Raw genomic sequence first — 55,245 nt, 5'->3', positions numbered from 1 at the left:
CGGGCAAGGACTTCAAGGGCGTGCTCGCCGAGCCGCCGGTGATTCGCCGCCTCGTCGCGGAGTGAACCGCGCGGTAGTGTCGAGGGCGTGAGCACGCGGACCGAGTCGACCCTGGCGCTGGTGAGCGCCGTCGTCGTGTCCGCGTGGGCGATGTTGTTCCTGGCCTCGACCGAACCGAATTCCCTGCTGGTGCTGGGTGTTACCGCGCTGGTCGCGGTCACCGCGGCCATGCTCGCCGCGCGCGGGCCGCTGGTCCGCACCGGCGAACGCGCGGGGCCGCCGGCATCGGCGGAACGACGGCGGCGGGGAGCCTTTCTCCGCCAGAGCAATCCGGATACCGCGGGGCGGCCTCGGCCGCGAGCACCGGGGGTCGTGACGGCCTGACCACGCCGATGGCGTGGCCGGGCAGCCGCTGCCCTCGTTCGCTCAGCCCGCGCCGATGCGCGGGTTCCTCACCGTGAGGTGCCCTTGCTCGACTTCGTCTATTACCCCGTGTCCGCCGTGCTCTGGTTGTGGCACACCGTGTTCGCCGCCCTGCTCGGCGCGGACAGCGGCCCGGCCTGGGTGCTGGCCATCGTGTTCCTGGTCCTGACCCTGCGGGCCCTGCTGCTGCGATCCTTCTTCGCACAGGCCAGGTTTCAGCGCGGACTCGTGAAACTGCAGCCCGAGTTCGCCGAGATCAAGCGCAAATATCCCGACGACGCCGCCAAACAGGCCGCCGAACTGCAACGCGTTCGCCAGGAGCACGGGGTCAGCATGCTGGGCGGCTGCCTGCCCATGGTGGGGCAGGCGCTGGTGTTCATCGGCCTGTTCCACGTGCTGCGGTCGTTCCAGCGGGCCGACACCGGCAACTACGTCTTCTCGGCCGCCCAGGTGGACTCGTTCCTCGGGGCGAAATTCCTGGGCGCGCCGCTCGCGGCGACCCTGTCGGGGGCCGGTGACGCGCTGTTCACCGTCGCCGTCGTCGCGGTGCCGCTCATGCTCGTCGCCGCCGTCGCCACCCACTTCACCGCGCGCTTCGCGGTGGCCCGCCAGCTCGAGAGCGGTGTCGAACCGACGCCGCAGACCCGGATCATGAACACCCTGACGCTGTGGGTCTTCCCGGCCGGCGCCCTGCTCGCCGGGGCGATCTTCCCGGTGGCGATCCTGCTGTACTTCCTCACCCAGAACGCCTGCACCTTCGCACAGCAGCACCTGATCCACCGCCGGATGAATCCGAGCACGGGAGCCATGACCGGCGGGAACGCCGAATCACCGGGCCCGGTGCGGTGACCCTGCCCGGCCCGGTGCGGTGACCCCGCCGGGCCCGGTGCGATGACCTGGCCGGGCGGGGTGCGGTGCCTCGGGTGGGCCGCGTGCGGTGCCTCGGGCAGGCCCGGCGCGGTGACCCCGAGCGGCCCGGCGCTGTGACTCCGGTCGCACCGCCGGGCGGCGTGTCCGGGCCGGGCCGGTGTGGCCGGAAACCGGCTGGCGCGGACCCGATAGTCTGGTACCTGGTCGCGAGCAGTTTCGGCTGCTCGGCAACCGCTCGAGCATGATCAGCAGATGTTCATCAGAGACAAGGACCGCACACCGCTATGACTAGCCGCATCGAGCTCGCCCGCGACGATTTGCGCGGACGTACTCCCACTGCTGCCGAACTGCGCGCGGCGCTGCCGCGCGGGGGCGTCGACGTGGACTCGGTGCTGCATCACGTGCGGCCGGTCGTGGAGGCCATCCGCGATCGGGGCGTGGCGGCCGCGCAGGAGTTCAGCCGGCAGTTCGACGGCATCGCCCCCGCCACCGTGCGGGTGCCCGCCGCCGAACTCGTCAGGGCCCTGGCCGAACTCGATCCGGCCGTGCGCACCGCGCTCGAGGTCGCGATCGACCGCACCCGCACCGTGCACGCCGATCAGCGCCGTACCGACAAGACCACCCAGGTGGTCCCCGGCGGCACCGTCACCGAACGCTGGCTGCCGGTCGAGCGGGTCGGGCTGTACGTGCCCGGCGGCAACGCGGTCTACCCCTCCAGCGTCGTGATGAACGTCGTGCCCGCCCAGACCGCGGGCGTGGACTCGCTGGTGGTGGCCTCCCCGCCGCAGGCGCAGTTCGGCGGCCTGCCGCACCCGACCATCCTCGCCGCGGCCGAACTGCTGGGCGTGCAAGAGGTTTGGGCCGTCGGCGGCGCGCAGGCGGTCGCCCTGCTGTCCTACGGCGGCGTCGACACCGACGGCGCGCAACTGGAACCCGTCGACCTGATCACCGGTCCGGGCAACATCTACGTCACCGCCGCCAAGCGGCTGTGCCGCGGCCTGGTCGGCATCGACGCCGAGGCCGGCCCCACCGAGATCGCGATCCTGGCCGACGCCACCGCCGATCCCGCGCACGTGGCCGCGGACCTCATCTCCCAGGCCGAGCACGACGTGCTGGCGGCCAGCGTGCTGGTCACCGACAGCGTCGAGCTGGCCGACGCCGTGGACGCCGCGCTGACCGCGCAGCTGGCCGTGGTCAAGCACCGCGATCGCGTCGTGGCGGCGCTGACCGGCAAGCAGTCCGGCACCGTCTTGGTCGACGATATCGACCAGGGTCTGCGCGTGGTCAACGCCTACGCCGCCGAACACCTGGAGATCCAGACCGCCGACGCCGCCGCGGTGGCCGCCCGGGTGCGCAGCGCCGGCGCGATCTTCGTGGGCGCGTGGTCCCCGGTCAGCCTCGGCGACTACTGCGCGGGCTCCAACCACGTGCTGCCCACCGCCGGATGCGCCCGGCACTCTTCGGGTTTGAGCGTGCAGACCTTCCTGCGCGGCATCCACGTCGTGGACTACTCCGAGGCGGCGCTGAAAGACGTTGCCGCGCACGTGGTCGCGCTGGCGAACGCCGAGGATCTGCCCGCGCACGGCCAGGCCGTGCAGGTGCGCTTCGGAGACCTGTCGTGAGCGCGGCGACCGTGCCCGGTGCCTCGATCTCGCTCGCCGATCTGCCGCTGCGCGAGAACCTGCGGGGCAAGAGCCCCTACGGCGCACCGCAATTGACGGTGCCGGTGCAGCTCAACACGAACGAGAACCCGCACCCGCCGAGCCGGGCCCTGGTGGACGACGTCGCCGAGTCGGTGCGCGCGGCCGCCGCCGACCTGCACCGCTACCCGGACCGGGACGCGGTGTTCCTCCGCGCCGAACTCGCCGCCTACCTGCGCAAGCAGACCGGCGTCGCGGTGGACGTGTCGAACGTGTGGGCCGCCAACGGTTCCAACGAGATCCTGCAGCAGCTGCTGCAGGCCTTCGGCGGACCCGGCCGCAGCGCACTGGGTTTCGTGCCGTCCTACTCCATGCACCCGATCATCTCCGAGAGCATCGACACCGAATGGGTCGAGGCCAAGCGCAACGGCGACTTCTCCCTCGACATCGACTACGCCGTGGCCGTGATCGCCGAGCGCCGTCCCGACGTGGTGTTCGTGACCAGCCCCAACAATCCGACCGGGCACAGCATTCCGGCCGGTGATCTGGAACGGATCCTCGACGTCGCCCCCGGCATCGTGGTGGTGGACGAGGCGTACGGCGAGTTCTCGAACGCGCCGAGCGCCCTGTCGCTCATCGACCGCTTCCCGGCCAAACTGGTTGTCTCGCGGACGATGTCGAAGGCGTTCGCCTTCGCCGGCGGCCGCCTCGGCTACCTGGTGGGCGCGCCCGCGATCATCGACGCGATGCTGCTGGTGCGACTGCCGTACCACCTGTCGGTGGTCACCCAGGCCGCCGCGCGCGCGGCCCTGCGCCACGCCGACGAAACCCTGGCCAGCGTCGCCGAACTCGCCGCCCAGCGCGATCGGGTCGCGGCCGCGTTGAGCGAGATGGGGTACGACGTGATCCCCTCGGACGCCAACTTCCTGCTCTACGGCCACTTCGCCGACGCCGCCGCCACCTGGCAGCGGTACCTCGACGAGGGCGTGCTCATTCGCGACGTCGGGATCCCCGGGTACCTGCGCGCCACCGTCGGCCTGGCCGCGGAGAACGACGAATTGCTGCGTGTCAGTGCGAAACTGGCGGCCACCGAGCTGGTCCGGCGATGACCGAACCCACACCGACCATGGAAGCGAGCATGAACCGAATCGCGCGGGTGGAACGCACCACCCGGGAATCCAGCATCGTTGTCGAACTGAACCTCGACGGCACCGGCAAGACCGACATCTCCACCGGCGTCCCGTTCTACGACCACATGCTCACCGCGTTCGGTCAGCACGGCAGTTTCGATCTCACCGTCGCGGCCAAGGGCGACATCGAGATCGAGGCGCACCACACCGTCGAGGACACCGCCATCGTGCTGGGCCAGGCGCTGGCCCAGGCCCTGGGCGACAAGAAGGGGATCCGCCGGTTCGGCGACTCCTTCATTCCCATGGACGAGACCCTGGCCCAGGCCATCGTCGATGTCTCGGGGCGGCCGTACTGCGTGCACACCGGGGAGCCGGAACACCTGCTGCACACCGTCATTCCGTCGGCGGGGCCCGGTGCGTCCTACTCCACGGTCCTGAACCGGCACGTCTTCGAGTCCATCGCGCTCAACGCGCGCATCGCCCTGCACGTGCGGGTGCTCTACGGCCGCGATCAGCACCACATCACCGAGGCCGAATTCAAGGCCGTCGCACGGGCTTTGCGCGCTGCGGTGGAATCGGATCCGCGGGTCTCCGGCATCCCCTCCACCAAGGGAACCCTATGAGCAAGAAGATCACCCTGCTGGACTACGGCTCGGGCAACCTGCACTCGGCCGAACGCGCGCTGGTGCGCGCGGGCGCGGACGTCACCGTCACCGCCGATCCCGAACTCGCCCTGAACGCGGACGGTCTCGTGGTGCCCGGCGTCGGCGCGTACGAGGCGTGCATGTCGGGTCTGCTCGGGGTGCGCGGTGACCGGATCATCGGCTCCCGCCTCGCGGGCGGCCGTCCGGTGCTCGGCATCTGCGTGGGCATGCAGATCCTGTTCGAGCGCGGCGTGGAATTCGGCGTCGAGACCGAGGGCTGCGGCGAATGGCCCGGCACCGTGGAGCGGCTGGACGCCCCCGTCCTGCCGCACATGGGCTGGAACACCGTCAAGGCGCCCGCGGACAGCGTGCTGTTCGGGGGCATGGACGCCGACACCCGTTTCTACTTCGTGCACTCCTACGCCGCGCAGACCTGGGGCTGGAACGAGGGCGACAGCTCACTGCCCCCGGCCAAGCTGACCTGGGCCGAGCACGGTGTGCCGTTCCTGGCCGCGGTGGAGAACGGCCCGCTCAGCGCCACCCAGTTCCACCCGGAGAAGTCGGGCGACGCGGGCGCGCAGCTGCTGCGTAACTGGGTGCTGTCACTCTGAACCGAACAACACGAAACCCCCGCCGCCGGTGGGGGTTTCGGTGTTCCCGGCGGGTGTCCGGATCGAGCGCGGCGATCGGGGCCCACCGGTGCTCGGACCGCCGGGGTGAGTGCGCGCGGAAATGCCCTTCCGAGGATTATCTTGCTCGCATGGACATCGCGCACGAGGGCGCCTCCGGGCGGGTGCGGGCATTGCCGACCCGGCTGATCAGCCAGGTCGCCGTCGTCGCCAATCGCGCCACCGACCGGGCCCTGGAGCCCACCGGATCCCGGCGCCACCACTACGCACTGCTCGCCACCCTCGACGAGTTCGGCCCGGACAGCCAGGCCGAACTGGGCCGCCGCACCCGCATCGACCGCAGCGACATCGTCGCGGCCGTCAACGACCTGGCCGGTCGCGGCTTCGTCCACCGGACCCCCGACCCCGCCGACCGCCGCCGCAACATCATCAGCCTCACCCGGGTGGGCGCCGCCCACCTGGCCGACCTCGACACCCGGCTCGAAGCCGCCCAGGCCGAACTCCTGCCCGGCTTCTCCACCGCGGACCGGGCCACCTTCGTCCTGCTCCTCAACCGCGTCCTCGAGCAGCACGCCCGCTGACGGCCACACCCGCCGCGCCGCGCCTGCTGTCCGCCGCGCTCGCTGCCGGTCGCGGGTCGCCCGGTGGCCCGCATCCGCCGTATCCCGGCGGCCGCGTCCGGCCGGCTCGGGAGCGGAACCGACTCGATTCCGGCGAAAGCCCCGGTAGTGGGGATGAGTTCGGTAGCCACTAGGATGCTTGCGTGAGTCTTGTGCTGCTACCTGCCGTCGATGTCGCCAATGGTGAGGCCGTGCGCCTGGTTCAGGGAGAGGCGGGCAGCGAAACCAGTTACGGTTCGCCGCGCGACGCCGCCCTGGCATGGCAGAACGACGGCGCCGAATGGGTCCATCTGGTGGATCTGGACGCGGCGTTCGGTAAGGGATCCAACCGTGATCTGCTGGCCCGAGTGGTCGGCGAACTCGATGTGAAGGTCGAACTCTCCGGCGGCATCCGCGACGACGAATCGCTGAAGGCCGCCCTGGCCACCGGCTGCGCGCGCGTGAACCTGGGCACCGCGGCCATCGAGGATCCCGAGTGGTGCCGGCGCGCCATCGGCGAATACGGCGACAAGATCGCGGTCGGCATGGACGTCAAGCTGATCGACGGCGACTACCGGCTGCGCGGGCGCGGCTGGGTCACCGACGGCGGCGACCTGTGGGAGGTGCTCGAGCGCCTCGAACGCGACGGCTGCTCGCGCTACGTGGTCACCGATGTCAGCAAGGACGGCACCCTGACCGGCCCGAACCTGGACCTGCTGCTGCAGGTGGCCAATGCCACCGACGCGCCCGTCATCGCCTCGGGCGGCGTCTCCACCCTCGACGACCTGCGCGCCATCGCGACCCTGGTCCCCGAGGGCGTGGAGGGCGCGATCGTCGGCAAGGCCCTGTACGCGGGCCGTTTCACCCTGCCCGAAGCTCTCACGGCGGTGCGCTGAGCCGATGGCCGCCGCGCTGCGCCCGAAGGACGCCGACCTCGCCGCTCTGCTCACCATCGCCAGTGGCGCCCTCGACGGGGTGGCGTCGCGTTTCGTGGAAGGGGTCGGCGCGCCCAGCGCGGTCCAGAAGGGCCGCGGCGACTTCGCGACCGAACTCGATCTCGAACTCGAGCGCACCCTGTCGGCACAGCTGACCGAGCGCACCGGATTCCCGGTGCACGGTGAGGAATTCGGCGGCCCCGAACTCACCTCCGGCACCACCTGGGTGCTCGACCCCATCGACGGCACCTTCAATTATTCGGCGGGACACCCGCTTTCGGGCATGCTGCTGGCCCTGGTGCGAGACGGCGAACCGGTCATCGGGCTGACGTGGCTGCCCGGTCTCGGTCAGCGCTACGCGGCCGCGCTCGGCGGCCCGGTCTTCCTGAACGGCCAGCCGCTGCCGCCGCTGGAGCGCGCCAAACTCGCCGACGCCATGATCGGCTTCGGCGCGTTCAACATCGACGGCGCGGGCCGCATCCCCGGCATCTTCCGGTTCAACCTGCTGGGCGCGCTGAGCCGGTTGTCCGGTCGCGTCCGCATGCACGGCTCGACGGGAATCGACTTGGCGTACACCGCCTCCGGGGTGTTGGGTGGAGCGGTGGTCTTCGGCCACCATCCCTGGGACAACGCCGCGGGCGTGGCCCTGGTGCGGGCGGCGGGCGGGGTCGTCACCGACCTGCGCGGGCGCGACTGGACCATCGAATCCGGTTCGGTGCTCGCGGCGGCGCCCGGCGTGCACGAAGAACTATTGGACATGATCGACGACACCGTGCGGGAAACCGTGAGCGGCGCAACCGAACCCCCGGCCGATCCGGCGGCGGCGGCCGCGGTGTCGCAGGAGAGGCAGCAGCAATGACGTTGGCAGTGCGTGTGATTCCGTGCCTGGACGTGGACGCCGGCCGGGTGGTCAAGGGCGTGAACTTCGAGAACCTGCGCGACGCGGGCGATCCCGTCGAACTGGCGGCCACCTATGACGCGCAGGGCGCGGACGAGCTGACCTTCCTGGACGTCACCGCCTCCACCGGCGACCGCGGCACGATGATCGACGTGGTCACCCGCACCGCCGAGCAGATCTTCATCCCGCTCACCGTCGGCGGCGGCGTGCGCACGGTCGAGGACGTGGACCGCCTGCTGCGCGCGGGCGCGGACAAGGTCTCGGTGAACACTGCCGCCATCGCCCGCCCCGAGGTGCTGCGCGAGATGTCCCAGCGCTTCGGCTCGCAGTGCATCGTGCTCTCGGTCGACGCCCGCACGGTCCCCGCCGATCAGCCGCCCACCCCCTCGGGCTGGGAGGTCACCACGCACGGCGGCAAGCGCGGCACCGGCATCGACGCCGTCGAATGGGCAACCCGCGGAGCCGAACTCGGCGTCGGGGAGATCCTGCTCAACTCCATGGACGCCGACGGCACGAAGGCGGGCTTCGACCTCACCATGATCCGCGCCGTGCGTGCCGCGGTCTCGGTTCCGGTCATCGCCTCCGGCGGCGCGGGCAAGGTCGAGGACTTCGCCCCCGCCGTGCAGTCCGGCGCCGACGCGGTGCTGGCCGCCAGCGTCTTCCACTTCGGCGACCTCACCATCGGCCAGGTCAAGGACGCCATGCGCACCGAAGGGATCGTGGTCCGATGAGTCTGGATCCCGCCATCGCCGCCCGCCTCAAGCGCAACGCCGACGGTCTGTTCGCCGCCGTGGCGCAGGAACGCGCCACCGGCGACGTGCTCATGATGGCCTGGATGGACGACGAGGCCCTGGCCCGCACGCTGGAAACCCGCAAGGGCACGTACTATTCGCGCTCGCGCGAGCAGTACTGGGTCAAGGGCGAGACCTCCGGCCACACCCAGTACGTGCACGAGGTGCGCCTGGATTGCGACGGCGACACCGTGTTGCTGATCGTCGATCAGGAGGGCGCGGCCTGCCACACCGGCACGCACACGTGTTTCGATACCGATGTGTTGCTGGCTCGCCCGGACGGGGCATCGGGGGAGTAGGCGGACGCCGCCGGATCAATGGCTCGGGGGACGGCCGGAACGGCCCATTCCGCGGGCCATTCCCTTTTCGAGCTGCTGCACCATGGCCTCGCTGAGTTCGAGCAACTCTTTGGTCTGTTCTTTGTCCAGCCCGTCGAAGACCAGCCCGCGCACGCATTCCAGATAGCCGGGCGCGGCCTCGGTCACTTTCTCGAAGCCCGCGTCGGTCAGGACGGCCTGCGCGCCGCGCCGCCCGGGAATGGTGACGCGTTCCGCCCAGCCGAGCCGTTCGAGTTTGGAAATCACGTGCGAGAGGCGTGATAGCGATGCATTTGCCTTTTGCGCAAGCTCACTCAGTTGCAACCGGTGGCCTGGTTCTTCGGAGAGCAGAGTCATCACGAAGTATTCGAAATGGGTAATCCCGGACTCACGTTGGAGTTGGGTGTCCAGGGCGGCCGGAAGCCTGGTCATCAGCGCGATGACGCTGCGCCACGCTCGCTGTTCCATGGGATTCAACCACTTCGTCACCGTGCCAGCCCTCTCGTAGCAGCCAAGTGACATGTAGCGCTGGTCAGTCCGGCGGACGGTGGAGCATCAACAGCGAGTCACCCGCGTATCAGAGTTTGCCACGATTTCGCTCACCAGTCACGGTGTTGGTGAATGACGTGACATCGATCACGCGTGTCGCGGGGGAAAATCAGTACGCGCCGGATTCCGGCGGATTTGGCGCGGTTTCGACCGCAACGCTCTGCTTTTCCTGGGCCGCGCGGGCCTTCGCGGCGCGATTCTTGCGGAATCGCCTGCGCAGCACGAGAAATGCCACCGCGAGGAACAGCACCGCGGCGCCGATCGCGCCCGTCAGCGCGGCCCCGCGAAATCCCGGCGCGTCGACGTCGAGAATGCGCTCGCCGGCGTGCGCGGCATTCGAGTTGCCCAAAACGATAGTTAGCGTCATCAAATTAGGGATGGCCGCGGCGAGCGCGAGAACGGCGGATGCGCCCGCAATAAACGGACCGCCCCGTTTGCGCCACGTGGTGCCCGCCAGCAATAACAGAAAAAGTGGCACCGCCGTACAAATCGCACCCATGAGCAGACCCGACCAGATGCCCTTGGCGAAACTTCCGCTCACGCTCTCGGCGATGCGCTGGGCCCACCAGCGCGGAATGAACGCGGCCAGAATCAGATACGACACCCACAGCACCAGCGCCGTCACCACCAGCGCGATGATCCGATTGCGCCACGTGCGGAACGAGGATCCCTTGCTCTCGGCGGGCAGCTCCTGGCCGGTGGTAGTCATAGCGCCAGCGTATGCCCGGCGGTGCGGCCTGCCCCGCAGCGCCACTCCGGGGCGCGCGCGGGCCGGGTCCCGGATCGCCGCACGCCGGGGGCGATCCGGGTGGGGTGGCTCAGGCGCGGTCGCGCAGGAACTTCAGCGCCTCGTCCGCGTGCACGTTGGCGCGCAGTTCGCTGGTGATCACCTTGGCGACGGTGCGGTCCGGATCGATGACGAAGGTGGTGCGCTTGACCGGAACAATCGCACCCAGCAGGCCGCGCTTGACGCCGAATTCGGCGGCGACCTTCGCACCCGGATCGGACAGCACCGGGTAGCTCAGCGACTGCCGCTCGGCGAAGCCGGACTGCACCTCCACCGAGTCGGAGCTGATCCCGACGCAGGACGCGCCCAGATTCTTGAATTCGCCTGCCAGATCCCGGAAGTGGCACGCCTCGGCGGTACACACCGGGGTGTTGGCGGCGGGGTAGAAGAACAGCACGACCGGTCCGTTCGCGAGGAGCGCGTCGAGGGTCTGGAGCGTGCCGGACTGATCGGGAAGTTCGAAGTTCGGTGCGAGCTGGCCTGCCTTCATGGGCAGGAGATTACGGGATGCGGCGCGAACGCGAATCGGCCCGCGCACGGACCGGTCTCACCTGATCCGTGCACGGGCCGAACCCCGAATGGGAAAAACTGTCGGCGAACCGCCGAAATCGAGCACACCCGGCGGGCCGGGCCACACCTGTCCGCGACGTCGGTGCACGCACGCGGCTAGACGCCGATGAGCGCGGCGACCTCCGGGTTCTTGATGTCCATGACATCGAGGATGCCGTGCGCCCGCAGGAAGGGCTTGAGCTCGCGAATCCGATCGGTGTGCTCGGCGTACTCGTCCGGGAAGCTGCGCGGATCGAGCGCCTCCAGGGCCTTGACGTACGTCACGAACGACGCGATGGCGCTGTACTTGCCACCGCCGTTGTTCATATTCATCATGCGCGGAACCTGGCCGGGCATCGAGCCCTGACCGGGGGCTGCATGCCGGGGACCCTCCGGAGCGACCGGTTGCGAGGGGTACATCTGTGTTGAACTCCTCTCGATGGGACATCGCGTGGCGCTCTCTCCGCTGTCCGAGGAGCAGATTGCCGCGAGGTTGGTGTTGACCGCATCGAGTATTCGCGGCGGAGCACACCAAGGCTGTGTCTCAATTTGCCTACGCTTCGCTGAGCCCGCCGGCGGCCCGTCGCGCGCGGGTGGTGCGCGAACCCGGTGCGGGGCGCGCCGGCCGATTCGGTGCCTGGAATGATGGGTGCATGTCCGGCGTGTCGAATAGCACCACTTCCCGTGAACAGTTCCGTCTGCTCGCCGCCGATCACCGGGTCGTCCCGGTGATTCGAAAGGTGTTGGCGGACTCGGAGACTCCGCTCTCGGCCTACCGCAAACTGGCGGCCGACCGGGCGGGGACGTTCCTGCTGGAATCGGCGGAGAACGGGCGCTCGTGGTCGCGCTGGTCGTTCATCGGCGCGGGCAGCCCGACCGCCCTGAGCGTGGTGGACGGGGAGGCGGCCTGGCTGGGGCAGTCGCCGGCCGACGCGCCCGCCGGTGGTGATCCGCTGCTCGCGCTGCGAGAAACCCTGCGGCTCTTGCAGACCGAGCGCGTGCCCGGGCTGCCGCCGCTGACCGGCGGCATGGTCGGCTACCTCGGCTACGACGCGGTGCGCCGCATGGAACGCCTGCCCGTGCTGGCCACCGACGACCTGGAACTGCCCGAGATGGTGCTGTTGCTGGCCACCGATCTGGCCGCCTTCGACCATCACGAGGGCGCGATCACCCTCATCGCCAACGCCGTGAACTGGAACGGCACCGACGACCACGTCGACGAGGCGTACGACGACGCGGTGGCCCGCCTGGACCGCATGACCGCCGACCTGGCCGCGCCCGCGGACTCCACCGTCTCGGTGTTCGACAGCCCCGAGCCGAACTTCCGCCGCCAGCGGACCTCCGCGGAGTTCGGCGCGGGCGTGCGCCGCCTGATCAAGGAGATCGAGGCGGGTGAGGCCTTCCAGGTGGTGCTGTCCCAGCGCTTCGAAATGGAGTACGGCGGCACCGCGATCGACCTCTACCGGATGCTGCGCGCCTCGAATCCGAGCCCGTACATGTACCTCATGCACATCCCGGACGGTTCCGGCGGCACCGCCTTCTCCATCGTCGGCTCGAGCCCCGAATCGCTGGTCACCGTGAAAGACGGTGTGGCCACCACCCACCCCATCGCGGGCACCCGGTGGCGCGGGACCACCGAGGAGGACGACCTGCTGCTCGAGAAGGATCTGCTCGCGGACGAGAAAGAGAACGCCGAGCACCTCATGCTCGTCGATCTGGGCCGCAACGATCTGGGCCGGGTCTGCGAGCCGGGCACCGTGCGCGTCACCGAGTACCGGCACATCGAGCGCTACAGCCACGTCATGCACCTGGTCTCCACCGTCTCGGGCCGGCTTGCCCCGGGTAAGGCCGCCCTGGACGCGGTCAACGCCTGCTTCCCGGCGGGCACCCTCTCGGGCGCGCCCAAGGTGCGGGCGATGGAACTGATCGAGGAGCTCGAGCCCACCCGCCGCGGCATCTACGGCGGCGTGGTCGGCTATCTCGATTTCGCCGGTGACGCCGATACCGCCATCTGCATCCGCACCGCGCTGCTCAAGAACGGCACCGCGTACGTGCAGGCGGGCGCGGGCGTGGTCGCGGACTCCGATCCGGACTACGAGGACGTCGAGTCCCGCAACAAGGCGATGGCCGTGCTCAAGGCGATCGCCGCGGCCGAGACCGTGCGCGCCTACCGCCCGGACGGGGCCGGCCGATGACCGACGCCGAGCCCGAACCGGGGAAGGCCCGGAGCAAGCCGATCGGCGCGGTTGTTTTGCTCGCGCTCGCCGCGGGGTTGCTGTGGGCGTCCTCCCGGATGACCTGGGTCTCGCTCGAGGTCACCAGTGAACTCGGTGAACCGCGCACCATCGATCTCGACGGCGGCACCTGGTTCGGCGCGCTGACCCCCTTGGCGCTGGTGCTGGTCGCCACCATCGCGGCCGTCTTCGCCGCGCGCGGCTGGCTGCGCCGGGCCCTGGGCGCGGTGGTGGCGGTGCTCGCGGCGGTGGCCGCGGTCCCGGCGTACGCGCTGCTGCAGGGCGAAGGCCGCACGGCCGAGCGGGCCGGGCAACTGGCCGGCCTGCGGGACTGGGAGCACGCCGGATCGGTGCAGACCGGCACCCTGCCCGCGGTGCTGACCCTGCTCGGCGCGGTGGCCGCGTTCGGCGCCGGCGTGCTGCTCGCGCGCATGCCCGCGGAGTCCGCGCAGCTGTCGGGCAAGTACGATAATCCGGTCTTCCGCAAGTCCGAGGCGGCCGAACGCGTCGCCGAGCACCAGGCCGAAACACGGGCCGCGGAATCCACGTCACAGGACCCCGCCGACGCCACCCTGTCGGGCCGAGTGCTGTGGGACGCCTTGGACGCGGGCACCGATCCCACCGACGACGACGGCAATACCGCTGCCGCGCACCGGGATCCGGGCACCCCCGGCGACGGTCACAAACCGCGCTGAGCAGGAAGCTCGACCACCGTCGGCCTCCGTTCCAGACCCGCCGTCAGCGGCGGAAACATAGCCATTTACTCTTTATCAGCATCGGTGAGACAGCGCCTGGGGGGATTCTCAGGCAGCAAGTCCGTCTCCCCAGAAAGGATTCGAGCCAGATGACGGTACTCGACTCGATTCTCGACGGGGTCCGCGCGGATGTGGCCGCTCGGGAAGCCCTCCTGGACTTCCAGGCAGTGAAGAAGGCCGCAGCCGCGGCGAAGTCCCCGCGCGACGCCAAGGCGGCGCTGCACGAAGACGGCATCGGCGTCATCGCCGAGGTCAAGCGGGCTTCCCCGTCCAAGGGCGAACTGGCCAATATCCCGGACCCGGCCGTACTGGCCCGCGCGTACGAGGACGGCGGTGCGCGCATCATCAGCGTGCTGACCGAACAGCGCCGCTTCAACGGCTCGCTGGCCGATCTGGACGCCGTCCGCGCGGCCGTGGACATTCCGGTCCTGCGCAAGGATTTCATCGTGGGCCCGTACCAGATTCACGAGGCCCGCGCGCACGGCGCCGACGTGATTCTGCTGATCGTGGCGGCGCTGTCGCAGGACGTGCTGTCCGCGCTCATCGACCGCACCGAATCGCTCGGCATGACCGCGCTGGTCGAGGTGCACACCGAGGAGGAGGCGGATCGGGCCCTCGAGGCCGGCGCCACCGTGATCGGTGTGAACGCCCGCAATCTCAAGACCCTGGAAGTGGACCGGGATGTGTTCGCGCGCATCGCCCCCGGCCTGCCCAGCGACGTGATCCGTATTGCCGAGTCCGGCATTCGCGGCACCGCGGATCTGCTGGCCTACGCCGGGGCGGGCGCGGACGCCGTGCTCGTCGGCGAGGGCCTGGTCACCAGCGGCGACCCGCGCGCCGCCGTGGCCGAACTGGTCACCGCCGGTACCCATCCTTCCTGCCCGAAACCGGTTCGCCGGGGACGGTGAAAGAGCCGATGACGCAAATCGACGATCTGGGTAAGAACACGCTCGACCAGCCGAAGGCCAGTGACGGCGTCGCGCACAAGAGCAACCACGAGCCCGATCAGGGCGGTCATTTCGGCGTGTACGGCGGCCGGCATGTGCCCGAGGCGCTCATGGCCGTGATCGAAGAGGTCACCGCCGAGTACGACAAGGTGCGGATCGACCCCAACTTCCTGAACGAGCTGGACCGGCTGCAGCGCGACTACACCGGGCGGCCCTCGCCGGTGTTCGAGTGCGCCAATCTCGCGCAGTACGCGGGCGGCGCCCGCATCGTGCTCAAGCGGGAAGACCTGAACCACACCGGATCTCACAAGATCAACAACGTGCTGGGGCAGGCCCTGCTGGCCAAGCGTATGGGCAAGACCCGCGTCATCGCCGAGACCGGAGCGGGCCAGCACGGCGTCGCCACCGCCACCGCGTGCGCGCTGCTCGGCCTGGAATGCGTCATCTACATGGGCGCGGTCGACACCGCCCGGCAGGCGCTGAACGTGGCCCGCATGCGGCTGCTCGGCGCCGAAGTCGTCAGTGTGACAACGGGTTCGCAGACCCTCAAGGACGCGATCAACGAGGCGCTGCGGGACTGGGTCACCAACGCCGATCGCACCTACTACTGCTTCGGCACCGCCGCGGGACCGCACCCGTTCCCGCTCATGGTGCGCGATTTCCAGCGCATCGTCGGCATGGAGGCGCGCAAGCAGATCCAGGCGCTCACCGGCCGCCTGCCCGACGCGGTGACCGCCTGTGTCGGAGGCGGTTCCAACGCGATCGGCATCTTCCACCCCTTCATCGACGACGCGGGCGTGCGCCTGATCGGTTACGAGGCGGCCGGCGACGGCGTCGAAACCGGCAGGCACGCGGCCACTTTCGCCGGTGGACGGCCCGGCGCCTTCCAGGGCGCGTACTCGTACCTGCTGCAGGACGAGGACGGCCAGACCATCGAATCGCATTCCATCTCCGCGGGTTTGGACTACCCGGGCGTCGGCCCGGAGCACGCCCACCTCAAGGACATCGGCCGCGCCGAGTACGAGCCGGTCACCGATGCCGAGGCGATGGACGCGCTCATGCTGCTGAGCCGCACCGAGGGCATCATCCCGGCCATCGAGTCGGCGCACGCGGTGGCGGGTTCGCTGCGGCTCGGAAAGCAGCTCGGCCCCGGCGCGATCATCCTGGTGAACCTGTCCGGTCGCGGTGACAAGGACATGGACACCGCCGCCCGCTGGTTCGGGCTCTTCGACGACAACGCCGAGAACGCCGCGCAGGAGAACGCCCAGTGAGCCAGCAGTCCCGCCTCGCCAACACCTTCGCCGCCTGCCGCGAGGAGAATCGCGCGGCGCTGATCGGCTATCTGCCCGCCGGGTACCCGGATCTGCAGGGCTCCATCGACACCTGCGTCGCGATGGTCGAATCCGGTTGCGACATCATCGAAGTCGGCGTCGCCTACTCCGATCCGGTGATGGACGGCCCGACCATCCAGGTCGCCGCCGAACAGGCGCTGCGCGGTGGCGTGCGGGTCCGCGATGTGTTCAAGGTCGTGCAGGCCATCAGCGATGCCGGTGGCAAGGCCGTGGTCATGGCGTACTGGAATCCGGTGCTGCAGTACGGCGTCGATTCGTTCGCGCGCGATCTCGCCGGTGCGGGCGGGTGCGGGCTCATCACCCCGAACCTGATCCCGGAAGAGGCCGACGACTGGTTCATCGCCTCCTCGACCTACAACCTGGACCGCATCTTCCTGGTCGCGCCGTCCTCCACCGAGGAGCGTCTGGTCAAGACGCTCGAGGCGTCGCGCGGATTCATCTACGCGGCCTCGACCATGGGCGTCACCGGCGCCCGCGACGCGGTCTCGGACATGGCGCCCGCGCTGTGCGCCCGGGTGCGCGCGCACTCGGACATCCCGATCGGCGTGGGCCTGGGTGTGCGCAACGGCGCACAGGCCGCGGAGATCGCCGCCTACGCGGACGGCGTCATCGTGGGCTCGGCGCTGGTCAGCGCCGCGGGCGAGAGCCTGGCCGCGGTACGGACCCTGACCGAGGAGCTGGCGCTGGGCGTACGCTCCGCCCCCATCTCCTCCTAGCAACGAAGCGAGAACGGCAGGGCGCGTATCGAACTCGGTACGCGTCCCGTTCTGTATTACCGGGCATGGCTGTGCTGGCGCGCATTCGGCGCTCGATGACGGGGTGGGACAAGACCACCGTGCTGATGGTTCTCGCCCGGGTGGCGGCGATCGCGGTGATCTTCGGGGTCGGGCGGTTCGCCGTGCCCGTGCTCTGGTGGGGCGAGACGGTCCGCATACCGGTGCTGATCCTGATCACCCTCGGCGTCTTCGGCATCATGAACATGATCTCCGACCTCGGGCAGCGGCGGCGCGCGGAAGCTGCCGGGCGTTCCGAGTAGCCGAGCCGATCACTCTGTTCGGCCGCATGTCGGCGGCGCGTAACCCGGGGGAGCGGGTAGTTCGATCGATTCCAGTACGGTGGGCGCGTGACCATACGAGCCCTGGCCGATCGACTTCCGGCCTCCGACGTGCTGGCCTACATCCCCAGTCCGCCCCGCGGCGTCTGGGATATCGGTGGATTCCCACTGCGCGCGTACGCCCTGTGCATCATCATCGGCATCATCGCCGCCATCTGGTGGGGTGAGAAGCGGTGGCAGCAGCGCGGCGGGCAGCAGGGCATGGTGCTGGACGTGGCCATGTTCGCGGTGCCGTTCGGCCTCATCGGCGGCCGGCTCTATCACGTGGCCACCGACTGGCAGAAGTACTTCGGCGAGAACGGCCATCCGATCGACGCCCTCAAGATCTGGGAGGGCGGCCTCGGCATCTGGGGTGCGGTGCTGCTGGGCGGCATCGGCGCCTGGATCGGCTGCCGCATCTACCGGATTCCGTTGCCCGCCTTCGCCGATGCCGTCGCGCCCGGCGTGCTGCTGGCCCAGGCCATCGGCAGACTCGGCAACTACTTCAATCAGGAGCTCTACGGCCGCGAGACCACCGTGCCGTGGGGCCTGGAGATCTACGAGCGTTTCGACGGGATCGTCCCGGACATGATGAACGGCACCTCGAGCGGTGTGGTCATCAAGGTCGTGCAGCCCACCTTCCTGTACGAGATGGTGTGGAACCTGCTGGGTGTGGCGGTGCTGGTCTACATCGATCGCAAGTTCCGGATCGGGCACGGCCGGTTGTTCGCGCTGTACGTGGCCATCTACTGCTTCGGCCGGTTCTTCGTGGAGCTGCTGCGCGACGACGAGGCCACCCACATCGCGGGTATCCGCATCAACACCTTCACCTCGGTGATCGTCTTCGTCGGCGCCGTCGCCTACGTCGTGCTCGCGACCAAGGGCCGCGAGACCGCGGATCAGATGCGCGCAGAGGTCATCCGGCCGTGGCCGTGGGAGTTCGCGAAGCTGCGGGCATACGGTGCGGGCCCGGCCGAGGCGGTCGTGCTCGGCAAGGATACGGCCCTGGGCAAGGACGCCACCCCGGCCGTGGACGCCGAGGACACCGAGCCCGAATCCGCTACCGACGGCAACGAATCAGCGATCGAGCGCGATAAATCTTCCGAATCCGGTAGTTCCACACCGGCGGTCGAGGTAGAGGCGGCGAAAACGGCCGACTCAGGCAAGAATGACTCCTGACCATCGGGTAGTGGAAGCTGCACGGGGGTTCAGCAAGGGGGCGCAGTGCCCGTGATTCAGGAGGATTGCCAGTGACCGATCCATTCGCCAAGCAGCCCGAGCAGGGTGGCCCGCAATACGGGCAGCCCGGCACGGGCCCGCAGTACGGGCAGCAGCCCCAGCCCGATTACGGCCAGCAGCAGCCGGGCTACGGTCAGCAGCCGGGGTACGGCCAGCAACCGCAGCCGCAGTACGGTCAGCAGCCGGGTTACGGTGCGCCGCAGCCGGGTTACGGTCAGCCCGCCCCCTACGGCCAGCCCTACGGCGCCGATCCCGAGGCCCCGTACGGCCGCGACGTGTACGGCGTGCCGTACTCGGACAAGTCCAAGCTGACCGCGGGTCTGCTGCAGCTGCTCATCGGCACCCTGGGCATCGGCCGCTTCTACCTGGGCTACACCACCATCGGTGTGCTGCAGCTGATCACCTGCGGTGGCTTCGGAGTCTGGGCGCTGATCGACGGCATTCTCATCCTCACCGGCAAGGTGCCGGACCCGCAGGGCCGTCCGCTCAAGGATTGACGCGCGCCGCTCCGGGGCCGGGCACTTGCCCCGGAGCGTCACCACCCGGCCTTTAAACTCAGCACGATGGCTACTGTCCCGGCTGGTCGGTTTCGGGCGTACCCTTTGTCGGTTACTGGTCGGTTGTTGGTTCGAGAGAGGTTGTCCACCCGTGCGCCGTAAGCTGTTCGCCGCCGTGCTCGCCGTTGCCGCCACCGCCGCGCTCACCGCGTGCGGGAGCGGTGACGACCCGAACGTCCTGAAGATCGGCACCGAGGGCACCTACTCCCCGTTCAGCTTCCAGGACGGCGGCAAGCTCACCGGGTACGACATCGACGTCGCCGAGGCGGTGGCCGGCAAGCTCGGCCGCACGGTGGAATTCGTCCAGGCCCCGTGGGATTCGCTGTTCGCGGGCCTGGAATCCAAGCGCTTCGATCTCGTCGCCAATCAGGTGAGCGTGAATCCCGAACGCAGCCAGAAGTATTCGCTCTCGCAGCCGTACACCACTTCCGACGGCGTGATCGTCACCAAGAGTGACAACTCCGCGATCACCGGCCTGCCGAATCTCACGGGCAAGACCTGCGCGCAGTCGGTGACCAGCAACTGGAACAAGGTCGCCGAGGGCGCGGGCTGCAAGGTCGAGGGCGTGCCCGGTTTCGTCGAGGCCATCACCCTGCTCAAGCAGGGGCGCGTGGACGCCACCGTCAACGACAATCTCGCCTACAACGAGTACGTCAAGACCAAGAACGACACCAGCGTCAAGATCGCGGGCAAGACCGGCGAGACCACCAAGCAGGCGTTCGCCGCCCGCAAGGACGACCAGGCGCTGACCGATCAGATCAACAAGGCACTCGACGAACTGCGTGCCGACGGCACCCTGGCGAAGATCTCGGACAAGTACTTCGGCGTGGACGTGAGCAAGTAGCGGGAACCGCGGCCGGACGACGCGCGTAATGGACGCCTCCACCTGGGAGCTCATCCGGGCCAATCTGTGGCCCATGTTCGAGGCCACGATCAGCAAGACGCTGCCGCTGACCGCGATCAGTTTCAGCGCCGGCCTGGTGCTCGCGCTGTTCGTGGCGCTGGCCCGGATGTCGAAGTACCGGTTGCTGTCCGGCGCGGCGCGTTTCTACATCTCGATCATTCGCGGCACGCCGCTGCTGCTGCAGCTGTTCCTGATCTTCTACGGTCTGCCCGGGTTCGGCATCACCTTCGATCCGTTCCCGGCGGCCGTGCTGGCGTTCACCCTCAATGTCGGCGGCTACGCGGCGGAAATCATTCGCGCGTCGATACTCTCGGTCGCACACGGGCAGTGGGAGGCCGCCTATTCGGTCGGCATGACCTACTGGCAGACGCTGGGCACGATCATCCTGCCGCAGGGCGCGCGCATCGCGGTGCCGCCGCTGTCGAACACCCTCATCTCACTGGTGAAGGACACTTCGCTGGCCTCGACGGTGCTGGTAACCGAGCTCTTCCGCACCGCCCAGCTGGCCGCCGCCCCGAGCTTCAGCGTCTTCGAGCTCTACACCGTCGCCGCGCTCTACTACTGGGTGATCTGCCTGATCCTGGGCTTCGGGCAGACCCACCTCGAGACCCGGCTGGCCCGTCACGTCGCGCGCTGACCGGCAGTTAGCCAGAAGGCTGCGCGTCGGGCAGGGAAACACTGTGTGCCCGTTCAGCGGGACGATATGCACAGGACTAGGGTTGTGGGTGTGATGCGACGAACGAAGATTGTGTGCACACTCGGGCCCGCTGTGTCCTCCGAGGACCGGATTCGTGAACTCGTCGAGAGCGGTATGGACGTGGCGCGGCTGAACTTCAGCCATGGCGAACACTCCGACCACGCCGAGAACTACAAGAAGGTACGAGCGGCCAGTGATCTGCTCGGACGCGCGGTCGGCATCCTGGCCGATCTGCAGGGTCCCAAGATCCGGCTCGGCCGTTTCATCGAGGGCAAGACCGTCTGGGCGACGGGTGAAGAAGTCCGGATTACCGTCGAGGACGTGGACGGCACCCACGACCGCGTCTCGACCACCTACAAGCAGCTCGCACAGGACGCCAAGGCCGGCGACCGCCTGCTCGTCGACGACGGCAAGATCGGTATGACCGTGCTGCGCGTCGAGGGCAACGACGTCATCTGCCGGGTCACCGAGGGCGGCCCCGTCTCGAACAACAAGGGCGTGTCACTGCCCGGTATGGATGTCTCGGTTCCGGCGTTGTCGGAGAAGGACATCGAGGATCTCGAGTTCGCGCTGAACCTGGGCGTGGACTTCATCGCGCTGTCCTTCGTGCGCTCGCCGTCCGATGTCGAGCTGGTGCACGAGATCATGGATCGGGTGGGCCGCCGGGTCCCGGTCATCGGCAAGCTCGAAAAGCCCGAGGCCATCGACAATTTGGAGGCCATCGTGCTGGCCTTCGACGCGGTGATGGTGGCGCGCGGTGACCTCGGCGTGGAGCTGCCGCTCGAGCAGGTTCCGCTGGTGCAGAAGCGTGCGATCCAGATGGCGCGCGAGAACGCCAAGCCGGTCATCGTGGCCACCCAGATGCTGGAATCGATGATCACCAATTCGCGCCCGACCCGCGCCGAGGCCAGCGACGTGGCCAACGCGGTGCTCGACGGCGCGGACGCTGTCATGCTCTCGGGCGAGACCTCGGTCGGCGACTACCCGATCGAGACCGTGCGCACCATGGCCCGCATCGTGCACGCGGTGGAGAGCGAGTCCTCCACGCGGGTGCCGCCGCTGACCCACGTCCCGCGCACCAAGCGCGGCGTCATCTCCTACGCGGCCCGCGATATCGGCGAGCGGCTCAACGCCAAGGCCCTGGTCGCGTTCACCCAGTCCGGCGACACCGTGCGCCGCCTGGCGCGCCTGCACACCCCGCTGCCGCTGCTGGCCTTCACCCCGAACGCGGTGATCCGTTCGCAACTGGCCTTGACGTGGGGTGTGGAAACGTTCATCGTTCCTCCGGTGGGTTCGACCGACGAGATGATTCACCAGGTCGACAACGCGCTGTTGTCGATCGGCCGCTATAAGAAGGGCGATCTGGTGGTCATCGTGGCGGGCTCCCCGCCGGGTACGGTCGGGTCCACGAACATGATTCACGTGCACCGTATCGGTGAGGAGGACCACTAGGTGAGTGCGTCGCTAGGCGAAACCGTCGACGGGGCAGCGGATTCGGTGAATCCCGGCCCCCCGTCCGACGATCTGCGGGTGCTGCTGGACGTGCTCGATCTCGAGGAGCACGGGCCCGACATCTTCATCGGAAAGCATCCCGAGAAGGTGTGGAGCCGGACCTTCGGCGGCCAGCTGGTCGCGCAGGCGATGGTCGCCGCCGGCCGCACCGTGGGTCCGGGTCGCCCGGTGCACGCGGTCAACGCGCATTTCGTGCGCGGTGGCGATACCAAGAAGCCGATCGAGTACCAGGTCGATCGCCACCGGGACGGGCGCGCGTTCGCCAATCGCACGGTGACGGCCTACCAGGACGGGCAGGAACTGTTCGTCATGCTGGCCGCCTTCCAGGACTGGGGCAAAGGACTCGAGCACGGCACGCCGCTGCCCGACGTCGCGGACCCGGAGAGCCTGCCCCGCGTGGAGGAGTCTTTCGCGGGCCTGGAAGACAAGCTCGAAATGTTCGTCAAGGCGCCGCATCCCATCGACATGCGGTACACGAACGACCCGGCGTGGATCCTCAAGGGCACCGGCGAGAAGCTCAACCACAATCGGGTGTGGATGCGCACCGACGGCGCGTTGCCCGACGATCCGATGATTCACGTTGCGGCGCTGGCGTATTCGTCGGACACCACGGTGCTGGATTCGATCATCACCACGCACGGGCTGTCGTGGGGGCTGGATCGTATCCTGGCCGCCACGGTGAACCACTCCATCTGGTTCCACCGCCCGTTCCGTTTCGACGAGTGGGCGCTGTACGCCACCGAGTCGCCGGTCGCGGCGGGCTCGCGTGGACTGGCTCGCGGGCACTTCTATTCGCGCAGCGGCGATTTGCTCGCGACCACGGTGCAGGAAGGCGTGATCCGGCACTTCCCCAAGCGCTGAGGACCGAACCGGCGCCGCGGACCGAACTCGAAGCCAGGCCGTGCTCATCCCGAGCGCGGCCTGATTCGCGTCTCAGATGAGTTCGCGGTTCTCCGCGAGCTCGAAGTTCTCGCGTTGCAGCGCGTGCGCGATGTAGGGGATCGGCTCGCCCGCGGACAACTCGAAGACCAGCCGCTGTTCCAGGCGCGCGATGCCGGCCTTGGTGAGTTGACGCGCTTCGCCGACCAGGCTCAGCGCGATCTCGTAGGTGCGGCGGTCACCGGGTTCGGCGTCGGGGTGGTCGAGGCGCCACTGGGTTTCCAGAACCGTATGGGTGGGGTCGTCACACTCCACTGGGAGGGTGAAACGCCACGCGAAGATGTCGCGATCGTCCACGTACTCGTCCACGACGCGGCACACCGTCTCGGTGACGCGGTGGAGGGTCTGCGGTGTCACGAAAACATGGAGTGAAACATCCGAAATTCGCTTCGGCATGTCTGAGTCCTGTTCCTGTGTCGAGGAACCATCGGCGGTGTGGTTCCGCGGGGCAGTGTAATCCTTGAACGGACCAATGGGGCAGACAGGTGGATTGACACGCAGGACTCAGCGTAATCCTCGTTACCGCGAATGGGAACACATCCGGGGCCCCGAGATTCGGAATGTGCTCTTACCCGGCCGATTCCATGGCGCGATGGGCCGGTTGCCGTGATTGCTCGGGCAATTCGGGCACCTGGGCGGATTGTGCGCGGCCGCCGGGCAGCACCAGCAGGGTGGGACGGGGTGCGCCGGCGTCACTGGCGGCGGTACGGGGGTGGATGGTGGCCCCGGGGTGCTCGTGCGCGTGCAGGGCCAGCAGCAGCGGCACCAGGGCGTCCGCAATGCGGTCGCCGACCTCGCAGAACGCCTTCGGTGACAGCCCGACCGGGTCGGCGATGTTCTCCCGGCCCGGATAGGCGAGATCGTCGCGCGCGGCGTGCAGGCCCGCGATCGTGCGGGCGCCGCTGATCTTGGCGATGCGGTAGGCCTCGAGCAGGGTGAAGGTGCGCGGGAAGGCCGCGGGGGCCGTGTCGCGCACCTGGTCGCGGATCTTGTCGGTCATGGTGAGGATCAGGTCGGCGCGGTCGGCCATCTCCGGTTTGAACCGGCGCGCGCGAAAACCGCTCGGGTCGCCCCCCAGGCCGGTAATGGTCTGCGCGGCAAGCGGTTCCACCGGGAACCCGACCAGTGCCCGGACGCCCGCGCTCTCGGCGGTCAGTCGTAGGCCGTGATCGGCCGCCACCGCCAGGGTGAGGCGCTCGGCGATGACGGACCGGCAAACGTTTCCGCTGCATACGAAGAGCACATGCATGGGCACAACCTAGGCGCGGTTTCGCGTGCCGAACATGGCTGTGTGACCGAATCACACCTTTCATCCGGGAAGTTCATCCACCGGCCGAATGTCGGTCGCTTCGCGTTCGCGCGAAGGTATTCATCGGGCCGGGGAAGTGCGTGTCCATATCCCTGGAATGTGAGCATGCTGGTTTTCGCCCAGCAAATCAAGTGTGTGATCCGTCAACTCCGGTCGGATTCGGTTGCGCCGGAACCGTAATAGGATTTTTCGGTCACGACCGAGGCGACCTTCGGCGCGGCCCCGCGCACCCGGTCCCGGGTCGAGAACAACCGCCCGCGCGCCGGCACCACGGGCGCGAAACGGCCCAGTCCGCTGGGTGCGGCCATGTCGTCGTAGACGGAGTCGATCCCGCCGCGCGCGAAGTACGCCTCGTGCCAGAAGCCGGTGCCGCCGGAGTCCTTCAGGAACTCCTGCCACCAGACGCGGTGCGGTTCGGAGCGGGTCCAGCGTTCCAGGCTCTCCAGATCCCGCCAGTACTGGCGCGCGCCCCAGTGCGGCGGGAAGAACGACCACACCACGTCCTCGTGGCTCAGCAGGCCGTCGGGGCGGTCGCGATGGGAACGGTAGAGCTTGGGGCCCACGCCCAGCAGTCGCAGCATGCCGCGGGGTCGATGCACCCGCATGCCCAGCAGGATCATCACCAGATCCGGATATTCGGACAGATCCGCCGTCAATCGATTGACCCGCATGCGCGACCTCCATCGCCGAGGCCGTACGCCGACCCTGTCGGGGATATACGGATTATCCCGCCGATCCGGTTCGAACGCCATGGCCGGACATTTGCCCGCCCGGTTCGCGGTCGCGGGCGGCGCCGGACGGCGGGCGGCGGCGCGGCCGGGCGGCACAACGCCGTAATCGAGGCCCGCTCGGGGCGAATACCCGTGTGGTGGTGGGGGATCTCTGGCAGGGTACGGCGTGTGGACAGGCGAGTTGAGTACGGGTTGCGGGAGTTTGCTGAGGCCTATGTGCTGGCCCGGGCCGACTGGTCGGATTCGATCGGCGGGTATCACCAGGACAGCTCCGCCTACAACAAGGCATTGCGGGCGCACCGGGAGCGGCTGCTGGAGACCCTGGAGGAGCTGTACGAGCTGAAGCTCGAGATGAAGGAGATGGTCGAGATCCCACGCGGGACGGTGCTGTTCATGCACTTCCGCGCGACCGTGAACTCGGCGCTGGCGCTGCGCACGCCCGGGAATCTGGAGGCCGGGCTGCTACTGCGTTCCCTGGAGGCGGCGGGTGAGCCGGGGCTGCGGGTCAAGAGCGCGTCCAAGCGCATCGATCAGCTGCTCGAGTCCTCGCGGGTGGCGCATCTGGACATGCTCGAGGATCTGCTACGCATTCTGCTCGGCAATCGCGCGCACCTGACGTTCACGCGGGACGAGGTGGCGGCGGCCGGGGCGGGCGGGGACGCGCCCGATCCCGTGGATTATCCGATCGACTGAGCTCGGCGCGGTCGCGGTCCGAGCCGGCGTGGCTCGGGTGATCGCGGATCGTCCGGTTGTGGCGCCCGGGCCGTAGCCCGGGCGCGATTCGTCCCGAAATGCGTTGTGCCGCAACGTGATCCCGGTCTTTCGGCGCACGCCGCCGGTCATGCCGCCGCGTGTGCGACGAGCCTGCCCCGGGTCAGCCGGTAGTGCAGCTCCGGCCCGCGCGCGTCCGGTGTCCACCCGGCCCGCAGCCCGGCTTCGACGGCCGTGGCGACCATGCGCGGGCTGACGGTCTCGACGGCTCCCACCCGCACGACCATGCGCTGGGCCGCGCCCTCGGCGGCTTCCACCACGAAACGCAGGCTGGGCAGATCGGTGGCCGAGACGGTCCAGCGGTAGCGCTGATCGTTCACGGTCAGAATTCGAGTTCCCTTACGCGACAATGTCATAGGCGTATCCAATATCGGCGATGCCGTTCCGCGCATCCGATTTTCCGCGGTCCCCGGTGCGGGAGTCCGCGGCTCGCGGTCCTCGCCGCGCCGCCCGGCCCGGGCATTTACCCTGGTCAGTCGGAGAATCTGCCGGATTCATCCGATTCATCCCCCTGGGCTATTCTGGCCGCCGGATTGTGAGTCGAAGGCAGGTCGCAGCATGGCAAGCACCGAGGTCGAGTACGCCGCCCGCTGGTGGCAGTGGGCCCTGTCCATCCCCGTCGCGAAGAATCCCGTGGTCGACGAGACCGGCGAGCACGCCGCCGAGGGCCAGCCCGCCGACGTCTGGTTCCTGGCCGGCACGTTCGGCGGCAAGGTCAGCCGCACCTGCGCGGTCCCGCACGGCCGCCCGCTGTTCTTCCCCGCCTTCAACATGCTCCGCCCGGTCCGCAGGACGGGCCTGTTCACCACCGACAAACGGGTCCCCGTGATCCCCACCGCCTCCGGCCACGCCGACCTGAACGGCGTCCCCCTCCCGGTCCTCGAGGTGACGAACGCGACCCCCTTCAAGATCCACGCGGCGGCCGCGAGCCCCTTCGACTACTCCGGCACCTTCAAGGCCACCGCCTGGGGCCTGTGGTGCACCCTCGACAACCTCCCCCGGGGCAACTACGTCCTGACCCTCGGCGGCGAGTTCGAACCCGGCGGCTTCTGGGTGGAAGCCACCTACGACCTCGAAATAGTCTGATCCCGCCGAGATCATCGCGGCCACGCCCGAATTCCCGCCGTGGTCGCCGGGCGTGCACGCCCGATGCCCGCGTATCGCGGCGTTCAGCCGATGTAGGGCTCGGGGAGTCGGGCGTAGCCGTGTTTGATCCGCAGGCGGGTCGAGGGGTGCATCGCCAGGCCATTCAGGTCGGCGTGTGAAACCCAGCTCACCCGTGGTGATCCGGGGGCGGCGGGTAGCGCGCCGCCGCGGGGTTCGGCGCGGAAGCAGATCGAGAACTGCTGGCGCACTTCGCCGTCGGGGTAGGACAGCACGTGGTTGGGGTTGGTGTAGATCCCGACCAGGCCGGTGATGTAGATGTCGATCCCGGTTTCCGCGCGGGTTTCGCGCACCGCGGTCGCGGCGATGTACTCGCCGAACTCCTGGCCGCCGCCCGGGAGCATCCACAGCCCGTTGTCCGCGCGCTGTGTCAGTAGCACTCGATCCCGGGCGTCGCGGACGAAAGCTGTTGCGGCCGCGACAATGCTGTTCGGCGCCGGGGCGTCGGGGTCGTTGTAGTACTCGATCGTGGCCATGGCCCACCTCCTTCGGATACCGGCGCGCGTTCTCCCGGGGGTGTTCGCGCGCACATCTCGAACGAGCTCGTGTCGGAGCGGCCGCCGCGGGCGCGTTCCGAAGACCGCGGCGTCATATCTCCGTACACGTGCATATCACTCGGGTGCGGGTCCGTGGGCGGTTCGGCCGAATGCGGTGGTGGGACTGTCCTATTCGGGAGGAGTTGCGGCGCGGGGGCTGTTGAGCAGCAGGGGCGCGGAGTCCTTGCGGAGGTAGTCGGAGTCCTTGCCGTACTCGATGCGCTGGGGCTGCCCGGTGTTCATGGCGACCACGGCGGCGAGTGAATCGGCGAAGCGGGTGCGGCTCTCGCGGTCGCCGGACAGCAGGAGCACGCGGCGCTGGGTGTCGACTTCGGCCAGGAGGCCGGGGGATTCGTCGGAGCGAACCTCGATCGCGGTGATCTCCTCGGTCACGAAGCGCCCCGCGCCCCGGGCGACGACCGCCGCCAACCCGTCGAGCTCCTCCGCGGAACCGCTGATCTCGACCACGCCGTCGCTGGACTGCTCGACCCTCATACCTCTCCCTCGAACCACACCGGCGGGGCGGGTTCCTCCGCGTCGGCCCGTGGCTCGGGCACATGGTACGGGATACCCGCCCCCGGTCAAACGAACAGAGCGGCGGGACAAAAGGTTTGGTAACCATCTACCGGTGATCTCTAGAACGGGGGCAACCGGTGCGCGGCGCCGGTTGAATCGTGTCCATTCGCTGACTCCGCCCGCCACCCGCCGAACCCGGGTGAAACGCGCGAGCCGCGCCTTCTTCGGCTGGGGCGGCTGGTCGAAACTGGCGTCGATGGTGACGACGGTCGCGGCGCTGGCCGCGCTGTGGTTCACCAACGAGTCGCTGCGCGCGACCAGCGACCAAGCCGGCCTGGCTCGGCAGACGGCCATCACCGATCGCTTCGCCAAGGCGATCGAACAGCTCGGCAACGAGAAGCTGGACGTGCGGCTGGGCGGTGTCTATCTGCTCGAGCGGCTCGCGAAGGACTCGCCGAACGATCGACCGCAGATCTTCGAGGTGCTCAGCGCGTTCGTTCGTACCCACGCGCCGAACACCACCGCGTGCGGCAAAGATCCCCAAGCGCAGGTTCCCACGGATGTCCAGGCGGTGCTGACCGTCATCGGCCGGCGCGAAGTGACACGAATCGAGTCGCTCGACCTGTCGAACACCTGCCTGGTTCGTATGTCGCTCGCGAATGCGAATCTCCAAGGCGCGCTGCTGGACAATGCGAACTTGACCTCGGCGCTACTCAGCGGCGCCAATCTGTCCGGCGCGATGCTGGAGGGAGCCCAACTGGAATCGGCGTCCCTGCTGGAGACTAATCTGTCGAGTGCGCGACTTCTCGACGCGAACATGAAGGCCGCCCGGTTATCGGTCGCGAATCTCGACGGTGCCGACCTCGGCCGAGCGGATCTTCGAGGCGCGTTCCTGGTGGACGCGAACTTGAACAACACGAACTTCCGGTGGGCCGACGTGCGGGCAACGGTATTCGCCTTCCCCGCAGAGGTCTCTGCCGGATTTCTGTCGCCCAGTATCAGCGACGACCCCTCCGAGCGTCGCACCGACAAACTCTCCACCTACCGGGGTGGCTCCTTCGGCCACATGCGGTTCGATTCCTCGACGTTGTGGCCGGAGGGCTTCACCCCCTAGCGTGTGCCCGACCCATACTCGTTTGGCACAGAACAGTTTTGACGGCGGTTAGCGCCCCACGCGACAAAGGGCTTGTCCGGCAGCCAGCCGGACAAGCCCCTCAACCGTCGGTGCCGAGTGTGGGAATCGAGCTCACACGCCCTTTTGAGTAACGGGTTCGTTGGTATGCGTCGGACGAGTTCCGGACGGTTGCGGACCATCGATCCAGTCGGCGGGTAGGAGAGTGCCGACCCGCAGCCGTTTTGTCGTGTCTGAACTACATTTTGGCACTGGCGTTGACTGGAGTGCGTCAACGGTCGGCTGGCCTTCGACTGCCCCGCAGGGCCGCCCTTCTTGCGTGGAGGCTTCCGTGGGCAAGGGCGGACGGAGTCGATCAGCGAAGCTGACACTAATGCGCCTTTGAGACTGGAGGGGCGCTAAACACAAACGTAGGTCGATCACAGTCAGATCCACACGCTGCAGCAGGTTGAGCGAAGCCACCGAAGATTTGCGAGACTGTGCACGTGACGAATCAGCGCGTGCCACATGTCGAAGTGGCGTTCCCGAGTGTTCGGAGTTCACGCATGTTGGAGGCTATGAAGGTGGCCGCGCTGATCAATCAGCTTCCGGGTGAGGTCTACCGGCCGGAAACTTCCCCGGTACTCCAACAGGCCGCTGTAGAGGCTTTCTTCGCGGATGTACGGGCCATGATCGAGTTTTTGGGGATTAGGCCAGCGAAATCAGGAGATTTCAGCGCTGTTGATTTGGTGCCGGGCTGGACGCGATCGACGGATGCCGCTCGGGATGCCCGCCTTAACCGCTACTGGCTGATCGCAAGTCGGCACCTGATGCACTTCTCCAAGAAGAGGACTCGGTCGGACGAAGGTCCGGCGGAGAACATACCCGTCGAGCGGGAGGATCTCGAGAAGATCGCGGATGGTGTGCTTGATCTGTGGGATGAGTATGCGACGGCGGCGAATGACGGCCTGTGTCCAGCGCGGAAAGACCTCTTGCGCTTCTGAGGCTGATCGGTGAAATTCGTCGAGGGCGACACGAACCGTCGACTCGGTCAGATTTCAGCGGCTTCATGATCTAGTGCGGGCAAGTAGGTCGGGGACAGCGGGCGTCATGCTCACCAATGCCTTGTTTGCGAAAGGGGTCAGATGGGAGTGATCTTCGTTCGACCACGTCGCCAGCGCTGCCGACGCGCTTGCTTGCCGCAGGTTGCGTAGGTCGGCGGTTGCCCGGCCGCGCTGCTTGACGGCGCGAAATGTCGCCCTTGAGTGACGCAGGCATACCAGGTGCTCGGGCAGGTGCTGCGTTCGTGATCAAGGCAAGCTGGCGAGTAATCCGCTGGGGATGTCGCACTTCCTATGGTCCCCATTCGCAGCGGCGCTAGCTAACTCATCTGAAGGTCATACGGCTGGCACTGGCTGCTGGCCGATTGCATCTGCTGGTGTTCGTGCCGGCTCGTAGCGGGCATTCGGTTCGGTGACGCGGTAGAGCTGCGGGTCGCCGCGATCGATCTCGATCGGCGCCGTATCAACGCTTCCCGTTCGCAACTCATGTCACGGGCAAGGGGATCAGAGAACGACCGGCACGAAGAACCACACGACGCGGGCCGTGCCGATCCCCGCGACCCTTGTGAAGGATCTCCGGAAGCTCCTGGACGGCCGCGAGCCGGACGAGTTGGTGTTTCCCAGCCACAAGGGCGGCTATCTGACCTCCAAGGAGTTCCGCTGGGTGTTCGATCAGGCCGCGAGATCGACGGGTGTGAAAAATGTTGTGCCGCATGGGCTCCGGCATACCGCCGCTTCGCTGGCGATCAGTGCCGGGGCGAATATCAAGGTCGTGCAACGGATGCTGGGGCACAAGACGGCCGCCCTGACCTTGGATCTGTACGGGCATCTGTTCCCGGACGATCTCGACACGGTGGCCGATGGAACGGACGCCGGCGCCCAAGCTGCTGCGGACGCACTGCGGACCGCATGAAAAGAGGGCCATCTCCGAGATCACGGAAATGGCCCTCTACCTCAGTGCCGAGTGTGGGAATCGAACCCACACGCCCTTTCGGGCAACGGTTTTTGAGACCGTCGCGTCTGCCTATTCCGCCAACTCGGCGCACCAGGTCGAAACTATAGCGGGTGGGGGCGGCGGGAACCTAACCGGAGTCCGGTGCGGATGACATCGTTGTGATACTGGTCGGTTTGCGCTGGGTAGATGGGTTGTAGCGGCGGGTGGACGGTACTCTTTGGGGACTCGGGTACGTGCCGATCCGTCGAGGGTGGCTTCGGACCGATGTACGTCGGGTGTTGGTATCGGAGCGACAGGGGTTTCATCTATGGGAACGACAGCAGGGGGCGGTTCGAAGAAGGATGCCGCGGCATCGGCCCCCAAGCGCGTGGTGGTCGCCGAGGACGAGGCCCTCATCCGGATGGATCTGGTGGAGATGCTCTCCGAGGAGGGCTACCTGGTGGTGGGTGAGGCGGGCGACGGCCAGCAGGCCGTGGACCTCGCCGAGGAGAAGCGCCCGGATCTGGTGATCATGGACGTGAAGATGCCGCGCCGCGACGGTATAGACGCCGCCGCCGAGATCGCCTCGAAACGCCTTGCGCCGGTGGTCATTCTGACCGCCTTCAGCCAGCGCGATCTGGTGGAGCGCGCCCGCGACGCCGGCGCCATGGCCTATCTGGTCAAGCCGTTCACCAAGTCCGATCTGGTGCCCGCCATCGAATTGGCGGCCAGCCGTTTCCACGAGATCACGGCCCTCGAGGGCGAGGTTGCCAACCTCGCGGACCGCCTCGAAACCCGCAAGCTGGTCGAGCGTGCCAAGGGTGTGCTCATGCAGACCCAGGGCCTGTCGGAGCCGCAGGCGTTCAAGTGGATTCAGCGCACCGCGATGGACCGTCGCACCACCATGAAGGCGGTCGCGGAAGTCGTGCTGGAGAATCTCGCTCCGAAGTAGACGGCGGATTGCCCCGTTGTTGCCCCTCTGTTGCCATTAATGCGCGGCGGCGATTTACTTGCCGGTAACACGAGGGGCGCAATCGTTTGTTGCGATGTCACATGGATGATGCGAATGTGATGCGCCGCTAACGTGGCGGGGATATGTTCTGTCCGGGCCGATCGATGGGGCGGCCCACCTCCGCGAGCCGGGGGAGCACAGAACATAGAGGTGAATCGTGCTTGGTTCAATGACACGCACGCGCGGCCGGGTGGCCCGCGCGGTGGTTGTCGGGGCGGTGGCAGCCCTCGCGCTGGCGGGCTGTAGCGACAAGTCGACCGATGACAACGGTGGCGGTACCGCCAATCTGTCGATCCAGCCGCTGGTTCAGATCGGCCCGGACGGCAAGGAACTCCCGAAGAGCGCCGGCACCACCGCCGCCGATCCCGCGGGCGACGGCAAAGCCACCTGCGCCCCGCTGAATCTGGCCATGGCCGGCCCGCTGACCGGCGGCAACGCCGCGCTCGGCATCAACGTGCTCATGGGTGTCAAGCTCGCCCTGGACAAGCACAACAAGGTGAATCCGAACTGCCAGGTCAGCGTCAAGCAGTTCGACACCGAGGGCAAGCCGCAGAACGCGTCCGGCGTGGTCCCCACCATCGTCGGCGACCAGTCGATCGTCGGCCTGATCGGCCCCACCTTCTCCGGTGAGACCAAGGCGACCGGCCAGATCATCAACGACGCGGGCCTGCCGGCTCTGACCGCGTCCGCGACCAACGCCACGCTGTCCAAGAACGGCTGGAAGACCTTCTTCCGCGGCCTGAACAACGATGACGACCAGGGCGCCGCCGTGGGCGCGTACCTGGCCAACACCGGCGGCTACAAGAAGGTCTGCGTCGTCGCCGACAACACCGACTACGGCACCGGCCTGGCCAAGACCGTCATCTCCGGTCTCGGCGCGGCGAACGATCCCTCCTGCGCGGTGAACGTGAAGGAAGGCGACAAGGACTTCGCGGCGGCCATCTCCAAGCTGAACACGGCCAAGCCCGACGCCATCTTCTACGCGGGCTACTACGCCGAATCCGCCCCCTTCGTGCAGCAGCTGCGCTCGGGCGGGGTGAACGCGCCGTTCATCTCCGCGGACGGCTCCAACGATCCGGAGTTCGTGCGCCAGGCGGGCGCCGCGTCCAAGGACGCGATCCTGTCCTGCCCGTGCGGCCCGGCCCCCGACAAGTTCGCCGAGGAGTACAAGGCCCTCAACGGCCAGGCCCCGGGCGTCTACTCGGTCGAGGCGTACGACCTGACCACCATCTTCCTCAAGGGCATCGACTCCGGGAAGGTCACCCGCGCGGATCTGCTGGAGTTCGTGCGCACGTACTCGGGCACCGGCCTGTCCAAGCCGTTCAAGTGGGATGCCACGGGCGAGCTGTCCAATGCCGCGATCTGGGTCTACCAGGTCAAGTAAGCGATCCACCGATTCGAAACAGCGTGTGCGCGGGACATAATCCAACAGCGCACACGCTGTTTCCTCGACGGCGAGAGTAGTGAATGAGTTCCACCGCAGCTATCGGTACGGATGTGCTTGCCGCATCGATCGAGTTCAATGTCTCGGGTGTGGTCGACGACTTCTGGCGATTGACGGTCGACGGTCTGAGCTACGGCTCGATCTACGCCCTCGTCGCAGTCGGGTACACCCTGGTCTACGGCGTATTGCGCCTGATCAACTTCGCGCATTCCGAAATCTTCATGCTGGGCATGTTCGGCAGCTATCTGGGGTTGGAGCTGCTCGGCTTCGCCGCTCGCGGTGACGTCTACAACCAGGGCGTGGTCCTGACGGTCGTTTACCTCGGCATCGCCATGCTGATCGGTATGGCCGTATCCGGCGGCGCCGCGGTGGGCCTGGAACGCGTCGCCTATCGGCCACTGCGCAAACGCGGCGCGAAACCGCTGGCATTCCTCATCACCGCGATCGGCATGTCGTTCGTGCTGCAGGAATTCGTGCACTACATCCTGCCGAAAATCAAACCCGGTCTGGGCGGCACCAACGCCCAGACCGGAATCCGGCTCGTCGAACCCAGCACCCAATTCACGATTGCCGGTGCACCGGTCACCAATGTCACGCTGGTAATCATCTTCGCGGCGGTGGGTTTGGCGATAGCCACCGAAATGCTCATCAACCGCACCAAATTCGGCCGCGGTATTCGCGCGGTCGCACAGGACCCGGATACCGCCACGCTGATGGGCGTTTCGCGGGAACGGGTCATCATGCTGACCTTCCTCATCGGCGGTCTGCTGGCCGGCGCCGCGGCGCTGCTCTACACCCTGCGCGTGCCCACCGGCATCGTGTTCAACGGCGGCTTCCTGCTCGGCATCAAGGCGTTCAGCGCCGCGGTGCTCGGCGGCATCGGCAACCTGCGCGGCGCGCTGCTGGGCGGGCTGGTGCTCGGGGTCATGGAGCAGTACGGGCAGATGCTGCTCGGCTTCCAATGGCGTGACGTGGTGGCCTTCCTACTGCTGGTGACGGTGCTGATGTTCCGCCCGACCGGCATCCTGGGTGAGAGTCTGGGGAAGGCGAGGGTATGAGTTCTACCGATCCGGTCACCCTCCCGCAGGCGCAACGGCCGAAGCGTGGCGTGGGAGATGCCTTGCGCACGTGGTGGAGTGGGCTCTCGCGGCCCGCGCAGTGGGGTGTGGGCGTGCCCGCGCTCATCCTGCTGGCCCTGCTCCCGATGTATCCGCCGCCGCTGATCGACACCCCGGCCGTCAGTTTCGGCTTCGTCATGGCGACCTTCGCCATGTACGCGCTCATCGCCATCGGCCTCAATGTCGTTGTCGGCCAGACGGGTCTGCTCGATCTGGGCTACGTCGGCTTCTTCGCGGTCGGCGCGTACACCGTCGGCCTGCTCACCAGTCCGAACAGTCCGCTCAAGCCCGACCTGTCGATCTTCGACTCGAAATGGGCCTGGGCGGTGTGCGTTCCGATCGCCATCATCATCACGGCGATCTCCGGCCTGATCCTGGGCCTGCCGACGCTGCGCCTGCGCGGCGACTACCTGGCCATCGTGACCCTGGGCTTCGGTGAGATCGTCCGGCTCAACGCCGACAACCTGGGGGAGCTGACCAACGGCTCGCTCGGCCTGTCGCGTATCGCGCATCCGTATCTCGGTGAGTCGCAGGAACATCCGGAGGGCGTGTTCTCCGGCAACCTGGGCGACAAGTCCAGCTGGAATCCGCTCGAACGCGCCGACTACGGCACCTGGTGGTTCTGGCTCGGCATGGTGCTGGTGATCCTGGTCCTGCTGGTGGTCGGCAATCTCGAGCGCAGCCGCGTGGGCCGCTCGTGGGTCGCGATCCGCGAGGACGAGGACGTCGCCGAGATGATGGGCGTGCCCACGTTCAAGTTCAAGCTCTGGTCGTTCATGATCGGCGCCGCGATCGGCGGGCTGTCCGGGTCCATGTTCGCCGGTGTGGTGAGCTTCGTGAATCCGCCCCAGTTCGACATCATCCTGTCGATGCTGTTCCTGTCCGCGGTGGTGCTGGGCGGGCGCGGCAACAAGCTCGGCGTGATCGTGGGCGCGTTCCTGATCGCGTACCTGCCCTGGCGTTTCCAGTCGATCGAGGTCGGCGGGCAGACCCTGGGCGACTACAAGTACCTGATGTTCGGCCTCGCGCTGGTGATCATGATGATCTTCCGGCCCGAGGGTCTGTTCCCGGTGCGGCAGAAGTTGCTGGCCTATGGCCGGCAGATCACTCGCGCGGTGCGGAGACCGGCGGCCGAGACGACGACGGGAGCCGGGAAATGACCGGGCCGGGCGCGGGTGACGCGCTGTTCGACAACGAGGATCTGGCCGCGGGCCACCGCGGGCAGGCGGCCGCCGAGCCCAGTGCGGGCACCCTGGACGTGACCGAGGTGCTGCCGGTGCTCGGCAACGCCGAGGCTGTCGCGCAATTCGTTGCCCCGCAACGCGATATCCAGACCGAGGTCGGTGCGCCGCTGCTGCGCACCGACGGTCTCACGGTCAAGTTCGGCGGTCTGGTCGCCCTCGACGATGTCAGCTTCGAGATCCGGCGCGGGGAGATCCTGGGCCTGATCGGGCCCAACGGCGCGGGCAAGACCACCTGCTTCAACGCGATAACCGGTGTGTACCAACCGGCTTCGGGCACGGTGTACTTCGACGGCAAGCCGCTGACCAAGACCAAGCGCAACGAGATCACCCGCCTGGGCATCGCCCGCACCTTCCAGAACATTCGCCTGTTCGGGGAGATGACGGCGCTCGAGAACGTGGTCGTGGGCACCGACGCGCGGCACAAGACCTCGGTGCCGGGGGCCATCTTCCGCAGCCGCCGCCATCGCGCCGAGGAGCGTGACGCCGTCGAAAGAGGCATGGCGCTGCTGGAATTCGTCGGCATCGCACCGCGCGCGGTGGAGAAGGCGCGCAATCTCTCCTACGGCGATCAGCGCCGTCTGGAGATCGCCCGGGCCCTGGCCACCGAGCCGAAGCTGCTGTGCCTGGACGAGCCCGCCGCCGGGTTCAACCCCAGTGAGAAGTCCGCGCTCATGGATCTGATCCGCAAGATCCGCGACGACGGTTTCACGGTGCTGCTCATCGAGCACGACATGCGCCTGGTCATGGGTGTCACCGATCGCGTGGTGGTGCTCGAGTTCGGCCGCAAGATCGCCGACGGCCTGCCCGCGGCGATTCGTGAGGACCCCAAGGTGATCGCCGCCTATCTCGGCGTCCCCGACGAGGAATTGGGTGCACAGTGACCTCCCTGGACAAGGACAAGCGGCCCCCGCTCCTCGAAGTCGAGGACATGGCCGTGAGCTACGGCAGAATTCAAGCCCTGCACGGCATTTCGCTCTCGGTCGCCGAGGGCGAGCTGGTGACCCTGCTGGGCGCGAACGGCGCCGGCAAGACCACGACCATGCGCGCCCTGTCGGGGCTGTTGCCGCTCTCGCGCGGCCGCGTCACCTTCGACGGCCGCGACATCACCCGCATGAAAGCCCATGAGCGCGTAGGCATCGGCCTGATCCAGGTGCCCGAGGGCCGCGGCGTGTTCCCCGGCATGACGGTGCAGGAAAACCTGGACATGGGCCACTACAGCCGCCCGTTCAAGGACCGGGCCGACTACAACAGCACCCTGGAGTGGATCTTCGAGCTCTTCCCCCGCGTGAAGGAACGCCAGAAACAGGTCGGCGGCACCCTCTCCGGCGGCGAACAGCAGATGGTCGCGATCGGCCGCGCCCTGATGGCCCGCCCGAAACTCCTGCTCCTGGACGAGCCGTCGATGGGCTTGGCCCCCATGGTGATTCAGCAGATCTTCCGGATCATCGCCGACATCAACGCCCAGGGCACCACGGTCCTGCTGGTCGAGCAGAACGCCCAGCAGGCCCTGACCCGCAGCGACCGCGCCTACATCCTGGAAACCGGCGAGGTGACCAAGTCCGGCGCGGGCCGCGACCTCCTCCACGACCCCGCCGTGAAGTCCGCCTACCTCGGCGTGGGCTGACCCACCCCGCGAACAGGGTAGAACTGGTCGACCACCTGAATCAGGTGGTCGACCAGTCTATTTCGCGGTGCTTCCGCGATGTCGGGGGAGGAATCACCATGGTCGAACGCACACGGCGATCGGTAGTCGCGTCGCGCCGCTGGACGACGATCCTGCTGTCGGCCGTCTGTGTCGCGGTGACGGGCGCCTTCGTCTCGGGCGACCGGGGCGAGGCCGGTCCCGATCACACTCTCGCGGGTTCCGCGGTCGCCGCGCCGGTTCCCCGGCGGCTGGACGCCCAGGCCTACCGCCTCTCGCTGCCCAATCCGGCAGGCGTGGATTCCGGCGTCGAAATCCGCTCGGCCGGAGCGGGGTTCGTCGTGGTGGACGCGACCGGGCTGCGGGCTTTCGACGGCGTGACCGGGCGGGAGCGCTGGCACTACTCGGTCCCCCGAACCACCGATCACCACGGGACCACCCGGCTGATGGAGGTGGCGTCCACCGAAGGCGGGCGGGTCGTGGTCGTCGGCTGGTCCGGGTTGGGATTGCGGTCCTTCGACGCCTTCACGGGCGAATTGCTCTGGGCCGATTCGGAATTCCTGCGGGCCGTGATCGGGCAGGAGACGATACCGCGCGACGTGTCCAACGCCTCGGCCGGGAACGAGATGCTGGTGCTCGCCGACGCCGAGCATCTGACGCGCTACGACGCGCGCACCGGGCGGCGGATGTGGACCGTCGAACCGGGTGCGGAACCCTGCACCTTCCGGGGCGGGGTGGCGACCACGCCGGAAGCCATCTACTACTCCATCGGGTGCCGCGAGTCGTCGGGCGCGGTGACGGTGACCTTTCGCGCCTTCGATCCGGCCACCGGGGCGGTCCTGTCGAACCGTGAAATCGTGGTTCCGACAAATCAATTCGACATCGACCTGACCGCGGCGGCCGACACGGTCGAGCTGTGGTGCAGGTACAGGGTGCCGGCCGGTGCCGGCGTGCCCGTCCTCCCGGACGATCCCGCGCGCCTGCTGGTCGCGGACCCCGCGCAGTTGGCCACCGTCGCCTTCGCGCCGTGGCCCGCCGAACCGGACCCCCGGTCGGATCGACGCTATGTGAAGGTTCTCCCGCTGGCCACCCAGCGCGTCGAACTCGAGTACGGATGGTTGCGGGTGTGGAACCTCCCGGACGACTCGGGCCCCGCGGTCGTGCCCGTCGACATGCCCGGCGACTGTGGCCGGCCGCTGCGACTGACCGCGGTGCCGGGAGCGGTCCTGGTCAGCTGCCGTACCGAGGAAACGACCGAGATCTACGGCTTCGGCGGATCGGCGTGACGAGTGTCGCCCGGACACCGCACAACCGTTGCCGCGCAACGCATCGGGCCGGTCATCGTATGACGATGACCGGCCCGTGATGCAGGGGCGACAGGACTTGAACCTGCAACCTGCGGTTTTGGAGACCGCTGCTCTGCCAATTGAGCTACGCCCCTTGGTGCGCTGTGCGCGCGGTCGAGATTATCAGCAAGGGCCGCGCGCGCGAAATCGGATTTCGGTGCGCCCGCGAAACCCGATTTCGCGGGCGGTCTCCGCACGGATGACCCGGCCGGGCGGGGGTTATGTGCCCGCTTCCCACATGTGTCGGTCGACGTCCCTAGACTCTGTGCCGTGACCCCTGCCTCTACCGATCAGCGTCCGAGTGCCGTGTCCGCTTCCACCTCCGGCGAGCAGCCCACACTGTTGTTGCTGGACGGGCATTCGCTGGCGTACCGCGCGTTCTACGCGCTGCCCGCCGAGAACTTCAAAACCGCCGGTGGGCAGACCACCAACGCGGTCTACGGGTTCACGGCCATGCTGATCAACCTGCTGCGGGACGAGAAGCCCACCCACGTGGCGGCGGCGTTCGACGTGAGCCGCAAGACCTTCCGCACCGAGGCGTATCCGGAGTACAAGGCGAACCGGGCCACCACGCCCGACGAGTTCCGCGGGCAGGTCGAGGTCACCCAGGAGGTGCTGGGCGCGATGGGGATTCCGGTCATGGCGATCGACGGCTACGAGGCCGACGACGTCATCGCCACCCTCACCACCCAGGCCGTGCCGCAGGGCTTCCGGGTGCTGATCGTCACCGGCGACCGCGATTCGCTGCAGCTGGTCGGCGACGACGTCACCGTGCTGTACCCGAAGAAGGGCGTCTCGGAGCTCACCCGCTTCACCCCGGCCGCGGTGGAGGACAAGTACGGCCTGACCCCCGCGCAGTACCCCGACTTCGCGGCCCTGCGCGGCGACCCGAGCGACAATCTGCCCGGCATCCCGGGCGTGGGGGAGAAGACCGCCACCAAGTGGATTCGCGAGTTCGGCGATCTGGCCACCCTGGTGGACAAGGTCGACACCGTGAAGGGCAAGGTCGGTGATGCCTTGCGCGCCAACCTGTCCAGCGTGCTGCTCAACCGCCAGCTCACCGAGATGGTGAAGCAGGTGCCGCTGCCCTACACCCCCGATCAGCTGGCCGTGCAGCCCTGGGACCGGGACAAGATCCACCGCCTGTTCGACGAGCTCGAGTTCCGCGTGCTGCGCGACCGCCTGTTCGACACGCTGTCCCCGGTCGAGCCCGAGGCCGAATCCGGTTTCGAGATCAGCGGGGCGGCCCTGCTGCCCGGTGAGGCGACGGCCTGGCTGGCCCAGCACGCGCCCGCCGGTGTGCGGCACGGGGTTACGGTCATCGGCACCGGCACGCCCGTCCACGGCGACGTCCAGGCCATCGCCCTGGCCGCCGCCGACGGCGAGGGCGCGTACCTCGACGTCCACGGCCTCACCCCCGAGGACGAACGGGCCCTGGGCGCCTGGCTCGCCGACCTCGCGACCCCGAAGGCGTTGCACGAGGCCAAATCCGCCATGCACGCCCTGCGCGGGCGCGGCTGGACCCTGGGCGGTCTCGCCAGCGACACCGCCCTGGCCGCCTACCTGATCCTGCCCGGCCAGCGCAGCTTCAACCTGGACGACCTGTCGCTGCGCTACCTCAAGCGCGAACTGCGCGTGGACGACGCCGGCGAGACCCAGCTGTCGCTGCTCGACGACGAGGACCACGTCGACACCGAGGTGGCCAAGGCCGCGATGCTGCGCGCCCGTGCGGTATTCGACCTCGCCGACGCCTTCGACACCGAACTCGAGCGCATCGAGTCCACCGCCCTGCTGCGCGACATCGAACTGCCGCTGCTGAGCGTGCTCGCCGAACTCGAGGCCGCGGGCATCGCCGTGGACGCCGGTCAGCTCGAGCAGCTGCAGCGCCAGTTCGCCGACCGCGTCGGCGAGGCCGCCAACGCCGCGTACGGCGTCATCGGCAAACAGATCAACCTCGGCTCGCCCAAACAGCTCCAGGTGGTGCTGTTCGACGAGCTGGACATGCCCAAGACCAAGCGCACCAAGACCGGCTACACCACCGATGCCGATGCGCTGGAAGGGCTTTACGAGAAGACCGGGCACGAGTTCCTGCAGCATCTGCTCGAACACCGCGACGCCACCCGGCTCAAGGTCACCGTCGACGGCCTGCTCAAGTCCGTCGCCGACGACGGCCGCATCCACACCACCTTCAACCAGACCGTCGCCGCCACCGGCAGGCTCTCCTCGACCGAGCCGAACCTGCAGAACATCCCGATCCGCACCGACACCGGCCGCCGCATTCGCGACACCTTCGTGGTCGGCCGCGAGTTCGAATCGCTCATGACCGCGGACTACAGCCAGATCGAGATGCGCATCATGGCGCACCTGTCCAAGGACGAGGGCCTCATCGAGGCCTTCAACTCGGGCGAGGACCTGCACAACTTCGTCGCCTCCAAGGCGTTCGACATCCCGATCACCGAGGTCGATCCGGAGCTGCGCCGCCGCATCAAGGCCATGTCGTACGGCCTGGCCTACGGTCTGTCCGCCTACGGGCTCTCCCAGCAGCTCAAGATCAGCGCCGAAGAGGCGAAAGTGCAGATGGACGTGTACTTCTCGCGGTTCGGCGCGATCCGCGACTACCTGAACGACGCCGTCGACGAGGCCCGCAAGACCGGCTACACCGAAACCCTGTTCGGCCGCCGCCGCTACCTGCCCGACCTCGACTCCAGCAATCGCCAGCGCCGCGAGGCCGCCGAGCGCATGGCCCTGAACGCCCCCATCCAGGGCACCGCGGCCGACATCATCAAGGTCGCCATGATCGACACCCAGAAAGCGATCAAGGCGGCCGGGCTGCACTCGCGCATGCTGCTGCAGATCCACGACGAACTCGTCTTCGAGGTCGCCGCCGGGGAACGCGACGAGCTCGAAGCCCTTGCCCGCGAACACATGTCGAACGCGATCGAGCTCTCGGTGCCGCTCGAGGTCTCGGTCGGCGTCGGCCGCAGCTGGGACGCCGCCGCGCACTGACGCGACACGCCGGTGGCGGCGCGGCCGCTCGCGGACGGACTCGGCCCGTGCTCTCCGGCGCACGGGCCGACTCGTGTCCCGTGACGGTCGACTCGTGTCCCGCGCCGGTCCCGGGCGGCGGGCGGCCCCCCGGCCGCGACGGACGACCCCGCCGCGGGCGGCGTGTTCACGGAGGGTTCGAACGATCGTCCGGCGGGGTTTGCTCGCTGTCGCAGCGGTGGTTGCCGGCGGCCGGAACGCTGATAGCCGAGCATCGGGAGGGCCGGCGATATGGCGTGCACCACAGGGTCGATGACCTGCGACGAAGTTACCCGTGGGTCGAATGCGAATATGGTTGCCATTGCGTTGATCTGCCCCTATGCTCGGTGCCGTGCCGAATCCCGCCCACAGCCGCAGCGCAGCGTGCAATGTCGCCGACCGCGACCGCGCCGCGCTTGTTCCGCTCACCGCGATGGTGGCTGTGGCGCGCGTACTCGTAGTTCTCCGCCGTAGCGGGGTCTGATTCGGACCGGTCCCTCGCTGCGGGCCGATTGAACTTTTCTGTGCTGGTCCCCTCTGCCAATTTCTGAGAAGAAGTCGGGAAGACCTAGTCCAATGACAATCACATTTGACACCCCCACGTTCCATGCCGCTGCCCCCGCGAGCCTGCGGGCCGAGAGCACCGGCCTGACCCTCGCCGAACTCACCGATCGCTACTGCCGCGACGCGGGCGCGATCAAGCTCGGCGAATGGACCTACCGCCGGGCCGCGGACTTCTCCGCGACCCTCGAATTCGAAGGCCGCCTGCGCACGGTGACCTCCACCGGCAGCCCGGTCGCCGCCCTGACCTCGGCCCTGTACGACGAGGGCTATCCGGTCGAGATCCTGCAGTTCCACCAGCGCCGCATCGACCGCGGCACCGCCACCTTCGTCGAATGCGAGTTCAACGGCCGCCGCGGCTGGGGCGCCGCCCTGGCCGACGAGAGCGCCGAATCGACCGTCCGCGCCATGATCGCGGGCATCAACTCTCTGCGCTGACCGGACGGGCCCGCCACCGCGGGCTACCTCCGCCGCAACGTAAAAGACTGCGCCGCAACCGATTCCGGTTGCGGCGCAGTCTTTTCGAGTTGACGCGATCGAGCGCGCTGCGGACCTACTTGGCGGCCTGCTGCTCGGCGAGCTGCTTGCGGACCTCGTCCATGTCCAGCGCCTGCACCTGGCCGATGAGGTCCTCGAGGGCCTCGGCGGGCAGCGCGCCCGGCTGCGCGAACACCAGCACGCCCTCGCGGAAGGCCATGATGGTCGGGATCGAGCGAATGTTCGCCGCCGCCGCGAGACCCTGCTCGGCCTCGGTGTCGACCTTGCCGAAAACCACGTCGGGATGCTTCTCGGAGGACTTCTCGTAGGTGGGGGCGAAGGCGCGGCACGGGCCGCACCACGAGGCCCAGAAGTCCACGAGCACGATGTCGCTGCCGGTGACGGTCTCGTCGAAGTTCTGTTCGGTCAGGGTCTGGGTGGCCATGGCGTCCTCTCGTGTCGATTTCCCGGTCCAACACCGGGCCGTGCGGTTCTCTTCCCTGTACCCATAACGGTAACCGCCAACCGCGTGCCGCCTCCGGGCCGCCGCCCGGTTTGCGCGAGGATGACTGCTATGAGCGACAGCGAGACTCGGCTCCGGCTGGGGTTGATCGAAGGTGACGGCATCGGCCCGGAGGTGGTGCGCGCCACCCGGAACGTGGTGGATGACGCGGTGGCGGTGGTGGGACTGCCGCCCATCGACTGGGTGCCGCTGCTGATCGGGCACGCCGCGATCGAGGAGTACGGCGACCCGGTGCCCGAGCCGACGCTCGCCGCCCTCGAGGGTCTGACCGGCTGGATCATGGGCCCGCACGACAACGCTTCCTACGCAGCCGATTACCGCACGGGACTGCCGCCGGCGGGCGCGGTGCGCAAACGCTTCGGCCTGTACGGCAACCTGCGGCCCTCGCGCACCGTCGAGGGCGTGCGGTCCACGGTTCCGCAGATGGATCTGCTCATCGTGCGCGAGAACAGCGAGGGGCTCTACGCCGACCGCAACATGTTCGCCGGTTCGGGCGAGTTCAAGCCGACCCCGGACGTGGCCATGGCGGTGGGGCTGTTCACCCGCGCGGCGATCGAGCGCATCGCGCGCGCCGCGTTCGAGAACGCGAGCTCCCGGGGCAAGCGGGTCACCATCGTGCACAAGGCCAATGTGCTGCCCATGTCCATGGGGTTGTTCCGGGACGTGTGCTACGAGATCGCGGCGGCGGAGTTCCCCGATATCGAGGTGACCGACGAGCACGTGGACGCCGCGGCCGCGCATCTGGTGCGCGCGCCGCAGGACTACGACGTCATCGTCACCGAGAACATGTTCGGCGACATCCTGTCCGATCTGGCCGGGGAACTGAGCGGTTCGCTCGGCATGGCGCCCTCGCTGAACTGCTCCGACCATCAGGCCATGGCCCAGGCGGTGCACGGCGCGGCCCCGGCCATCGCCGGTCGCAACCGCGCCAATCCCGTGGCGCTGCAGCTCTCGGCGGCGTTGCTGCTGCGCTGGCTCGCGACACGCACTTCGCACAGTGCGCTGCACCGCGTGGCCGAACGGATCGAACATGCGGTAGCCGAGACGTTGCGGGCTGGTGTAGCAACATCCGATTTGGGTGGGTTAGCATCAACGACCGAATTCACCGAGCAGGTGCGGGCCCGGCTGCATCGCTGGTGAGCGCACTGCCGGAACCGGTCGTGTAACGAGCACCTGTCGGCGTGTCGCCGATTAATGTTCGGTTACCGGCCCGCACGAAATGTACGACTCGCCTACATTTCAAACGGCGGGCGACGTCCGGTTGTCGCGTGACCGAACTGTGGAGGACTGCTGTGTCTCGTATCGATTTCCGCGGGCGTGCCCTGCGGGCCGCCTGCGTCCTAGCGGGTGGCGCTCTCGTGCTGAGCGCCTGTACCAGCACTACCGAGACCGATTCCCCGAAGGTGGACAAGGTCGAGGTAGCGAAGGTCGACGCCATCGCCGCCAAGGTTCCCGCCGACGTGGCGAGTTCGGGCAAGCTCACCGTGGGCGTGAACATCCCCTACGCGCCCAACGAGTACAAGGACCCGAACTCGGGCAAGATCGTCGGCTTCGACGTCGACCTCATGGACGCGGTCGCCAAGGTCCTGGGCCTGAGCGCGGACTACAAGGAATCCGACTTCGAGAAGATCATCCCGGCCATCGAGGCCGGGACCTACAACCTCGGCATGTCCTCGATGACAGACAACGCCGAGCGCGAGAAGACCGCCGACTTCGTCACCTACTTCAACGCGGGCAGCCAGTGGGCCCAGCAGAAGGGCAAGACGGTCGACCCGAACAACGCCTGCGGCAAGCGGGTCGCGGTGCAGCGCACCACCGTTCAGGACACCGACGAGATCCCGGCCAAGAGCGCGGCCTGCGTCGCCGCCGGCAAGCCGGAGATCACCAAGGTCGCCTACGACGAGCAGAGCGCCGCTGCCACCGCGCTGGTGAACGGACAGGTCGACGCCATGTCCGCCGATTCCCCGGTGACCGCGTACGCCATCAAGCAGAACCAGAACACCATCGAGGCCGCCGGCCAGCTCTTCGACGCCGCGCCCTACGGCTGGCCGGTGAAGAAGGGTTCCGCGCTGGCCCCCGTGCTGCAGGAAGCCGTGCAGTACCTGATGGACAACGGCCAGTACCGCAAGATCACCGAGAACTGGGGCGTCCAGGAGGGCGCGATCACCAAGTCGGTCATCAACGGCGCACAGGGCTGATCGCCGACCATGTCGCAGGACGAGAAGGACTCCGCCGCTTCGGCTCCGGAGCCTGATTCCGCAGCCTCGGCTGCGACCGTCGTGACCGCCACCGAGCCCGAGCCGATCAAAGCGATTCCGCTGCGACGGCCGGGCCGGTGGCTCGCGGCCGCGATAATCCTGATTCTGCTGGGTCTGTTCCTGTACGGGGCCGCGACCAATCCCGCCTATCACTGGGATACGTACCGGTTGTACCTGCGGGACAGCAAGATCGCCTCCGGCGCGCTGGTCACCCTCGAACTCACCGTGCTGGCCATGGCAATCGGCGTGGTGCTCGGCGTACTGCTGGCGGTCATGCGGCTGTCGCCCAATCCGGTGCTGCGCTCGGTGGCGTGGGTGTACCTGTGGATCTTCCGCGGCACGCCCGTGTACGTGCAGCTGGTGTTCTGGGGCCTGTTCCCGTCGCTGTACAAGACCATCACCCTCGGCGTGCCGTTCGGGCCGACGCTGGCGAACTGGAACGTGCAGGACTTCTCGGCGCCGTTCGTGTTCGCGGTCATCGGCCTGGGTCTGAACGAGGCCGCCTACATGGCCGAAATCGTCCGCGCCGGAATCGGTTCGGTGGGTGACGGGCAGCGCGAGGCCTCGACCGCGCTGGGCATGTCGTGGTCGCAGACCATGACCCGCACGGTGTTGCCGCAGGCCATGCGCGTGATCATCCCGCCGACCGGCAACGAGCTGATCTCCATGCTCAAGACCACGTCGCTGGTCACCGCCATACCGCTCACCACCGACCTGTACGGGCGGGCGCGCGATATCTACGGCATCAATTTCCAGCCGATCCCGCTGCTGCTGGTCGCGGCCACCTGGTACCTGGCCATCACCAGCGTGCTCATGGTCGGCCAGTTCTACCTGGAGCGATACTACTCTCGCGGATCCTCGCGCAAGATGACCGCGAAACAGTTGCGGGCCTTGGCTTCCATGCAGCGTTCGGGGGTGGAGGGTCAGTGAGCCTCGAGAAGAAGAGTCTCGACAAGGATCCGGTCGCCGCGACCACGCCGATGGTGCGCGCGGACCGGGTGTGCAAGAGCTTCGGCACGCTGCAGGTGCTCAAGGGCATCTCGCTCGAGGTGAAACGCGGTGAGGTGCTGTGCCTCATCGGCCCGTCCGGCTCGGGCAAGTCCACGTTCCTGCGCTGCATCAATCACCTGGAGCAGGTGAACGCCGGAAGGCTGTACGTGGACGGCGAACTCGTGGGATACCGCGAGAAGGGCGACAAGCTCTACGAGCTGCACCCGCGCGAGGCCGCCCGCCAGCGCCGCGACATCGGCATGGTGTTCCAGCACTTCAACCTGTTCCCGCACCGGACCGTCCTCGAGAACATCATCGAGGCCCCGACCCGGGTCAAGAAGGTGCGCAAGGCCGACGCGATCAAGCGCGCGCGGGAGCTGCTGGCCCGAGTCGGCCTGGCGGACAAGGCCGATTCGTATCCGGCGCAGCTGTCGGGCGGGCAGCAGCAGCGGGTGGCGATCGCCCGGGCGCTGGCCATGGATCCCAAACTGATGCTGTTCGACGAGCCCACCTCGGCGCTGGACCCGGAACTCGTCGGCGAGGTGCTCGGCGTCATGCGCGAACTCGCCGCCTCAGGCATGACCATGGTGGTGGTGACGCACGAGATGGGCTTCGCCCGCGAGGTCGCCGACCAGCTGGCGTTCATGGACGGCGGGGTGGTCGTGGAGGCCGGGGATCCGCGCGAGCTGCTGGCCAATCCCCAGCACGAGCGCACCAAGGCGTTCCTGTCCCGCATTCTCTGACCGCTCGGTCGCGAGACACGGTGCGGCCCTTCGATAGTGGGTCGCCACCGGGCCGATCCGGTCGCGCTGCTGCTGCGCTGGCTCGCGACACGCAGCGCGCCGCAGTGGGTGGCCGAACGCATCGACGGCCGAATTCGCCGAGCAGGTGCGGGCCGATCGATGTTCGGTTTCCGGCCCGCACCTGGGCGAGATTGGCTCAGATTCCGATGTAGACGGCCTTGGTGTTGAAGTAGGCCTCGATGCCCTTGCGGCCGCGTTCGCCGCCCCAGCCGGACTGCTTCTGCCCGCAGATCGGCATCGACGGGTCGGCTGCCAGCGCGGTGTTCACCCAGATCTGCCCGGCGCGCAGCTCGTTGACGACGCGGTGCGCGCGGCCCAGGTTCTCGGTCCAGATCGAGCCGGCTAGACCGTACTCGGTGTCGTTGGCGGCGGCGATCACCTCGTCCTCGTCGTCGAACGGGATCACCGAGCCGACCGGACCGAAGATCTCTTCGCGGATGAGCCGCATGTCGGGGGTGGTGTTGGTGATGATCGTGGCCTCGTAGAAGTAGCCGCGCCGATCCAGGTGCTTACCGCCGGTGATCACCTGCGCGCCTGCGGCCACGCCCTCGTCCACGATGCCGGTCACCCGCTGTCGCTGCTTCTCGCTGATCAGCGGGCCCAGGACCGAGGTCGGATCGTCGCTGCCGCCCATCGGCAGCATCTTGGCGAAGGCGGCGAGCCCGTCCACGACCCGGTCGTAGATGCCGCGCTGCACGTAGATGCGGGAGGTGCACGAGCAGTTCTGCCCCGAGCCGGCGAGCAGGCCGATTCCGGCGCCCATGATCGCCTTGTCCAGGTTGGCGTCGTCGAACATGATCAGCGGCGATTTGCCGCCCAGTTCGAGGGTGAGGCGCTTGAGGTTGCCCGCGGCGGCCTTGACGATCAGTCGGCCGACCTCGGTCGAACCGGTGAACGAGATCTTGTCCACGCCCGGGTGCGCGGTGAGCGCGGCGCCGGTGGTCTCGCCGTAGCCGGTGACGACATTGAGCACGCCCTCGGGCAGGCCCGCGTCGCGGAAGATCTTCTCGAGCTCGAGCGCACTGAGCGGGGTCTCCTCGGCGGGCTTGAGGACCGCGCTGCACCCCGCCGCCAGGGCGGGCGCGACCTTGAGCATGGCGACGAAGAACGGCCCGTTCCACGGCACGATGAGCCCGACGACGCCGACCGGCTCGAGCTGGGTGAAGGTGTGAAAGGTCTCGAACTCGCCCAGCAGGCCGTCGGAGACCAGGTTGCTCGATTCGCCGTGGATCTTGCCGACCCAGCCGGCGTAGTAGACCAGCATGTCGTAGGCGACCTTGATGATCTGCTTCGCGGCCATCGCGTTCATGCCGTTGTCGCGGGCCTCGATCGCGGCGAGCTCGTCGGTGCGCTCGCGCACGAGGGCGGCGGCTCGGAACAGCACATCGGCGCGGTGCGCGGCGGGCAGCTTGCGCCAGATACCGGACTCGAACGTCTCCCGGGCCCGCGCCACGGCCTCGTCGACGGCCTTCCGATCGGAATCGACGACCTGCGCGATCTGCTCCTCAGTGGAGGGGTCGAAGACCGGAATGATGCCCGAGCTGGGGCTTTCGACCACAGGTTCGACGTCGATGGTGCTACTCACTGTCTCATCCTTTCGCCGAGCCCCTCCGGTCCGGAGAAGCGCGGTGCCTTCGGTTGTCGAGAACTCTGTGCCCTGCGCACGTCGTGTGCGCGGCGGCGCGTTCGAACGCTCGAGTGCTCCCGCGCGCGCCGCGTCGAGCGTCACAGGCGGACCGTTGCCGTACCCGCGGTCGCGGGAGGGTGGCATCTCCGCGGCCGGGAGCGTTAGGAGAATAACACTCTCTCGAAATCGAAATAAGACTCTCTTTGCGTGAGAGGGTGAATCTGTGCGTCGCGGGTGGGGCTGCGGGGGTGGCGGGGGAGCGCCCCCGGTCCGCATGATCGGCCGGCCGCCGCAGTTTCGGACCGGCCCGGCGGCCGACCCCGCCTACCTCTGGGACGCCGCGATCCGCGCGGATTCAGGCGGGCGGAGCGTCCGCGCGCAGGAACCCCATGATGCGGTCGGTCTGGCCGAGGATGGCGTGGCCGACGCCGGGCAGAACCTCGACGGTCGCGTTCGGGACCTCCGAGCGCACGCGGCGCGCGGTGGTGGCGGAGTCGAACATGACGTCGTCCGCTCCCACGATGGCGAGCACCGGCATGGTGAGTGAACGCAACTGGGCATCGGTGAAGCCGGGCAGGCGTTCGGTGCGCGGGTTGAAATGGGTGAAGGTCAGGGTCACGTCGTCCAGCACCGGCTCGAGTTCGGGGCCGGTGAGGCCGGTCACCAGGGCGGCCGAGGAGCGCACATCATGGCGGCCGAAGAGCTTGGCCACAACGGTTTTGGCGATCCAGCCGAAGCGCTGCCTGCCGATTCCGCCGGGGCACAGCAGGGCCAGCCGTGTGATCCGGCCGGGCCGGCGAAGGGCGTAGTCGAGGGCCGTCCAGCCGCCGAGCGATATGCCGACCATCGACGTGTCCGAAATCCCAAGTCCCGCAAGTACATCGTCGAGCCACAGCGCGACGTCCGGCGAGCCGAGTACCGGCCGGGTGGGCGCGCTGGCGCCGGGTTCGCCGACCAGATCCACCGAGTAGACGCGGAATTCGCGCGCCCAGGCGGCGACGTCGCCGCGCCACATCGAGGAGTTCGCCCCCGATCCGTGCAGCAGTACCAGCGGCGGTGCGTCCACCGGGCCGGAGGCCAGTGCGAATGTCTCGCCGGCGCGGGTGGGTATCCGCAGCTGTTCGGCGGGAACGGGCCACTCGCGCAGCACTTCCCGGTAGCGCTCGGCAATGGCGGCCGCGCCGGCCGGGGACTTGTAGATGGGTGCGACGGTATCGGTGGTGCTTCGCGTGCTCATGGGACGAGCACTCCTTCCAGGTATTCGAGCAGTCGCGCGGTATCGGCGAGACCGCCCACGATGATGATCTTGAGCCGGGCACGTTCGGGGTCGTGAAAGGTCTGGAAGCGCAGGGGATCGTCGCCGAGCCGGCGATTGCCCGTCGCGCCGGTGAGCAGCGACGCGACCCGGTCGACGGTGGCCGGGTCCACGGCATCGACCTCGACGATCGTCGAGGCTTCGGCGTGCCGTCGCCGGGCGACGCTCTCGCTCGGGGAGGCGGGCACCGGCAGGCCGGTGAACGCCTCCAGATCCGCGTGCGCGATGCGGTACTGCTTACCGATCCGCACGGCGGTGAGCTTTCCGTCGCGGACATAGCCGCGCACCGTGCGTACGTGCAGTCCGAGTCGTTCGGCGACTTCTTCCACCGAGTACAGACGATCGTTCATGGGAACGACTGTAAACAACCCTATGTCGATGCGCAATAGGGTTGTTTAGGGAAGTTTAGGGAAGCGTCTGGCCGAAGCCTTCCGCGTGGTGCCGCTCGGCAGCTACGCTGTGTAGTAGATTCAACTACGGCATGTAGTAGACATTGTGTCGAATGCGATGGGGGCATTGGCGATGGATGCGCACACTTCCGACCAACTCCGAATCACCCTGTCCCGGTGGAGTTTTCTGCAATGGGCGACCGCCGTCGTCGGGCTGGTGCACATCGTGTGGGCCATCGCGGGCTGGATCACCGAACCGAGCTTCGCCCTCGGGGAACACGCACCCGCCACGCCGGTGCTCGGCATGGACTACAACGGCTGGCATGCCGTCGCCGGTCTGCTGCTGTTCACGCCCGCGCTGGCGGCCGCCACCCGTAAGCACTGGTCCGCCTGGTACTGCGTCATCGCCGCGCTCGGCGGCGGTTTCGGGGTCGGCGTCTGGGCGCTGTTCTCCCATCGGGTGCTGGTCTTCAGCTTCCCGAACCACACCGCCGACGCCGTTCAGCACATCGTGACCGGCGTCCTGCTTCTCGCCCTGGTCGCCGTACAGGCCATGCTGGACGGCGGTCTGCGCGCGGTCTTCACTCCGGCGCGCTGACGAACATGGCCGCGGGGTTCTTCCAGACCGACATGGCGATGCGCAGCTGACCGAGCAGAACCTTCGCGGCCGGGCTCAGCGGCTGCGCGGTACCCCAGGCCAGGGCCAGGCGGCCGCGCATCGGCGGATCGATGTCGAGCAGGCGCACCCCGAGCGCCGCGGCGGCGTCCGGGGGAATCGGCGGCACGATCGCGACGCCGAGATCGTAGGACGCCAGCCGCATGAGCAGCGGGGGAGCGGCCGCCTCGAACGCCACGTTCGGAACCAGACCCGCTGCGGCGCAGCTCTTTTCCAGCACACCTCGGATACCGGCGCCCGCGGGGAGGCAGACCAGCGGATGGGTGCACAGTTCGGCCAGTCCGATACGATCGCCGAAGCCCGTCGCGGTCGCCGCGACCGCCGCGACGATCGGGGATTCGTACACCGTCTCCAGCGCGATATCGGGATCGGAATCCGCACCGGAGAGGCTGATCAGGCAGATATCGAGGGCGCCGTGTCGCAGCGCCTCGTACATGGCCTCGGAGGTGTCCTCGGTCAGGGTGATCGCGATCTGCGGATGATCGCGGTGGTACTCCGACAGCACGCGCGCGATGTCGACCTCGCCGTCGGCCGCGCCGGAGATCATCCCCACCCGCACGCGGCCCCGCAACAATCCGGTGAACTCGTCGACGGTGTGGCTCACCCGCTCGGCCGCGGCCAGCGCGGCCCGGGCGTGCGGGAGTACCGCCGCGCCCACCGGGGTCACGGTGACCGTTCGGGTCGAGCGGTCCAGAAGTTGCTGTCCCAGTTCGCGTTCCAGCTGCCGGATCTGCGCGCTCAGTCCGGGCTGGCTCAGGTGCAGGCGGGCGGCGGCCCGGGTGAAGTTGGCCTCTTCGGCCACCGTGACGAAGTAGCGCAGCTGCCGCAGTTCCATAACCAATGATTCTAATTATCAGAACAACTATCTGTTGGAGTTATCAATCGCGGCTCGGCAGGCTGGGACCATGGCTCAGACAACCCGTTCGACATCCGATCTGCCCGCCGTGGCCGGGCCGGTCTTCCGGCTCGGTGACGAGGGCTACGACAACGAAATCGCCGGATTCCAAACGGCGTACACGCATCGGCCGGAGGTGGTCGTCGGCGCGTTGCACGCCGAGGACGTGCGCGCGGCGGTGGAGTTCGCGGCGCTGCGCGATATGCCGATCGCGGTCCAGTCGACCGGGCACGGCCTCTCGGTCGCCCTGAGCGGCGGGGTCCTGATCTCCACCCGGCGTATGGACGCAGTCCGGATCGATCCCGTCACCCGCGTCGCCCGGGTCGGCGCGGGGGTCCGAGCCGGCGCGCTGATCGAGGCCGCCGCCGCGCACGGGCTCGCGCCGCTCAACGGATCCTCGCTCTCGGTCGGCGTGGTCGGCTACACCCTCGGCGGCGGCATCGGGCTGCTCGCCCGCGAATTCGGTTATGCCGCAGACCATGTGCGCGCGATCGAACTCGTCACCGCGGATGGCCGCCCGCGCCGGCTCGAGCCCGGCGACGAACTCTTCGGCGCGGTGCTGGGCACCGGCGGCAATTTCGGTGTGGTCACCGCCCTCGAGATCGAACTGCTGCCGATCACCACCGTCTACGGCGGTCAACTGCAATTCGACGCTCGCCTGGTGGGGCCCGCGCTCGAGGGCTGGCGGCTGTGGACCGCCGACCTGCCCGAACAGCTCACCTCGGCCATCACAATGCTCACGATCCCGGACAGCCCGCAGGTACCCGAACACCTCCGCGGCCGGTACACCGCGACGATCAACATCGCGTACAACGGCGGCGCCGAACAGGGCGAGCGGTTGGTCGCCCCGCTGCGCGAGATCGGCGCGCGCCTGGCCGACGACCTGCGCGTCATGCCGTACACCGACTCGCACGCCATCTACCGCGACCCGGACTTCCCGCACCCCTACGCCGCCACCAACGCCCTGCTGTCGCAGCTGCCCGCCGAGGCCACCGACACGTTCCTGGACCACACCGGTCCCGGATCGGGCGCCCCGGTCGTGGCCGGGCTACGGCACCTCGGCGGCGCGCTGGGCCGCCCCGGACCCGCGGGGATCGCGGTGGACCATCGCGCCGCCGAGTACGTGGCCCGGGTGATCGCGATGCCCGACGCCGACGGCTCCGCGGCTCGCGAACGACTCGCCGGAATCCGGGAAGCGTTGTCCCCGTGGACGATCGGGCACCACCTCAACTTCCTCTACGGCGACGGCGCGAACGCGGACGAGGCGCAGACCCGCGCGGGCTACGAGCCCGCCCGGTACGCGTCGCTCGCGGCGGCGAAAGCGGTTCACGACCCCCGCAACCTCTTTCGCGGCAATCGCAACATCCGCCCCCGCTGATCCGAGGTCTCGGGCGTGCCCCGTGGCCGTATCGCGGGCCGGCCGTAATGGGTTGCCGCACGTGGCACATCAGCCGATGGGAATATGCGCATCAAGGCATGGAATCTCGGCCCGGCGGGCCGGAAACCCGCTTGGCAACCCCGCCGATCCGCGCTATCGTCGTGATATCACTTCGATATTTGGAGGGCACTCATGGAGCTACGTCCGGCATTCCGGCGGAACGGTTTCCTCTTGCTGTTGGTGCTGCTGGCGGTCATCACGGTGACCATCGTGGGTGCGGTCGCGGCCCTGGCCGCCGCGGGCGACGGCGGTGGCGCGGGCTGGGTCGCGGTGGCGGTCGCCGGATTCGTGATCGCGACGGTGGCGGTGCTGGGCCTGACCGGGCTGCTGGTCGTCAACCCGAACGAGGCACGGGTCATCCAGTTCTTCGGCCGCTACATCGGCTCGGTCAGCGAACCCGGCTTCTTCTGGGTGGTGCCGCTCACCGACCGGCGCCGAATCTCGTTGCGCGTGCGCAACTTCGAGACCCAGAAGCTGAAAGTCAACGACGCGGACGGCAACCCGGTCGAGATCGGCGCGGTCGTGGTCTACCGCGTGGTCGACAGCTTCAAGGCCGCCTTCTCGGTCGACGACTACGAGCAGTACGTGGAGACCCAGTCCGAGGCCGCGGTCCGGCACCTGGCCACCATCCACCCCTACGACGCGCACGACGACGCCCGCACCAGCCTGCGCGACGGCGCCGAGATCGCCGAGGAGCTCACCACCGAGCTGCGCGAGCGCACCGATCTGGCCGGCATCGAGGTCCTGGAGGCCCGCATCACGCACCTGGCCTACGCGCCGGAGATCGCACAGGCGATGCTGGTGCGCCAGCAGGCATCCCAGGTCGTGGCCGCCCGCAGCCGCATCGTCGAGGGCGCTGTCGGTATGGTCGGGATGGCCCTCGAGCGTCTCGCGGCACAGGGCATGGTCGAACTCGATGAGGAGCGCAAAGCCACCATGGTCTCGAACCTGCTGGTCGTGCTCTGCGGCGATCGCCCCGCCCAGCCCGTCGTGAACACCGGCTCCCTCTACTCGTAATGGTCAAGCGCGAGCCGAAAAAGGTGCTGCTCCGGCTCGACCCGGCCGTTCACGAAGCAGTGGCCAAGTGGGCCGCCGACGACCTGCGCAGCATCAACGCCCAGATCGAGTACGCCCTGCGCCTGGCCCTCAAACAGGCCGGCCGCGAACCCAAATCCCCGTAGTTCCACCGGTTTCCGCCGAACGCCCGCGACCCCGCGTCGCGGGCGTTCGCCGTGCCGGGGAGTGCGTTCGCCGTGCCGGGGAGTGCGTTCGCCGTGCCGGGGAGTGCGTTCGCCGTGCCGGGGAGTGCGTTCGCCGTGCCGGGGAGTGCGTTCGCCGTG

61 protein-coding genes and 2 tRNA genes (1 of these 63 only partly in view) are annotated in these 55,245 nt (G+C 68.2%); 46 read left to right on the top strand and 17 right to left on the bottom strand.

Features of this window, described 5'->3' with window-relative positions:
* From ACFVBH_RS36920 to hisI, 12 genes are all read left to right on the top strand, one after another.
* Positions 1-65, top strand: partial view of a putative quinol monooxygenase gene (locus tag ACFVBH_RS36920; RefSeq protein ID WP_379009002.1) — the final stretch only. It extends 223 nt beyond the left edge of the window; the window shows 65 of its 288 coding nt (coding positions 224-288); its start codon lies beyond the left edge, outside the window; it ends in the stop codon at positions 63-65.
* A 22-nt stretch (positions 66-87) separates the two neighbouring features.
* Positions 88-384, top strand: coding sequence for a DUF6412 domain-containing protein (locus tag ACFVBH_RS36915; RefSeq protein WP_379009000.1), 297 nt, complete (start codon positions 88-90; stop codon positions 382-384).
* Between the two features lie 78 nt (positions 385-462).
* The gene (yidC, locus tag ACFVBH_RS36910) at positions 463-1,272 is read left to right on the top strand and encodes a membrane protein insertase YidC (RefSeq protein ID WP_379008997.1); all 810 of its coding nucleotides are present in this window, start codon (positions 463-465) and stop codon (positions 1,270-1,272) included.
* A gap of 305 nt (positions 1,273-1,577) precedes the next feature.
* The gene (gene hisD, locus ACFVBH_RS36905) at positions 1,578-2,915 is read left to right on the top strand and encodes a histidinol dehydrogenase (RefSeq protein ID WP_354991584.1); all 1,338 of its coding nucleotides are present in this window, start codon (positions 1,578-1,580) and stop codon (positions 2,913-2,915) included.
* Positions 2,912-4,042 (top strand): histidinol-phosphate transaminase, encoded by a 1,131-nt coding sequence (locus tag ACFVBH_RS36900; protein WP_379008993.1) that lies wholly within the window; start codon positions 2,912-2,914, stop codon positions 4,040-4,042. The genes hisD and ACFVBH_RS36900 overlap by 4 nt, the downstream gene beginning before the upstream one ends.
* The gene (gene hisB, locus ACFVBH_RS36895; RefSeq protein ID WP_354991586.1) at positions 4,039-4,686 is read left to right on the top strand and encodes an imidazoleglycerol-phosphate dehydratase HisB; all 648 of its coding nucleotides are present in this window, start codon (positions 4,039-4,041) and stop codon (positions 4,684-4,686) included. The genes ACFVBH_RS36900 and hisB overlap by 4 nt, the downstream gene beginning before the upstream one ends.
* Positions 4,683-5,318: an imidazole glycerol phosphate synthase subunit HisH gene (hisH, locus tag ACFVBH_RS36890; RefSeq protein ID WP_354991587.1), complete on the top strand. Its 636-nt coding sequence runs from the start codon at positions 4,683-4,685 to the stop codon at positions 5,316-5,318. Before hisB ends, hisH begins: the two co-directional genes overlap by 4 nt.
* A gap of 149 nt (positions 5,319-5,467) precedes the next feature.
* Positions 5,468-5,917, top strand: coding sequence for a MarR family transcriptional regulator (locus tag ACFVBH_RS36885; RefSeq protein WP_354991588.1), 450 nt, complete (start codon positions 5,468-5,470; stop codon positions 5,915-5,917).
* A gap of 182 nt (positions 5,918-6,099) precedes the next feature.
* Positions 6,100-6,831 carry a bifunctional 1-(5-phosphoribosyl)-5-((5-phosphoribosylamino)methylideneamino)imidazole-4-carboxamide isomerase/phosphoribosylanthranilate isomerase PriA gene (gene priA, locus ACFVBH_RS36880; protein WP_354991589.1) on the top strand — a complete coding sequence of 244 codons (732 nt, stop codon included), beginning with the start codon at positions 6,100-6,102 and terminating at the stop codon, positions 6,829-6,831.
* A 4-nt stretch (positions 6,832-6,835) separates the two neighbouring features.
* Positions 6,836-7,729 (top strand): inositol monophosphatase, encoded by an 894-nt coding sequence (locus tag ACFVBH_RS36875; RefSeq protein WP_354991590.1) that lies wholly within the window; start codon positions 6,836-6,838, stop codon positions 7,727-7,729.
* Positions 7,726-8,499: an imidazole glycerol phosphate synthase subunit HisF gene (gene hisF, locus ACFVBH_RS36870; RefSeq protein WP_354991591.1), complete on the top strand. Its 774-nt coding sequence runs from the start codon at positions 7,726-7,728 to the stop codon at positions 8,497-8,499. Before ACFVBH_RS36875 ends, hisF begins: the two co-directional genes overlap by 4 nt.
* Positions 8,496-8,858, top strand: coding sequence for a phosphoribosyl-AMP cyclohydrolase (gene hisI / locus ACFVBH_RS36865; RefSeq protein ID WP_354991592.1), 363 nt, complete (start codon positions 8,496-8,498; stop codon positions 8,856-8,858). Before hisF ends, hisI begins: the two co-directional genes overlap by 4 nt.
* 15 nt (positions 8,859-8,873) lie before the next feature.
* On the opposite strand, the gene ACFVBH_RS36860 is transcribed toward hisI, so the two are convergent.
* The 4 genes from ACFVBH_RS36860 to ACFVBH_RS36845 form a co-directional block, all read right to left on the bottom strand.
* Entirely contained in the window at positions 8,874-9,344 is a 471-nt protein-coding gene (locus ACFVBH_RS36860) for a MarR family winged helix-turn-helix transcriptional regulator (RefSeq protein WP_379008986.1), read from the bottom strand.
* A gap of 190 nt (positions 9,345-9,534) precedes the next feature.
* Entirely contained in the window at positions 9,535-10,134 is a 600-nt protein-coding gene (locus tag ACFVBH_RS36855; protein WP_379008983.1) for a permease, read from the bottom strand.
* A 109-nt stretch (positions 10,135-10,243) separates the two neighbouring features.
* Entirely contained in the window at positions 10,244-10,702 is a 459-nt protein-coding gene (locus ACFVBH_RS36850) for a peroxiredoxin (protein WP_354990589.1), read from the bottom strand.
* Between the two features lie 176 nt (positions 10,703-10,878).
* The gene (locus ACFVBH_RS36845) at positions 10,879-11,097 is read right to left on the bottom strand and encodes a hypothetical protein (RefSeq protein WP_354990588.1); all 219 of its coding nucleotides are present in this window, start codon (positions 11,095-11,097) and stop codon (positions 10,879-10,881) included.
* Between the two features lie 317 nt (positions 11,098-11,414).
* Here ACFVBH_RS36845 and ACFVBH_RS36840 point away from each other — a divergent pair, with 317 nt between their 5' ends.
* The 12 genes from ACFVBH_RS36840 to ACFVBH_RS36785 all read left to right on the top strand — a co-directional run bounded on the left by ACFVBH_RS36840 (position 11,415) and on the right by ACFVBH_RS36785 (position 22,912).
* A complete protein-coding gene (locus ACFVBH_RS36840) occupies positions 11,415-12,956 on the top strand; it encodes an anthranilate synthase component I (protein WP_379008979.1) in 1,542 nt (513 codons plus the stop codon).
* Positions 12,953-13,690: a TIGR02234 family membrane protein gene (locus tag ACFVBH_RS36835; protein ID WP_354990586.1), complete on the top strand. Its 738-nt coding sequence runs from the start codon at positions 12,953-12,955 to the stop codon at positions 13,688-13,690. Before ACFVBH_RS36840 ends, ACFVBH_RS36835 begins: the two co-directional genes overlap by 4 nt.
* Before the next feature lie 149 nt (positions 13,691-13,839).
* Positions 13,840-14,658: an indole-3-glycerol phosphate synthase TrpC gene (gene trpC, locus ACFVBH_RS36830; protein ID WP_379008974.1), complete on the top strand. Its 819-nt coding sequence runs from the start codon at positions 13,840-13,842 to the stop codon at positions 14,656-14,658.
* A gap of 8 nt (positions 14,659-14,666) precedes the next feature.
* The gene (trpB, locus tag ACFVBH_RS36825) at positions 14,667-15,968 is read left to right on the top strand and encodes a tryptophan synthase subunit beta (RefSeq protein WP_379008971.1); all 1,302 of its coding nucleotides are present in this window, start codon (positions 14,667-14,669) and stop codon (positions 15,966-15,968) included.
* The gene (gene trpA, locus ACFVBH_RS36820; RefSeq protein ID WP_379008969.1) at positions 15,965-16,765 is read left to right on the top strand and encodes a tryptophan synthase subunit alpha; all 801 of its coding nucleotides are present in this window, start codon (positions 15,965-15,967) and stop codon (positions 16,763-16,765) included. Before trpB ends, trpA begins: the two co-directional genes overlap by 4 nt.
* 65 nt (positions 16,766-16,830) lie before the next feature.
* Positions 16,831-17,085, top strand: coding sequence for a hypothetical protein (locus tag ACFVBH_RS36815; RefSeq protein ID WP_379008966.1), 255 nt, complete (start codon positions 16,831-16,833; stop codon positions 17,083-17,085).
* 87 nt (positions 17,086-17,172) lie between these two features.
* Positions 17,173-18,321: a prolipoprotein diacylglyceryl transferase gene (gene lgt / locus ACFVBH_RS36810; RefSeq protein WP_354990581.1), complete on the top strand. Its 1,149-nt coding sequence runs from the start codon at positions 17,173-17,175 to the stop codon at positions 18,319-18,321.
* A gap of 71 nt (positions 18,322-18,392) precedes the next feature.
* Positions 18,393-18,878 (top strand): TM2 domain-containing protein, encoded by a 486-nt coding sequence (locus ACFVBH_RS36805; protein ID WP_354990580.1) that lies wholly within the window; start codon positions 18,393-18,395, stop codon positions 18,876-18,878.
* Between the two features lie 151 nt (positions 18,879-19,029).
* The gene (locus ACFVBH_RS36800; protein ID WP_379008963.1) at positions 19,030-19,782 is read left to right on the top strand and encodes an amino acid ABC transporter substrate-binding protein; all 753 of its coding nucleotides are present in this window, start codon (positions 19,030-19,032) and stop codon (positions 19,780-19,782) included.
* A gap of 28 nt (positions 19,783-19,810) precedes the next feature.
* Positions 19,811-20,479, top strand: a complete 669-nt coding sequence (locus tag ACFVBH_RS36795) for an amino acid ABC transporter permease (protein WP_354990578.1) — start codon at positions 19,811-19,813, stop codon at positions 20,477-20,479.
* A gap of 90 nt (positions 20,480-20,569) precedes the next feature.
* Complete coding sequence (gene pyk / locus ACFVBH_RS36790; RefSeq protein WP_354990577.1) at positions 20,570-21,991, top strand: pyruvate kinase; 1,422 nt, start codon at positions 20,570-20,572, stop codon at positions 21,989-21,991.
* Positions 21,992-22,036: 45 nt separating this feature from the next.
* Complete coding sequence (locus tag ACFVBH_RS36785; protein WP_354990590.1) at positions 22,037-22,912, top strand: acyl-CoA thioesterase II; 876 nt, start codon at positions 22,037-22,039, stop codon at positions 22,910-22,912.
* Positions 22,913-22,984: 72 nt separating this feature from the next.
* Here ACFVBH_RS36785 and ACFVBH_RS36780 read toward each other — a convergent pair whose 3' ends face one another.
* The 3 genes from ACFVBH_RS36780 to ACFVBH_RS36770 form a co-directional block, all read right to left on the bottom strand.
* Entirely contained in the window at positions 22,985-23,347 is a 363-nt protein-coding gene (locus ACFVBH_RS36780) for a hypothetical protein (RefSeq protein ID WP_354990576.1), read from the bottom strand.
* 211 nt (positions 23,348-23,558) lie between these two features.
* Positions 23,559-24,239 (bottom strand): low molecular weight phosphatase family protein, encoded by a 681-nt coding sequence (locus ACFVBH_RS36775; protein ID WP_379008959.1) that lies wholly within the window; start codon positions 24,237-24,239, stop codon positions 23,559-23,561.
* Positions 24,240-24,442: 203 nt separating this feature from the next.
* Positions 24,443-24,970, bottom strand: coding sequence for a monooxygenase family protein (locus tag ACFVBH_RS36770; protein ID WP_354990574.1), 528 nt, complete (start codon positions 24,968-24,970; stop codon positions 24,443-24,445).
* Between the two features lie 228 nt (positions 24,971-25,198).
* Between ACFVBH_RS36770 and ACFVBH_RS36765 the strand changes: the two genes are divergently transcribed.
* Positions 25,199-25,723, top strand: coding sequence for a hypothetical protein (locus ACFVBH_RS36765; RefSeq protein ID WP_354990573.1), 525 nt, complete (start codon positions 25,199-25,201; stop codon positions 25,721-25,723).
* 146 nt (positions 25,724-25,869) lie between these two features.
* On the opposite strand, the gene ACFVBH_RS36760 is transcribed toward ACFVBH_RS36765, so the two are convergent.
* Positions 25,870-26,157, bottom strand: a complete 288-nt coding sequence (locus ACFVBH_RS36760; RefSeq protein ID WP_379008956.1) for a hypothetical protein — start codon at positions 26,155-26,157, stop codon at positions 25,870-25,872.
* A gap of 202 nt (positions 26,158-26,359) precedes the next feature.
* On the opposite strand from ACFVBH_RS36760, the gene ACFVBH_RS36755 reads away from it, so the two are divergent.
* Positions 26,360-26,887 carry a hypothetical protein gene (locus ACFVBH_RS36755; protein WP_354990571.1) on the top strand — a complete coding sequence of 176 codons (528 nt, stop codon included), beginning with the start codon at positions 26,360-26,362 and terminating at the stop codon, positions 26,885-26,887.
* Between the two features lie 83 nt (positions 26,888-26,970).
* Here the strand turns inward: ACFVBH_RS36755 and ACFVBH_RS36750 are convergent, their stop codons facing one another.
* Positions 26,971-27,441, bottom strand: coding sequence for an NUDIX hydrolase (locus ACFVBH_RS36750; RefSeq protein ID WP_379008953.1), 471 nt, complete (start codon positions 27,439-27,441; stop codon positions 26,971-26,973).
* A 189-nt stretch (positions 27,442-27,630) separates the two neighbouring features.
* Entirely contained in the window at positions 27,631-27,996 is a 366-nt protein-coding gene (locus tag ACFVBH_RS36745) for a hypothetical protein (protein ID WP_354990569.1), read from the bottom strand.
* 220 nt (positions 27,997-28,216) lie between these two features.
* On the opposite strand from ACFVBH_RS36745, the gene ACFVBH_RS36740 reads away from it, so the two are divergent.
* The 3 genes from ACFVBH_RS36740 to ACFVBH_RS36730 all read left to right on the top strand — a co-directional run bounded on the left by ACFVBH_RS36740 (position 28,217) and on the right by ACFVBH_RS36730 (position 31,102).
* Positions 28,217-29,131 (top strand): pentapeptide repeat-containing protein, encoded by a 915-nt coding sequence (locus ACFVBH_RS36740; RefSeq protein ID WP_379008950.1) that lies wholly within the window; start codon positions 28,217-28,219, stop codon positions 29,129-29,131.
* Between the two features lie 575 nt (positions 29,132-29,706).
* Complete coding sequence (locus ACFVBH_RS36735) at positions 29,707-30,132, top strand: hypothetical protein (protein WP_379008948.1); 426 nt, start codon at positions 29,707-29,709, stop codon at positions 30,130-30,132.
* A 601-nt stretch (positions 30,133-30,733) separates the two neighbouring features.
* Positions 30,734-31,102 (top strand): tyrosine-type recombinase/integrase, encoded by a 369-nt coding sequence (locus ACFVBH_RS36730; RefSeq protein WP_379008946.1) that lies wholly within the window; start codon positions 30,734-30,736, stop codon positions 31,100-31,102.
* A gap of 45 nt (positions 31,103-31,147) precedes the next feature.
* On the opposite strand, the gene ACFVBH_RS36725 is transcribed toward ACFVBH_RS36730, so the two are convergent.
* Positions 31,148-31,231: transfer RNA gene (locus ACFVBH_RS36725), tRNA-Leu, on the bottom strand.
* Between the two features lie 220 nt (positions 31,232-31,451).
* Between ACFVBH_RS36725 and ACFVBH_RS36720 the strand changes: the two genes are divergently transcribed.
* The 7 genes from ACFVBH_RS36720 (at position 31,452) to ACFVBH_RS36690 (ending at position 38,869) form a co-directional block, all read left to right on the top strand.
* Entirely contained in the window at positions 31,452-32,075 is a 624-nt protein-coding gene (locus ACFVBH_RS36720; protein ID WP_354990567.1) for an ANTAR domain-containing response regulator, read from the top strand.
* Between the two features lie 229 nt (positions 32,076-32,304).
* Positions 32,305-33,519 carry a branched-chain amino acid ABC transporter substrate-binding protein gene (locus ACFVBH_RS36715; protein WP_379008943.1) on the top strand — a complete coding sequence of 405 codons (1,215 nt, stop codon included), beginning with the start codon at positions 32,305-32,307 and terminating at the stop codon, positions 33,517-33,519.
* 83 nt (positions 33,520-33,602) lie between these two features.
* Complete coding sequence (locus tag ACFVBH_RS36710) at positions 33,603-34,637, top strand: branched-chain amino acid ABC transporter permease (protein WP_354990565.1); 1,035 nt, start codon at positions 33,603-33,605, stop codon at positions 34,635-34,637.
* A complete protein-coding gene (locus tag ACFVBH_RS36705) occupies positions 34,634-35,857 on the top strand; it encodes a branched-chain amino acid ABC transporter permease (RefSeq protein WP_354990564.1) in 1,224 nt (407 codons plus the stop codon). Before ACFVBH_RS36710 ends, ACFVBH_RS36705 begins: the two co-directional genes overlap by 4 nt.
* Complete coding sequence (locus ACFVBH_RS36700) at positions 35,854-36,822, top strand: ABC transporter ATP-binding protein (protein WP_354990563.1); 969 nt, start codon at positions 35,854-35,856, stop codon at positions 36,820-36,822. Before ACFVBH_RS36705 ends, ACFVBH_RS36700 begins: the two co-directional genes overlap by 4 nt.
* A 47-nt stretch (positions 36,823-36,869) precedes the next feature.
* Positions 36,870-37,565 carry an ABC transporter ATP-binding protein gene (locus tag ACFVBH_RS36695; protein WP_379009832.1) on the top strand — a complete coding sequence of 232 codons (696 nt, stop codon included), beginning with the start codon at positions 36,870-36,872 and terminating at the stop codon, positions 37,563-37,565.
* Between the two features lie 98 nt (positions 37,566-37,663).
* Complete coding sequence (locus tag ACFVBH_RS36690) at positions 37,664-38,869, top strand: PQQ-binding-like beta-propeller repeat protein (protein ID WP_379008939.1); 1,206 nt, start codon at positions 37,664-37,666, stop codon at positions 38,867-38,869.
* 82 nt (positions 38,870-38,951) lie between these two features.
* On the opposite strand, the gene ACFVBH_RS36685 is transcribed toward ACFVBH_RS36690, so the two are convergent.
* A tRNA-Trp gene (locus ACFVBH_RS36685) sits at positions 38,952-39,024 on the bottom strand.
* A gap of 175 nt (positions 39,025-39,199) precedes the next feature.
* Here ACFVBH_RS36685 and polA point away from each other — a divergent pair.
* On the top strand, positions 39,200-41,935 hold the full coding sequence (gene polA, locus ACFVBH_RS36680) for a DNA polymerase I (RefSeq protein WP_379008936.1): 2,736 nt from the start codon (positions 39,200-39,202) through the stop codon (positions 41,933-41,935).
* Between the two features lie 594 nt (positions 41,936-42,529).
* Complete coding sequence (locus ACFVBH_RS36675; RefSeq protein ID WP_354987786.1) at positions 42,530-42,952, top strand: 2-keto-3-deoxygluconate kinase; 423 nt, start codon at positions 42,530-42,532, stop codon at positions 42,950-42,952.
* 115 nt (positions 42,953-43,067) lie between these two features.
* On the opposite strand, the gene trxA is transcribed toward ACFVBH_RS36675, so the two are convergent.
* Positions 43,068-43,436: a thioredoxin gene (gene trxA, locus ACFVBH_RS36670; RefSeq protein ID WP_354987787.1), complete on the bottom strand. Its 369-nt coding sequence runs from the start codon at positions 43,434-43,436 to the stop codon at positions 43,068-43,070.
* Between the two features lie 129 nt (positions 43,437-43,565).
* Here trxA and ACFVBH_RS36665 point away from each other — a divergent pair, with 129 nt between their 5' ends.
* The 4 genes from ACFVBH_RS36665 to ACFVBH_RS36650 all read left to right on the top strand — a co-directional run bounded on the left by ACFVBH_RS36665 (position 43,566) and on the right by ACFVBH_RS36650 (position 47,505).
* Positions 43,566-44,654, top strand: a complete 1,089-nt coding sequence (locus ACFVBH_RS36665; RefSeq protein ID WP_354987788.1) for an isocitrate/isopropylmalate family dehydrogenase — start codon at positions 43,566-43,568, stop codon at positions 44,652-44,654.
* Positions 44,655-44,815: 161 nt separating this feature from the next.
* Positions 44,816-45,712 (top strand): ABC transporter substrate-binding protein, encoded by an 897-nt coding sequence (locus ACFVBH_RS36660; RefSeq protein WP_379009827.1) that lies wholly within the window; start codon positions 44,816-44,818, stop codon positions 45,710-45,712.
* Between the two features lie 9 nt (positions 45,713-45,721).
* A complete protein-coding gene (locus ACFVBH_RS36655) occupies positions 45,722-46,702 on the top strand; it encodes an amino acid ABC transporter permease (protein ID WP_379008932.1) in 981 nt (326 codons plus the stop codon).
* A 50-nt stretch (positions 46,703-46,752) separates the two neighbouring features.
* Entirely contained in the window at positions 46,753-47,505 is a 753-nt protein-coding gene (locus tag ACFVBH_RS36650; RefSeq protein ID WP_379009823.1) for an amino acid ABC transporter ATP-binding protein, read from the top strand.
* Positions 47,506-47,701: 196 nt separating this feature from the next.
* On the opposite strand, the gene ACFVBH_RS36645 is transcribed toward ACFVBH_RS36650, so the two are convergent.
* The 3 genes from ACFVBH_RS36645 to ACFVBH_RS36635 form a co-directional block, all read right to left on the bottom strand.
* On the bottom strand, positions 47,702-49,150 hold the full coding sequence (locus tag ACFVBH_RS36645; protein WP_354987790.1) for an aldehyde dehydrogenase family protein: 1,449 nt from the start codon (positions 49,148-49,150) through the stop codon (positions 47,702-47,704).
* A 397-nt stretch (positions 49,151-49,547) separates the two neighbouring features.
* A complete protein-coding gene (locus ACFVBH_RS36640) occupies positions 49,548-50,429 on the bottom strand; it encodes an alpha/beta fold hydrolase (protein WP_379008929.1) in 882 nt (293 codons plus the stop codon).
* Positions 50,426-50,857 (bottom strand): helix-turn-helix domain-containing protein, encoded by a 432-nt coding sequence (locus ACFVBH_RS36635; RefSeq protein WP_354987792.1) that lies wholly within the window; start codon positions 50,855-50,857, stop codon positions 50,426-50,428. The genes ACFVBH_RS36640 and ACFVBH_RS36635 overlap by 4 nt, the downstream gene beginning before the upstream one ends.
* Before the next feature lie 172 nt (positions 50,858-51,029).
* Between ACFVBH_RS36635 and ACFVBH_RS36630 the strand changes: the two genes are divergently transcribed.
* The gene (locus ACFVBH_RS36630) at positions 51,030-51,494 is read left to right on the top strand and encodes a DUF4383 domain-containing protein (RefSeq protein WP_379008926.1); all 465 of its coding nucleotides are present in this window, start codon (positions 51,030-51,032) and stop codon (positions 51,492-51,494) included.
* Here ACFVBH_RS36630 and ACFVBH_RS36625 read toward each other — a convergent pair.
* Positions 51,478-52,407: a LysR family transcriptional regulator gene (locus ACFVBH_RS36625; protein WP_379008924.1), complete on the bottom strand. Its 930-nt coding sequence runs from the start codon at positions 52,405-52,407 to the stop codon at positions 51,478-51,480. The genes ACFVBH_RS36630 and ACFVBH_RS36625 overlap by 17 nt on opposite strands.
* 70 nt (positions 52,408-52,477) lie before the next feature.
* Between ACFVBH_RS36625 and ACFVBH_RS36620 the strand changes: the two genes are divergently transcribed.
* The 3 genes from ACFVBH_RS36620 (at position 52,478) to ACFVBH_RS36610 (ending at position 55,086) form a co-directional block, all read left to right on the top strand.
* Positions 52,478-53,845 (top strand): FAD-binding oxidoreductase, encoded by a 1,368-nt coding sequence (locus ACFVBH_RS36620; RefSeq protein ID WP_379008922.1) that lies wholly within the window; start codon positions 52,478-52,480, stop codon positions 53,843-53,845.
* A 192-nt stretch (positions 53,846-54,037) separates the two neighbouring features.
* Positions 54,038-54,922, top strand: a complete 885-nt coding sequence (locus ACFVBH_RS36615) for an SPFH domain-containing protein (RefSeq protein WP_354987796.1) — start codon at positions 54,038-54,040, stop codon at positions 54,920-54,922.
* On the top strand, positions 54,922-55,086 hold the full coding sequence (locus tag ACFVBH_RS36610) for a hypothetical protein (RefSeq protein ID WP_379008920.1): 165 nt from the start codon (positions 54,922-54,924) through the stop codon (positions 55,084-55,086). Before ACFVBH_RS36615 ends, ACFVBH_RS36610 begins: the two co-directional genes overlap by 1 nt.
* Positions 55,087-55,245: the final 159 nt, after the last annotated feature.

It is taken from the genome of Nocardia sp. NPDC057668 (assembly GCF_042799795.1).
GTDB lineage: Bacteria > Actinomycetota > Actinomycetes > Mycobacteriales > Mycobacteriaceae > Nocardia.
This window is presented reverse-complemented; position numbering and strand designations above follow the sequence as displayed.

Coding starts and splice junctions, on each gene's coding strand:
- hisD (WP_354991584.1), top strand. CDS start 1,578: ATGACTAGCCGCATCGAGCTCGCCCGCGACGATTTGCGCGGACGTACT.
- hisB (WP_354991586.1), top strand. CDS start 4,039: ATGACCGAACCCACACCGACCATGGAAGCGAGCATGAACCGAATCGCG.
- hisH (WP_354991587.1), top strand. CDS start 4,683: ATGAGCAAGAAGATCACCCTGCTGGACTACGGCTCGGGCAACCTGCAC.
- ACFVBH_RS36885 (WP_354991588.1), top strand. CDS start 5,468: ATGGACATCGCGCACGAGGGCGCCTCCGGGCGGGTGCGGGCATTGCCG.
- ACFVBH_RS36875 (WP_354991590.1), top strand. CDS start 6,836: ATGGCCGCCGCGCTGCGCCCGAAGGACGCCGACCTCGCCGCTCTGCTC.
- hisF (WP_354991591.1), top strand. CDS start 7,726: ATGACGTTGGCAGTGCGTGTGATTCCGTGCCTGGACGTGGACGCCGGC.
- hisI (WP_354991592.1), top strand. CDS start 8,496: ATGAGTCTGGATCCCGCCATCGCCGCCCGCCTCAAGCGCAACGCCGAC.
- ACFVBH_RS36860 (WP_379008986.1), bottom strand. CDS start 9,344: ATGGAACAGCGAGCGTGGCGCAGCGTCATCGCGCTGATGACCAGGCTT.
- ACFVBH_RS36855 (WP_379008983.1), bottom strand. CDS start 10,134: ATGACTACCACCGGCCAGGAGCTGCCCGCCGAGAGCAAGGGATCCTCG.
- ACFVBH_RS36850 (WP_354990589.1), bottom strand. CDS start 10,702: ATGAAGGCAGGCCAGCTCGCACCGAACTTCGAACTTCCCGATCAGTCC.
- ACFVBH_RS36845 (WP_354990588.1), bottom strand. CDS start 11,097: ATGATGAATATGAACAACGGCGGTGGCAAGTACAGCGCCATCGCGTCG.
- ACFVBH_RS36840 (WP_379008979.1), top strand. CDS start 11,415: ATGTCCGGCGTGTCGAATAGCACCACTTCCCGTGAACAGTTCCGTCTG.
- ACFVBH_RS36835 (WP_354990586.1), top strand. CDS start 12,953: ATGACCGACGCCGAGCCCGAACCGGGGAAGGCCCGGAGCAAGCCGATC.
- trpC (WP_379008974.1), top strand. CDS start 13,840: ATGACGGTACTCGACTCGATTCTCGACGGGGTCCGCGCGGATGTGGCC.
- trpB (WP_379008971.1), top strand. CDS start 14,667: ATGACGCAAATCGACGATCTGGGTAAGAACACGCTCGACCAGCCGAAG.
- ACFVBH_RS36815 (WP_379008966.1), top strand. CDS start 16,831: ATGGCTGTGCTGGCGCGCATTCGGCGCTCGATGACGGGGTGGGACAAG.
- ACFVBH_RS36795 (WP_354990578.1), top strand. CDS start 19,811: ATGGACGCCTCCACCTGGGAGCTCATCCGGGCCAATCTGTGGCCCATG.
- ACFVBH_RS36775 (WP_379008959.1), bottom strand. CDS start 24,239: ATGCATGTGCTCTTCGTATGCAGCGGAAACGTTTGCCGGTCCGTCATC.
- ACFVBH_RS36770 (WP_354990574.1), bottom strand. CDS start 24,970: ATGCGGGTCAATCGATTGACGGCGGATCTGTCCGAATATCCGGATCTG.
- ACFVBH_RS36760 (WP_379008956.1), bottom strand. CDS start 26,157: ATGACATTGTCGCGTAAGGGAACTCGAATTCTGACCGTGAACGATCAG.
- ACFVBH_RS36755 (WP_354990571.1), top strand. CDS start 26,360: ATGGCAAGCACCGAGGTCGAGTACGCCGCCCGCTGGTGGCAGTGGGCC.
- ACFVBH_RS36750 (WP_379008953.1), bottom strand. CDS start 27,441: ATGGCCACGATCGAGTACTACAACGACCCCGACGCCCCGGCGCCGAAC.
- ACFVBH_RS36745 (WP_354990569.1), bottom strand. CDS start 27,996: ATGAGGGTCGAGCAGTCCAGCGACGGCGTGGTCGAGATCAGCGGTTCC.
- ACFVBH_RS36735 (WP_379008948.1), top strand. CDS start 29,707: ATGAAGGTGGCCGCGCTGATCAATCAGCTTCCGGGTGAGGTCTACCGG.
- ACFVBH_RS36720 (WP_354990567.1), top strand. CDS start 31,452: ATGGGAACGACAGCAGGGGGCGGTTCGAAGAAGGATGCCGCGGCATCG.
- ACFVBH_RS36715 (WP_379008943.1), top strand. CDS start 32,305: ATGACACGCACGCGCGGCCGGGTGGCCCGCGCGGTGGTTGTCGGGGCG.
- ACFVBH_RS36710 (WP_354990565.1), top strand. CDS start 33,603: ATGAGTTCCACCGCAGCTATCGGTACGGATGTGCTTGCCGCATCGATC.
- ACFVBH_RS36705 (WP_354990564.1), top strand. CDS start 34,634: ATGAGTTCTACCGATCCGGTCACCCTCCCGCAGGCGCAACGGCCGAAG.
- ACFVBH_RS36700 (WP_354990563.1), top strand. CDS start 35,854: ATGACCGGGCCGGGCGCGGGTGACGCGCTGTTCGACAACGAGGATCTG.
- ACFVBH_RS36695 (WP_379009832.1), top strand. CDS start 36,870: ATGGCCGTGAGCTACGGCAGAATTCAAGCCCTGCACGGCATTTCGCTC.
- ACFVBH_RS36690 (WP_379008939.1), top strand. CDS start 37,664: ATGGTCGAACGCACACGGCGATCGGTAGTCGCGTCGCGCCGCTGGACG.
- ACFVBH_RS36675 (WP_354987786.1), top strand. CDS start 42,530: ATGACAATCACATTTGACACCCCCACGTTCCATGCCGCTGCCCCCGCG.
- trxA (WP_354987787.1), bottom strand. CDS start 43,436: ATGGCCACCCAGACCCTGACCGAACAGAACTTCGACGAGACCGTCACC.
- ACFVBH_RS36665 (WP_354987788.1), top strand. CDS start 43,566: ATGAGCGACAGCGAGACTCGGCTCCGGCTGGGGTTGATCGAAGGTGAC.
- ACFVBH_RS36655 (WP_379008932.1), top strand. CDS start 45,722: ATGTCGCAGGACGAGAAGGACTCCGCCGCTTCGGCTCCGGAGCCTGAT.
- ACFVBH_RS36650 (WP_379009823.1), top strand. CDS start 46,753: ATGGTGCGCGCGGACCGGGTGTGCAAGAGCTTCGGCACGCTGCAGGTG.
- ACFVBH_RS36640 (WP_379008929.1), bottom strand. CDS start 50,429: ATGAGCACGCGAAGCACCACCGATACCGTCGCACCCATCTACAAGTCC.
- ACFVBH_RS36635 (WP_354987792.1), bottom strand. CDS start 50,857: ATGAACGATCGTCTGTACTCGGTGGAAGAAGTCGCCGAACGACTCGGA.
- ACFVBH_RS36630 (WP_379008926.1), top strand. CDS start 51,030: ATGGATGCGCACACTTCCGACCAACTCCGAATCACCCTGTCCCGGTGG.
- ACFVBH_RS36625 (WP_379008924.1), bottom strand. CDS start 52,407: ATGGAACTGCGGCAGCTGCGCTACTTCGTCACGGTGGCCGAAGAGGCC.
- ACFVBH_RS36620 (WP_379008922.1), top strand. CDS start 52,478: ATGGCTCAGACAACCCGTTCGACATCCGATCTGCCCGCCGTGGCCGGG.
- ACFVBH_RS36615 (WP_354987796.1), top strand. CDS start 54,038: ATGGAGCTACGTCCGGCATTCCGGCGGAACGGTTTCCTCTTGCTGTTG.
- ACFVBH_RS36610 (WP_379008920.1), top strand. CDS start 54,922: ATGGTCAAGCGCGAGCCGAAAAAGGTGCTGCTCCGGCTCGACCCGGCC.